47 protein-coding genes (1 of these 47 running past the window's edge) are annotated in these 57671 nt (G+C 59.4%); 20 read left to right on the top strand and 27 right to left on the bottom strand.

Annotated features, from left to right (window positions below; translation table 11 throughout):
• Both AC07YV_RS13315 and AC07YV_RS13310 read left to right on the top strand, forming a co-directional pair.
• Positions 1–142, top strand: partial view of a glycosyltransferase family 2 protein gene (locus AC07YV_RS13315; protein WP_102701115.1) — the 3' end only. The gene continues 668 nt to the left of window position 1, outside the view; only the last 142 of its 810 coding nucleotides appear in the window; the start codon falls outside the window, past its left edge; it ends in the stop codon at positions 140–142.
• A 62-nt stretch (positions 143–204) separates the two neighbouring features.
• Positions 205–1008: a 2OG-Fe(II) oxygenase gene (locus tag AC07YV_RS13310; protein ID WP_102701116.1), complete on the top strand. Its 804-nt coding sequence runs from the start codon at positions 205–207 to the stop codon at positions 1006–1008.
• 759 nt (positions 1009–1767) lie between these two features.
• On the opposite strand, the gene AC07YV_RS13305 is transcribed toward AC07YV_RS13310, so the two are convergent.
• Positions 1768–2103 (bottom strand): hypothetical protein, encoded by a 336-nt coding sequence (locus AC07YV_RS13305; protein WP_256358694.1) that lies wholly within the window; start codon positions 2101–2103, stop codon positions 1768–1770.
• A gap of 393 nt (positions 2104–2496) precedes the next feature.
• On the opposite strand from AC07YV_RS13305, the gene AC07YV_RS13300 reads away from it, so the two are divergent.
• The gene (locus AC07YV_RS13300; protein WP_102701119.1) at positions 2497–2838 is read left to right on the top strand and encodes a YciI family protein; all 342 of its coding nucleotides are present in this window, start codon (positions 2497–2499) and stop codon (positions 2836–2838) included.
• A gap of 71 nt (positions 2839–2909) precedes the next feature.
• A complete protein-coding gene (locus tag AC07YV_RS13295; protein ID WP_146025387.1) occupies positions 2910–3317 on the top strand; it encodes a hypothetical protein in 408 nt (135 codons plus the stop codon).
• Between the two features lie 705 nt (positions 3318–4022).
• On the opposite strand, the gene AC07YV_RS13290 is transcribed toward AC07YV_RS13295, so the two are convergent.
• From AC07YV_RS13290 to AC07YV_RS13270, 5 genes are all read right to left on the bottom strand, one after another.
• Positions 4023–5633, bottom strand: coding sequence for an AAA family ATPase (locus tag AC07YV_RS13290; protein WP_102701120.1), 1611 nt, complete (start codon positions 5631–5633; stop codon positions 4023–4025).
• A gap of 27 nt (positions 5634–5660) precedes the next feature.
• Entirely contained in the window at positions 5661–6161 is a 501-nt protein-coding gene (locus tag AC07YV_RS13285; RefSeq protein ID WP_494990308.1) for a 4Fe-4S single cluster domain-containing protein, read from the bottom strand.
• A gap of 21 nt (positions 6162–6182) precedes the next feature.
• A complete protein-coding gene (locus AC07YV_RS13280; protein ID WP_102701122.1) occupies positions 6183–6815 on the bottom strand; it encodes a DUF2997 domain-containing protein in 633 nt (210 codons plus the stop codon).
• Between the two features lie 2 nt (positions 6816–6817).
• A complete protein-coding gene (locus AC07YV_RS13275) occupies positions 6818–7810 on the bottom strand; it encodes a hypothetical protein (RefSeq protein WP_102701123.1) in 993 nt (330 codons plus the stop codon).
• A gap of 409 nt (positions 7811–8219) precedes the next feature.
• Entirely contained in the window at positions 8220–9155 is a 936-nt protein-coding gene (locus AC07YV_RS13270) for a LysR substrate-binding domain-containing protein (protein WP_102701124.1), read from the bottom strand.
• Positions 9156–9245: 90 nt separating this feature from the next.
• On the opposite strand from AC07YV_RS13270, the gene AC07YV_RS13265 reads away from it, so the two are divergent.
• Positions 9246–10196, top strand: coding sequence for a DMT family transporter (locus tag AC07YV_RS13265; protein WP_102701125.1), 951 nt, complete (start codon positions 9246–9248; stop codon positions 10194–10196).
• Between the two features lie 65 nt (positions 10197–10261).
• Here the strand turns inward: AC07YV_RS13265 and AC07YV_RS13260 are convergent, their stop codons facing one another.
• Genes AC07YV_RS13260 through AC07YV_RS13250 form a run of 3 tightly spaced genes read right to left on the bottom strand, consistent with a single transcriptional unit; the run spans position 10262 to position 14101 of the window.
• A complete protein-coding gene (locus tag AC07YV_RS13260) occupies positions 10262–11689 on the bottom strand; it encodes a diguanylate cyclase (RefSeq protein WP_102701126.1) in 1428 nt (475 codons plus the stop codon).
• 23 nt (positions 11690–11712) lie between these two features.
• Entirely contained in the window at positions 11713–12672 is a 960-nt protein-coding gene (locus AC07YV_RS13255) for an alpha/beta fold hydrolase (protein WP_102701127.1), read from the bottom strand.
• Positions 12673–12688: 16 nt separating this feature from the next.
• On the bottom strand, positions 12689–14101 hold the full coding sequence (locus tag AC07YV_RS13250; RefSeq protein WP_102701128.1) for an NAD(P)/FAD-dependent oxidoreductase: 1413 nt from the start codon (positions 14099–14101) through the stop codon (positions 12689–12691).
• Positions 14102–14468: 367 nt separating this feature from the next.
• Here AC07YV_RS13250 and AC07YV_RS13245 point away from each other — a divergent pair, with 367 nt between their 5' ends.
• Together AC07YV_RS13245 and AC07YV_RS13240 are read left to right on the top strand one after the other, a co-directional pair.
• Entirely contained in the window at positions 14469–14747 is a 279-nt protein-coding gene (locus AC07YV_RS13245) for a DUF2790 domain-containing protein (RefSeq protein WP_095967106.1), read from the top strand.
• Between the two features lie 273 nt (positions 14748–15020).
• Positions 15021–15674, top strand: coding sequence for a hypothetical protein (locus tag AC07YV_RS13240; RefSeq protein ID WP_102701129.1), 654 nt, complete (start codon positions 15021–15023; stop codon positions 15672–15674).
• A gap of 102 nt (positions 15675–15776) precedes the next feature.
• On the opposite strand, the gene AC07YV_RS13235 is transcribed toward AC07YV_RS13240, so the two are convergent.
• Both AC07YV_RS13235 and AC07YV_RS13230 read right to left on the bottom strand, forming a co-directional pair.
• Complete coding sequence (locus AC07YV_RS13235; protein ID WP_102701130.1) at positions 15777–16076, bottom strand: hypothetical protein; 300 nt, start codon at positions 16074–16076, stop codon at positions 15777–15779.
• A gap of 242 nt (positions 16077–16318) precedes the next feature.
• The gene (locus AC07YV_RS13230) at positions 16319–16960 is read right to left on the bottom strand and encodes a response regulator (protein ID WP_102701131.1); all 642 of its coding nucleotides are present in this window, start codon (positions 16958–16960) and stop codon (positions 16319–16321) included.
• A 339-nt stretch (positions 16961–17299) separates the two neighbouring features.
• Here AC07YV_RS13230 and AC07YV_RS13225 point away from each other — a divergent pair, with 339 nt between their 5' ends.
• Both AC07YV_RS13225 and AC07YV_RS13220 read left to right on the top strand, forming a co-directional pair.
• Positions 17300–22162, top strand: a complete 4863-nt coding sequence (locus AC07YV_RS13225) for a response regulator (RefSeq protein ID WP_102701132.1) — start codon at positions 17300–17302, stop codon at positions 22160–22162.
• The gene (locus AC07YV_RS13220) at positions 22159–23289 is read left to right on the top strand and encodes an ATP-binding response regulator (RefSeq protein ID WP_102701133.1); all 1131 of its coding nucleotides are present in this window, start codon (positions 22159–22161) and stop codon (positions 23287–23289) included. The genes AC07YV_RS13225 and AC07YV_RS13220 overlap by 4 nt, the downstream gene beginning before the upstream one ends.
• 66 nt (positions 23290–23355) lie before the next feature.
• On the opposite strand, the gene AC07YV_RS13215 is transcribed toward AC07YV_RS13220, so the two are convergent.
• The 3 genes from AC07YV_RS13215 to galB are packed head-to-tail and all read right to left on the bottom strand — an operon-like array spanning position 23356 to position 25894.
• On the bottom strand, positions 23356–24444 hold the full coding sequence (locus AC07YV_RS13215) for a 4-oxalomesaconate tautomerase (protein ID WP_102701134.1): 1089 nt from the start codon (positions 24442–24444) through the stop codon (positions 23356–23358).
• A 2-nt stretch (positions 24445–24446) separates the two neighbouring features.
• On the bottom strand, positions 24447–25163 hold the full coding sequence (locus AC07YV_RS13210) for a 4-carboxy-4-hydroxy-2-oxoadipate aldolase/oxaloacetate decarboxylase (protein WP_102701135.1): 717 nt from the start codon (positions 25161–25163) through the stop codon (positions 24447–24449).
• Complete coding sequence (gene galB / locus AC07YV_RS13205) at positions 25160–25894, bottom strand: 4-oxalmesaconate hydratase (protein WP_102701136.1); 735 nt, start codon at positions 25892–25894, stop codon at positions 25160–25162. The genes AC07YV_RS13210 and galB overlap by 4 nt, the downstream gene beginning before the upstream one ends.
• 157 nt (positions 25895–26051) lie before the next feature.
• On the opposite strand from galB, the gene AC07YV_RS13200 reads away from it, so the two are divergent.
• Positions 26052–27263: a LysR family transcriptional regulator gene (locus AC07YV_RS13200; protein WP_102701137.1), complete on the top strand. Its 1212-nt coding sequence runs from the start codon at positions 26052–26054 to the stop codon at positions 27261–27263.
• A 78-nt stretch (positions 27264–27341) separates the two neighbouring features.
• On the opposite strand, the gene AC07YV_RS13195 is transcribed toward AC07YV_RS13200, so the two are convergent.
• The 3 genes from AC07YV_RS13195 to AC07YV_RS13185 form a co-directional block, all read right to left on the bottom strand.
• Positions 27342–28589: an OprD family porin gene (locus AC07YV_RS13195; RefSeq protein ID WP_102701138.1), complete on the bottom strand. Its 1248-nt coding sequence runs from the start codon at positions 28587–28589 to the stop codon at positions 27342–27344.
• Between the two features lie 125 nt (positions 28590–28714).
• A complete protein-coding gene (locus AC07YV_RS13190) occupies positions 28715–29977 on the bottom strand; it encodes a gallate dioxygenase (RefSeq protein ID WP_102701139.1) in 1263 nt (420 codons plus the stop codon).
• 25 nt (positions 29978–30002) lie between these two features.
• Positions 30003–31340: an MFS transporter gene (locus tag AC07YV_RS13185; RefSeq protein ID WP_102701140.1), complete on the bottom strand. Its 1338-nt coding sequence runs from the start codon at positions 31338–31340 to the stop codon at positions 30003–30005.
• Between the two features lie 341 nt (positions 31341–31681).
• On the opposite strand from AC07YV_RS13185, the gene AC07YV_RS13180 reads away from it, so the two are divergent.
• Both AC07YV_RS13180 and AC07YV_RS13175 read left to right on the top strand, forming a co-directional pair.
• Positions 31682–32701 (top strand): amidohydrolase family protein, encoded by a 1020-nt coding sequence (locus AC07YV_RS13180; protein ID WP_173900833.1) that lies wholly within the window; start codon positions 31682–31684, stop codon positions 32699–32701.
• 256 nt (positions 32702–32957) lie between these two features.
• The gene (locus tag AC07YV_RS13175; protein WP_102701141.1) at positions 32958–33938 is read left to right on the top strand and encodes an alpha/beta fold hydrolase; all 981 of its coding nucleotides are present in this window, start codon (positions 32958–32960) and stop codon (positions 33936–33938) included.
• A gap of 82 nt (positions 33939–34020) precedes the next feature.
• Here the strand turns inward: AC07YV_RS13175 and AC07YV_RS13170 are convergent, their stop codons facing one another.
• Both AC07YV_RS13170 and AC07YV_RS13165 read right to left on the bottom strand, forming a co-directional pair.
• Positions 34021–39531, bottom strand: coding sequence for a trifunctional serine/threonine-protein kinase/ATP-binding protein/sensor histidine kinase (locus AC07YV_RS13170; RefSeq protein WP_102701142.1), 5511 nt, complete (start codon positions 39529–39531; stop codon positions 34021–34023).
• An 83-nt stretch (positions 39532–39614) separates the two neighbouring features.
• Positions 39615–40286 (bottom strand): response regulator transcription factor, encoded by a 672-nt coding sequence (locus tag AC07YV_RS13165; protein WP_102701143.1) that lies wholly within the window; start codon positions 40284–40286, stop codon positions 39615–39617.
• Positions 40287–40580: 294 nt separating this feature from the next.
• Here AC07YV_RS13165 and AC07YV_RS13160 point away from each other — a divergent pair, with 294 nt between their 5' ends.
• Positions 40581–41609, top strand: a complete 1029-nt coding sequence (locus AC07YV_RS13160; RefSeq protein ID WP_494990306.1) for a GlxA family transcriptional regulator — start codon at positions 40581–40583, stop codon at positions 41607–41609.
• 10 nt (positions 41610–41619) lie between these two features.
• Here the strand turns inward: AC07YV_RS13160 and AC07YV_RS13155 are convergent, their stop codons facing one another.
• Positions 41620–42555: a LysR family transcriptional regulator gene (locus tag AC07YV_RS13155; RefSeq protein WP_102701144.1), complete on the bottom strand. Its 936-nt coding sequence runs from the start codon at positions 42553–42555 to the stop codon at positions 41620–41622.
• A 324-nt stretch (positions 42556–42879) separates the two neighbouring features.
• Here AC07YV_RS13155 and AC07YV_RS13150 point away from each other — a divergent pair, with 324 nt between their 5' ends.
• The 3 genes from AC07YV_RS13150 (at position 42880) to AC07YV_RS13140 (ending at position 45702) form a co-directional block, all read left to right on the top strand.
• Positions 42880–43272: a response regulator transcription factor gene (locus tag AC07YV_RS13150; RefSeq protein ID WP_102701145.1), complete on the top strand. Its 393-nt coding sequence runs from the start codon at positions 42880–42882 to the stop codon at positions 43270–43272.
• A gap of 231 nt (positions 43273–43503) precedes the next feature.
• On the top strand, positions 43504–44706 hold the full coding sequence (locus tag AC07YV_RS13145; protein ID WP_102701146.1) for an NAD(P)/FAD-dependent oxidoreductase: 1203 nt from the start codon (positions 43504–43506) through the stop codon (positions 44704–44706).
• 78 nt (positions 44707–44784) lie between these two features.
• Entirely contained in the window at positions 44785–45702 is a 918-nt protein-coding gene (locus tag AC07YV_RS13140) for an MBL fold metallo-hydrolase (protein WP_102701147.1), read from the top strand.
• 123 nt (positions 45703–45825) lie between these two features.
• Here the strand turns inward: AC07YV_RS13140 and AC07YV_RS13135 are convergent, their stop codons facing one another.
• The 6 genes from AC07YV_RS13135 to AC07YV_RS13110 form a co-directional block, all read right to left on the bottom strand.
• Positions 45826–46824 (bottom strand): 3-hydroxybutyryl-CoA dehydrogenase, encoded by a 999-nt coding sequence (locus AC07YV_RS13135; RefSeq protein ID WP_102701148.1) that lies wholly within the window; start codon positions 46822–46824, stop codon positions 45826–45828.
• A complete protein-coding gene (locus tag AC07YV_RS13130; RefSeq protein WP_102701149.1) occupies positions 46824–47930 on the bottom strand; it encodes an NAD/NADP-dependent octopine/nopaline dehydrogenase family protein in 1107 nt (368 codons plus the stop codon). Before AC07YV_RS13130 ends, AC07YV_RS13135 begins: the two co-directional genes overlap by 1 nt.
• Positions 47931–48026: 96 nt before the next feature.
• Entirely contained in the window at positions 48027–49001 is a 975-nt protein-coding gene (locus tag AC07YV_RS13125) for an AraC family transcriptional regulator (protein WP_102701150.1), read from the bottom strand.
• 85 nt (positions 49002–49086) lie between these two features.
• Entirely contained in the window at positions 49087–50448 is a 1362-nt protein-coding gene (locus tag AC07YV_RS13120; RefSeq protein ID WP_102701151.1) for a spinster family MFS transporter, read from the bottom strand.
• Between the two features lie 160 nt (positions 50449–50608).
• Complete coding sequence (locus tag AC07YV_RS13115) at positions 50609–51856, bottom strand: OprD family outer membrane porin (protein WP_102701152.1); 1248 nt, start codon at positions 51854–51856, stop codon at positions 50609–50611.
• 638 nt (positions 51857–52494) lie between these two features.
• Positions 52495–52845 (bottom strand): BON domain-containing protein, encoded by a 351-nt coding sequence (locus AC07YV_RS13110; protein ID WP_102701153.1) that lies wholly within the window; start codon positions 52843–52845, stop codon positions 52495–52497.
• A 550-nt stretch (positions 52846–53395) separates the two neighbouring features.
• Between AC07YV_RS13110 and AC07YV_RS13105 the strand changes: the two genes are divergently transcribed.
• The 4 genes from AC07YV_RS13105 (at position 53396) to AC07YV_RS13090 (ending at position 56618) form a co-directional block, all read left to right on the top strand.
• Complete coding sequence (locus AC07YV_RS13105) at positions 53396–55018, top strand: DUF1254 domain-containing protein (protein ID WP_102701154.1); 1623 nt, start codon at positions 53396–53398, stop codon at positions 55016–55018.
• A 257-nt stretch (positions 55019–55275) separates the two neighbouring features.
• Positions 55276–55470 carry a hypothetical protein gene (locus AC07YV_RS13100; RefSeq protein WP_146025388.1) on the top strand — a complete coding sequence of 65 codons (195 nt, stop codon included), beginning with the start codon at positions 55276–55278 and terminating at the stop codon, positions 55468–55470.
• Between the two features lie 196 nt (positions 55471–55666).
• On the top strand, positions 55667–56320 hold the full coding sequence (locus AC07YV_RS13095; RefSeq protein ID WP_095967121.1) for a hypothetical protein: 654 nt from the start codon (positions 55667–55669) through the stop codon (positions 56318–56320).
• Between the two features lie 91 nt (positions 56321–56411).
• Complete coding sequence (locus AC07YV_RS13090) at positions 56412–56618, top strand: co-regulatory protein PtrA N-terminal domain-containing protein (protein ID WP_102701155.1); 207 nt, start codon at positions 56412–56414, stop codon at positions 56616–56618.
• Between the two features lie 493 nt (positions 56619–57111).
• Here AC07YV_RS13090 and AC07YV_RS13085 read toward each other — a convergent pair.
• On the bottom strand, positions 57112–57671 hold a 560-nt coding region (locus tag AC07YV_RS13085; RefSeq protein WP_494990305.1), incomplete at its 5' end, for a hypothetical protein.

Here is a 57671-nt window from a genome sequence, read left to right as displayed (position 1 = left end):
GCCACGTAAAATTTTCAGCTACCTTGATCATATCCAGGCGGGGACTGTTGCAGCGACTGGCGGCTATGGAAAGACTCATAGACGAACCAAAATGTACAATAATATACTCAAGCGCCTGAACAAGGGTGACGGGAAGGCCTAAGCTGCGCCGACACGCATGAGCCAGTCACCCGCAGGTCGTTATATCAAGTTATCGGAGCAATAATGGCAGTCATCACTCAGGCACTACCCATCACCCTCTCACCGGAGCTTGATTTCGACCAGAACGACGCCAGCGCCTTTGGTGAGTCATTGACTGGCCAATATGTGCAGGCTACGCCATTTCCGCACATCGTCATCGACAACTTCCTGCACGAAGACCTGATTGCAAGCATTTGCTCGCATTTCCCGGTCGAGCCAACCAACAACGAAATGCTCTACGAGCGCGGCTACAAAGGGCAACGCAAACGTCAAATCAGTCCAAACGAATGTTCTCCGTTTTTAAAGACTGTTTTCAATGCTTTCAACTCGGCCCCCATGTTGCAGTTTCTTGAGAAGTTGACCGGCATCGAAGGCTTGATACCTGACCCCTACTTCACCGGTGGCGGCCTGCATGAAACGAAAAGCGGGGGTTTCCTGGGGGTGCACTCGGACTTCAGGCTCAACAAAAAGCTTAACGTCGAGCGCAGACTGAACATTATTATTTATCTAAACGAAGACTGGAAAGACGAGTATGGAGGCAACCTGGAACTTTGGGATGTCAACATGAAAACCTGTCTTAAAAAGGTCTTGCCCATTTACAACCGCTGCGTCGTTTTCAATACAGACAAAGACAGCAATCATGGGCACCCGGAGCCTTTGACGACCCCAGAGCACATTACTCGCCGGTCTATTGCGCTTTATTACTATACCGCCGGCACCTTGGCGATCGATCCCGCGCAAAGAAACAAAACCCACTACAAACCAAGACCCAAAGATCGTTTCAGTCTCAAGTACTACATGAACAAATTAATCAAGAAGAAAAACTGAGCCATACCGCCAGACGATTGAGTTCGTGCTTTTCAGGCTTTAGCTCGGTGCCCGGTCGCGACCAGGTCCGCCTGGCATCAGCATTTTTTTCGCGGTCGCGCGCCGGCAAGCCGAAAGCCTCTGGCGCTCCTGCTGCAAGGGTAACGGAACGGAAACGTGAACGTGGGTGTCAGCTGTTTAGACACCCCGGTTTCTTCCCTCAACCCAAATGAAGCGGTGAAGTCATGAACAATATTATCTACCTCGTTGGCGCCGTCGTGATCATCCTGTTTATCCTGTCGTTTGTCGGCTTGGTCTGATTCAGCCAGCCAGATGCCAAAGGCAAAAAAACCGCTCAGTGGCGGGCTGGCGGATTTTGTTAGTGGTGTACATACCCATTTCTGCGGTAACGGCCGCCTATGGTTCCGCTTTTACAGCGGGTAACTTGGAAGAACGGAACGCCGCCCGGCCTGTAGGAGCGAGCTTGCTCGCGATGGAGGTCAACGATGATGCGGGGAGCCTGACACCGCGGTGCTCTCAGGTTTTTCGTAGGAACGCCGCCATCCATGCCAGAACCAGATCAACAGCCAAAGCCAGGCGGCCTACCGGCCGACCTGGTTCTGAGGCGTGCGTGTTCCCCTGTAGGAGCTGCCGAAGGCTGCGATCTTTTGATTTTGATTTTGCGATCTGGAGATTGCTGAAGATCAAGATCAAAAGATCGCAGCCTTCGGCAGCTCCTACATGATCTGTTTTCCCCCGGGATTCCGTGAAATCCCTTTTTTATGGCACCTGGCTCAAACCCTTGCGGAAATCGTCCTCCAGCTTTCGACACACCTCTGCGATGATGCTTTTTCCGATTGCCGGGCCGGAGTAGCTGTCTACTTCCTCGCGGCATTGTTCGGCGGCATCACGGGCCTGCATGCTTTCCTTGTCTTGCGATGTGCTACTGACATAAAAGCCGACCGCCAGGTACAAGGTGATTGCGACAGTGATTCCAACGATGATCATGCCGACCCGGCCAATTTTCTTTTCTGACGGTATTGGCCACCCGGGCGGGATTCGTACTTTTTGCCTGAGGTCGGATTGGCAGTGTTTACATAAAATGGCTTCAGCCATGATGACTTCCGCGCAATAGGGGCAACTCTTTTTTCCAGCCTCCACAGATGAAACTCCTTTTTCAAAACGAGATTCTATCATTGGGTTTGGGGGCGAGAGACACCGTCGCTGTTTTGTACTGCAAAATCTTCCGGGTTCGCGATGTCACGCCAGCCTGGATCGCTCCCGGCAAGTACCGCTAAACAAAATCCCATACTGATAAATGCTTTTTGGCCGATTTCTGCCTGTCACGCGGGGCAGAAATCGGCCAGGCGCTGTCGCCGACGAGCGGCAGCCTTGCGGCGGCCCAATGCGCTAGCCTTTAAACGTTTGCCCGTGCAGCCAGCGAGTCCATTGGACGGTGCATGCCGCCCACAGGCGTCACGACCACCATCAATTCCCGGAAGAAGCACCGTGGCCAAATACCTGATCTCTTTTCCAAGCGCGGCGATGGTTGTGCCCGATGGCGAATGGGAAGCGGTGCGCCGCGACTCACACGCTGTGATTGATGAGGCGAAAACCGCCGGTGTCTACGTGTTCGGCGGCGGAATCGACAACGACGTACCGCCCATACTCGTCTCTGCCGACGGCGCAGTTGCAATGGGCGGCTATCCTTGGGCGCCCACGCTCGACGGCGGCTTCACCGTGCTGGAACTGCCTTCACGCGATGAGGCCATAGCGTGGGCGGCGCGCATCGCCAAGGCCTGTCGCTGCGACCAGGAAGTGCGCGTCTTCGGGTTCGACCCGCAGTCCTGAGGGCAGCACTGATACCGGCAAGTGCGGCCTGACACTTCATTCATTGCAGATCATCACAGGTACGCCTCACCATGCGAAATCCACTCAAGCATTCAAGTGTTCGTCTTGGTTTTTTACTGGGTGTTATCTCAATGGGGCTGACCGCTTGCACCAGCGACGAGAACATGACGGCAGCGACTAAAGAAATTACTCGACCACCTGTCGATGACAGCGAGACGTCGTCTGTGCGAATCACAACGAGTTGGATACAACACTCACTTAGCCAAACGGGTTGCCTGCAGCGCGCCAGAGCGGCTCTTACAAAAGCGAGATATTTTGTTGAAGCAGGAGAAAGATCAGTCTACGGGTTGCGTGAAGGCATGACTTTTTCGATTCGCTGCGACTACGAAGGCGTTGCTTTTCTCGCAGTAGCTTATCGCCAAAGGCCAAGTACTCAAACCCAGGATCGGATCTTGAATGAAATCACCCGGCTATTTTAAGGACTGCAGGCGAGCGCTTCAGGGGCTCGCCGGCAGCGAGACCAATGCCGGTCCTCTTCTCTGAGGCAAGGCATTGGACCTACCCTTCCCGGACGGTGCCTGGAATACGTTTTCGAGGAATTCTTGCGTCCCTTGCGCTTGGGGATTTACTCCTCGCTATTCTGAACCTCTTAGGCCTGATTGATTCTGAGGCTAGAACAGATGGCCCATCGACGTGGCCTCGACGTCATCTAAAACACCGTCCACTTCATTTGGGTCGTTTGCAGCCCTTCGAGACAGGCAGCAATCGGCCAGAATAGTCATTCGGGTGTGCGTAGAAAAACCGATTGCGGCCTGTCAGGAAAGGCAGCAACCGCCCCAAAGCTGCCCTTCGTGGAAGACAGAAAACGGCCAAAAGCAACCGTTCGCGTAAGCACGCTTCGAGCCGATAACTACTCCGCTCACCGATATCCAAATCTAGCGGTTCGGAATTCTGTTTCGAGGGAAAGAAATGTTGGCCACGGAGGTCATCCTTTCTTCCTTGGGCCCACTCGGTTCTGCTGACCCGAATGGGCGTGTCGCCAGGGTTTAAGCGGTTAGGCCGCCATCTAAATTATTCGTTTTGTACTTGGCCGGTGCAGGCTTGCTCATGCAGTCATTTTACCGGCCTGACCATCAGCCGCGATTTGTGCAACTTAGCCTTACCCACTGAAAAATCACCGCAGATTAAAAATCAATTTGCCTGCCGCCGATTTGAGTTTCCGTATCATTCTGACCGGTAACCATGGCCGAAGCGCTAATTGCGTTTTGATTCGCCCAATCACGAAGTTTTGTAAACTCGTCTTTACGCATTTTGCTCATTGGTACTAATCGCGAAATAGTCGTTTCAAAATCAGCCATAGTCAGGTCGCTTACATCACCAGCGCCATTCATCCGCCGTGAGAACGCTTCAATCAGCGAGTCCCCAACCCACGCTTCGATTTCAGCACCAGAAAGCACAATGTCTTTACCAAAATTCGACTCTCCTCCTAGAGCAGCCAATCGATCCAAATCAAATTTTTCCGGATCACGTTTCAATTTCTTCAGATGTATTTCAAGAATCTTCTTTCTTTCTAATGTCGACGGGAAGTCAACGAAAAATATTTCGTCGAATCGCCCCTTTCTCAACAATTCCGGAGGTAAGCTGTTGATGTTGTTCGCGGTAGCAAACACAAAAACAGGCGCCGTTTTTTCTTGCATCCAAGTCAATAGTGTGCCGAATACGCGTGTAGCCGTGCCACCATCAGATGCTCCTCCGGAAGAGCCGGAAAGTCCTTTTTCAATTTCATCGATCCATAGGATGCAGGGCGAAATAGCTTCGGCAGTACGTAGTGCGGAACGAATATTGGATTCTGAAGAGCCAACCACCCCCTGAAAGATTTTTCCCATATCCAAACGCAATAAGGGCATGTTCCATGACGACGATACGCATTTCGCCGTCAGAGACTTACCGCAACCAGGAACTCCAGTTAAGAGCAAACCCTTCGGGGTTCCGACACCGAACTCCTGAGCACTCTGCCCAAAACACTGGCTACGCAAATGGAGCCACTTCTTAAGAGTTGCCAGGCCTCCAACATCCTCAAGATTTACCTTTGAGTCGATGTATTCCAAGATACCTGTTTTCCGTATAATTTGTTTTTTTTCGGAAAGCAGATCCTTTACGGTATTTTCATTTACACCCAGACTGGATACCAATGAACGAGACAAGCTATTGTCAATTTCCAATCCCGTGAGGCCCAAAGCGGCATCAATGAGTTTATCTTTGGTTTCGCTGGAAAGATCAATCTTAACGCTGCTGTTGCCTTGCCAGGAATTAACAAAACTGTTGATCTGCGCCTTGACTTCATCTCTTGATGGCAAAGGAAAATCAATTAACGTGATTTCCTTTTGAAGATCATTGGCAATTTCAAAGCTGGGCGCCACGATAATGCAATTACTTCGATATCCACGCGAGCGGATATTTATGGCTAAATCTCGAAGTCGACGACGATAGACAGGATTTGAGCTTGAGGCAAGGTAGTTATGAGCATCACAAAAAACAAAAATATTCTTGCTGCCCTCCTCCTTCGCCTTTTCTTCGCAAAAGTCCAGGGCCATTTTCAAATCAAAGGTTTTATCGCCAGCCACGACGCCATTTATCTGGACTCCTAGCGTCGAGTTCCAAACGAACAAACGATGGCTAAGCGTCTTGGCGATTTCAGAAATTTCATTGAGTGCACGCTCTTCCTCGAACGTTTCAATGACCAAAATCGCATAACGAGCTTTGAGGTAATCTGTTATCTGCTTGGTACGGTTCATGCCTATTATCCCTGCGCTTGAACTGAGTTATACATGCATCGGAAGACCGGTTTTGGTAACGCCAGAATTTGAAACAACAAACTCGACTACTCTTCTGGTACGAAAAAAGTCAATATCGACTCTGTCGCTGGTTTTTATAATCTGCTTGTGCTGATAGGGATGTTGCGCGTTGTGCCGATACCGACCAGCCAGCGTCAAGTCTACCGCTTTAACAACTCGAATCATGGCTTCATTCTGGAATATCTCTTTTGGCGTATAGCCTGTATAAAGTATCCAGTTTTTCTCGCCATTGACGGCATGTATTAATTGCTCCAAGACTGGCGCCTGGTCGAGCGGCTCCCCCCCAGAGAGGGTAACCCCAGCGATGTCCAGTGCATTTATCTTCTGTGCCAATTCATAAATAGACATCAGCGTACTCGCTTCGCGAGGGTGGGTCCCCTGATTGAAGCACCCCTTACAATTCAGCGCACAACCCTGTACCCATACTGTCAAGCGCAACCCGGGGCCGTTAACGCTGCTCAACTCCATGTGGTGCACATTGATTTCCATTTAGAAATTCGCGCTGAGAATTTGTAGGGTTTGCTCTTCATGGACTACGGTATATTCCGGCTTCCACTCAGTCACAAGCTCCGCAGTAGGGCTAGAAAGTAGAGATTCAAGCTCTTCAGTAAGTTTTGTGCAAATGTCGCCTTTCACGCCATGCACTTCCTCCGTGATTTCATCGCCCGTAAAGGTGACATGAATGCTGTATTCGTAGTTAGGTCCAAATTCAACCTCGAACCCTTGAAGCGCTTCTTTCACTCTTGCTGGAACACCTGATGCGTCTATGCGCTTGATGGTTTCATCGATGGCTACGCTGATGTACGCTTTCTGAAAGCTTAAAGCCAAATCAGCCATTATCGCTTCATCGCCGGCCGAAATAGTTTCCCGTTCGATGAGGAGTTTGTAGTAGCCCTCCTCAACTTGGCAAACAAATAGATTGAATTTATCAGCCGTTTGGCCACAAATAGCTCTAAATTGCTGCTTGCCCATATAGCCTATTTTGCTCAACACCTTTTTACTGAAGTCGCTGGCAAATACGGAAACCAGACCAGTCGTTGGGCTAAGGCCCATCTTGCCGAAAGCTTTGGCAATGGCTTCTTCATTAACATAAGAAAATTCAAACTTTGTACAATGAGACATTGCTAAAGCTCCAGCCGGCGACCAGGAACAACTTCTTCGGCATTCTGGATAGCAATTAATACGTCAGGGGCAACCTCGATGTTGCGCGTAGGTGCCATGGATGCAAGCGCAGCCTCAGGCGCAACATTTTTTGAACTCGATGCTGGAGTTCCAGAGTTGACAACCACCCGACGCCTTTGTGCTGTCTGTGATGCACCACTACCACAAAGGAGACTTGCATCAATCGCTTCCAACAGCCTTCTTATTACCAGAACGGGATTTGATGTGAGCTTTTCATATAGTCCAATGCGCAACAAAGCATCGGCCCCATCATTGAATTGCAGTTTAACGAAGTAATTTTGATTTTCATCGCCAATGATGCCAATGCGCGAGACCTGATTCAGATCCCATGACTGCTTTCTCCAAAGATCCCCATCAAACGACGCTACAATTAATTTTGTCGCTGTCGCGGCAAAAGCATTGCTACCAACTTCAATCTCGTCAGCATCAAAATTCTGGTAGCTGACCAGAATTTTCTCCCCTACAGGAAATCCCAGAGCGGTTGCCAAATATTCATTTGTCGAAAAATCGATATCTGCGTGAAATTTTAAGCTTTTTGACACAACATAAAGGCTAAAGATGCCTATTAATCCAAAGCCTATTGCTTTCAGCGTGTCTTCCGGTGCAAGAGCCGCAAAACCTGCGAAAATAAAAACAATGATCCCGTAACCGTAATTTATGGCCGCCTTTGTACTGAGTTTTTTATTTCTATAACCCTGAAATGTCTTGCCGGGAATATATTGTTTTGAAGGTGCAAATAGCAGGGTGCACACACCAAAAAAAACCAGACAAATAAGCCCCATTGCCGCCTGGCGCTTTTGCCCATTTTGCAACCCGTCAAGAAACGCCCACGCACCGGCAACGATGAAAGCAGGTAAGGATGCCAGTACTGCAAGTCCCGCTTTCTTACCTTTGGTGGCGATCATCATTTGCCACATCGGGATAGTCTTTATCATTCACAAACCTTCTAGAGTTGGTGCAGAAGCGCGTAGTGAGGGGGGATTGTAGAACTACTCATTGGTCTATGCTACGTGACGATCTTTGGTTTATCACGCGCCAGGGATGGCCTGAAGTAGCCTGACGCTGACTGATCCAAGATGATCTTGTTGCTGCAACGAGCCATCAAATTGACATCATTTTTCTGGAAAGTTCCATGGGGGGATGTGACTTTCGGGCGTACAGTTTTTATGTTTCGGCGGCACCTGAATCGACCCTGACTTCGTAGGCATGCGCAGTGACCGCTCCTGGCCGATTCCTGCCTGTCGCCAACGTCTGCTTTCGGGTCGTTTCCACCCTTCGCGACGAACAGTATTCGGCCAATGGTTGCCTGCTTTGGATATCTAACTTGAACAGCTGCCTCGGTCATCAGTCCCCCATCGACCCCAGGAGCCACTGGCGAAATATCTCGGCCGAGGCAGAACGCTTGCGATGCTTGAGCGACACCAGGAATTCGCCATTGCCCGTCACGCATTCGAAAGGCGTCACCCGCTGCAATTCTCCCTTGGCCAGCGCCTCATCCGCCATGAACGACCAGGCCAGGCCGATGCCCATGCCTTGTTGAACGGCCCGGTACGCCAACGTCAGCTGGTTGAAGACCGGGGCCTTGTCCCGCGCGACGAAGTCGATACCAAAGTGACCGAACCATTGATGCCAGTCCAGACACTGCCAGGCGCAGGTGTCGATTTGCACCAGGTTGGCTTGCGCCAATTGTTCCAGTGTCTCGACCCCCGAGACATCCAGTGAAGGATGAGCCACGGCGTAGACGATTTCCGGCAGCAGGAAATCGCTGTCCAGCGAGGGCCATTGGCCGGAACCATAGAGTACGCCCACGTCGAAATCATTGAGGCTTGCCTCATCGAATTCATTGATCGCGTGAACGTGCACGGCGATGTCCGGGTACGCCTTGTTGAATTCGATCAGCTTCGGGAACAGCCAGAATTGGGCAAGGGCATGGGTCGCCAGCACCGAGACGGCGTTGGACTGATGAACGTTGCGAATTCGCGTGACGCTTTGGTACATCGTGGTCAGGAGCACGTTGACCGTCATCAGCAGTTCATCCCCTGCGCTGGTCAACTTGACCCCTCGTGGTTTGCGCTCGAAGAGCGGGACGCCCATGCAGTCCTCAAGCTGGCGCATCTGTTTGCTCACGGCGCTCTGAGTCAGAAACAGCTCGCCGGCGGCGCCCGTGAAGCTGGCGTGTCGTCCCACGGCCTCGAACGTGATCAGGGTCTCCAATGGGGGCAAGGTACGCAGATAACGGTTGATGGCGGTTCTCCGGGACTGACGAGCGCTACGAGACATTCCCCTGGGGAATGGGTGACCAACTTTATATCGCAGGTGGCGCTTACCTGCCATGGCTAGAATGCGGCTAAACAGCCTGCCAGAGCCGAGATGATGAACAGTGGTGTTGTATTTGCGATATTGGCGGGTGCCATCTGGGGTGGCGTGATCATCGGCCCTTCGTTGCTGCCGGAATTCAATGCCGTGCTGATCAGCAGTGTGCGGTTTGCCCTGTACGGGATGATCTCGCTCCTCGTGGCCTTACCCATCGCGTCCCGCCTGCTGTCGCGTTTGACCCGCGGCGATGCCTGGATGCTGCTGCGTCTGTCACTGACCGGAAATGTCCTGAACTACGCGCTCCTGGGCGCTTCCGTACAGCTGAGCGGGGTGACCGCGGCCGCCCTTATCAACGGCATGATGCCGGTCGCCATCACCTTTCTGGGGCGTAGCGATGCAGGGTCCCTGCCCCTGACCAGGCTCAAGCTCCCCCTGCTGCTGGTATTCCTGGGTATCGTATCGGTCAGTCTGGAACATACCGGCGCGCAGGCGGCGAGCACCTCATTGTCTTCCCAGTTGCTGGGCCTGGCCTGCGGGTTCAGTGCCGTGGCCTGCTGGTCGTGGTACGCCACCCACAACGCCCGGTATCTCAAACAAAGCCATTTCAACAGCAGCGAGTGGTCGACGCTGACCGGCATCGTGACGGGCATCGTGGCGATCGTGTTCGGCTTCGCGGCCTTGATGCTGTTCCCGAACCTGGTGCCCTCTGAGGTTGAAAGCAGCCGCTGGACGACTTTCCTGTGGGTTTGCCTGTTCCTGGCACTCTGTGGTTCATGGCTGGCCAATGGGCTCTGGAATGCTTGCTCGCGTCGAATGCCCGCGTCGTTGAGCGGCCAGATGATCGTGTTCGAAACGCTGTTTGCCTGCGTATACGGTTTTCTGTTCAGCCAGCGCATGCCTGGCTTGATGGAAGTGGTCTCGATCGTGTTGCTGGTGGGCGGGGTCGTATGGGCGGCGAAACGTCATCGGATAATGCCGGTGAAACAGGCTGAACCCTGCGAATGACAGCCGATACCGTGGCGCAAAGCCGGGTATCGGTGCCGACGCTTTCAGCGACTTCGAGACGACACTCAGGGCAGCGGTTGGAGGCTGGTCTTGAAGGCAGTGACCACACGGTTACGGCCTTCGTGTTTAGCGTGATACAGGCGTTGATCGGCTGTACGCAGAATGGCCTCGATGGTGTCGCCATCGCGACCGGATTGCGATACGCCGATGCTCACTGTGACCACGGTTGGCCGCTGCAGGCCATGAAAGGAACTATTGGCAACGGTGCTTCGCAGACGCTCGGCGATTTCGTGCGCGCCTTCAAGTGAAGTCTGCGGCAGCAGTATCATGAATTCTTCTCCGCCCACTCGGGCTACGCCGTCATACGGCCGGATCGAATCGAGGCATTTCTCCACGAAACTCTTCAGGATGTCATCGCCCACCTGATGCCCGAAGCGATCGTTGATGGACTTGAAATTATCCAGGTCCAGTGCCAACACAGAGAACGGCGCATCGCCGCGTTTGGTCCGGCCGATCTCGCCTTCGACCCGCTCCATGAACCGACGCCGATTATCAGCGCCTGTCAGTGGATCGGTCGCCGCCAGGTGCCCGAGTTCTTGATTGGTGCGCTGGAGTTCCTGCAGGGCGCTCTCGGCATACGCCATCGCTTCGGCAAGACGCACCATCAACTCCTCCTGGCTGTAGATCCTGGAAAACGACCGCGTGGTGAGGAACGCTTGCACGACCCCATAGCTCAACATGAAGAATCCACCGGCGAAGATCGCGTGAGCGAGCCACCACATATGGTTCCACGGACGCGCAAGGATGAAGGCAAGGGAGGACAGCGCGAACGCGGTGACCGAGATGATGAAAATGGTCATCAGCGGCGAACGGATACGGCGCAGCAGGAGTATGGTCACGGTCAACGTGGAAAGAACGAGGGCGCCCCCCTCCATCGACAGGCGCACCGCGAGATTGCTGGCGATCGGCGAATTCGCGACGTACGCCACTGCCACGTCAACCAGCAGGAACAGTCCTATCCAGGTCAACCACGGGCGAGCCTTGATTCGTTGGTCCGCGGCATCAGGTGGGCGGTGGTACGACAGCATTCCGATTAACAGCAGAATCGACATGACCAGTCGAGAAGCCGGTCCATAAAGCAGGAAGAGCCAGATATTGTGGTGCGCAAGCCCGGTGAACGCACCATGCAACGCGTAGATCACTACAAAGCCGAGAAATCCAAGCGTCATCCATCGCAGCAGCGGCTCTCCCGATGACTGATAACAGCGCCACGTGACGTAAGTAACAAACAGGCCTGCCAGGGTCGCTGCCGTGATCGCAAAGATATGGAACAGGTGATTCTCGAATAAAAGCGTGGGGTCCTGAAAAAAGTACAAGTAGCCAATCAGATAGGCCGGAACAAGCGCAAATCCTGCGAGCAGCAAGCAGGCGTAAACCTTGACCATCAGGCGAACGGCTTCAGGTGGCTCGTCGGTGGCGATGAAATTGATCATGGGTCCCTCCGGTTTCGATCCGTTCATAGTTTTTTCAGGAAGCCCAGTAGCAGCTCATCGACCTCTGTCGCGCGCTCTTGCTGTATCCAGTGGCCGGCACCTTCGAGGATATGACACCCGCGCAGTCCCGGCAGTGTCTGCGCGAAGGCTTCGATCTGCCGCGGGGAACTGGGAAACTTCAGCACGGCGTCGCGGCTGCCGGCAATGAACATCGAGGGCTGTCGAATAATGCAACCGCGCCAGGGTGCCAGCAGCGCCCATGAGCGCGTCATGTTGCGGTACCAGTTCAAGCCGCCGCGAAATCCGCTGCGGGTGAATTCGCGGGTGTAGTAGGCAATATCCTCCAGGCTTAGCCAGCCTGGCAGGGTTTCGGGCTCGATCATCGCGCCCAGGAAGCCCTGGCCCGGCTGCAGCCGGCCGAATACCAGCCCCTCGGGGCCATCCCCCGAGCCACTGAAGTAGATGCGCCGGATCGACGACTCGACGTCCCTTTCCAGCTCGGCCTCGGCCACACCCGGCGTCTGGAAATACTGGATGTAGAAGTCGCTGATCCCCCGCGAGACCAGCGCGCTGAGGAGTTCCACGCGTGCCGGCGGCGAGAAGGGAACGCTCATGCCAACCACTGCGCGGAACAGATCGGGTCGCAGCAATGCGGCGCTCCAGGCCACCTGCGCACCCCAGTCATGGCCGACGATCACGGCTTGCCGTTCGCCGAGTGCGTTGACCAACTCGACCATGTCGCCTACCAGGTGGAGCGTGGTGTAGGCGTCGGGTTCGGCCGGCGCATCTGTGCCGCCATAGCCACGCATGTCGGGTGCTACCGCCCTGTAGCCGGCGGCCGCCAGTGCAGCAAGCTGATTGCGCCACGAGTACCACAGCTCCGGAAAACCGTGGCATAGCAAGACCAGCGGGCCGCTACCTTGCGTGGCTATCCGCATGTGGATGCCATTGATGTCGAGCAGTTCGAAGTGTGGCTCGTTCATGTGCGCTTCCTGCGATTCAAGCGATGGCCCCCAGCAACCGTGGCAAACTCGCCAGCGCCTGCTGCCGGCTGACATAGAGTCGATGCAGCTGTGCCAGTTTCTCGGTGTCGGTTTCTTGCAAACCCCTGACCACCGCCGTCATAAAGTACAAACGCGACTGCTTGATCCAGCGGGCCAGGCCGTCATGCTCTCCCCAGCGTAGTTGATTACCCAGGTAGACCGCCCAGATTCTGATCCAGTCCGAGGGGACGTGGGGCGGGGGGACCATTGTGCACAGCGCATTCATCTGCGCTTGATCGACCAGGTGGCTTTCCACATAGGCGATCAAGGCCGCGCTGAATACGGGTTGGCAGCTGCTGACCATCCACAGGTTGATCTTGCCGCCGTCGAACACCTTCATGTCAGGGAGTGTCGGGATGGCACTGGCGCTGCAGTCAATGTGCAGAGCATCTGGGCTCGTGGCGATGCTGCCCTGGTCGAGCACGATGCGCGTTGGCTCGATAACCCGCACCCGCCCCAGGCGCACGATGTTGTCGATGCGTCGAAGCTCACGCAGTTCCGCCTGTGTGACTGTGGCGCAACGGTAGGCAGTGGGTTCGACGGACTTGTCCAGGCGCAAGAGCTGACCTGTCGCCTCGAGCCTGGAGAACAGGTCCGGGATCGAGTCTGCGGCGGCGATGGCCTCGAACTGTGCCGTGAGCCCCCCGATGGTTCGTTCGAAGCTGTCGAGGCCGGGTTGCATGTTGGCCCGGTCGATCAACCACGGATCGTTCGGCATGATCCAGCTGATTGTTGCGGGGGCAACACCGTTTTGCAGCAACCACAGGCAAGCGTCGATCCCGGTCTTGCCCGATCCCACCACGACGTAGCTGGCGTACGGGTGGCGGATTTTCGGCAGGTCGTTCAGTGGCACGCATTGCACGCCGGATTCCACCCTGTACCTGGGCGGGTGGGTCGAGGGCACCGCCGTCTGGGCATGGGTGGCGTCCACCACCTTTTTGCTCACCCGGACCTGATGGTCGGCGCCGCTGACGAGCGAGGTAAACCGGTGATCGTCAAGGCGGTCGCCGGTGTAGTTGCACATGGGGAAAAAACGGACTCGACCTGAGGGCAGAAACTGCTGATTCATCACCTGATCGAAGTAGCTCACCACCTCGGCACCGGAGGCTAGCTCATACAAGCCCTCGTTCAGTGCCGTCGTGTCTTTCGTTCCGCTGCCCAGTTCCCGTGAGTTGACGCCATAGAAGGCCGAGGGCTGGTGTAACCGTACGAACGGGTAGGCATCATTCCAGTGCCCGCCAGCTCGATCGTGTCGATCCACCATCACGATGCGTGCATTCGTTTCCTTGAGCAGGGTATCGACGAAGGCCATGGCCATCGCGCCAGCACCGATCACCAGGTAGTCGGTTTCAATCGGATTTTCGTCCATATGGCTGCACCGTCCTGAAGGTTGCCCTCCTTCAACCTCCGTAGATTAGCCACCCATGCCACAGGCAATAGAACGAATGCTTCTGACCTCCATAACCAATGGAATTAATGGCTGTAGCCCGTGCATTCACCCTGCGTAAAAATCTGTCATGACATGTTATGACCTCCTTCAAAAACGGACTTTAACCAACAAATTCAGGGGTTTTAGGACGAATGGTCGAGAGGCGTCAAGCGCGGGGAATTGCAGAGAGTTTGCAGCCACTACAGGCTTTTCAGGCGGGCACGTTCGTCGAGGTGAAGTGAACTTCACTTTCATGACGTGTCACATTAAGTCCTTGTCAAGTGAACTTCAGTGGAGGTACAGCCTTATGAGCATGGCCACGATAGTCAGTGCCGTGATTTCCAGTCTCGCACCCAGTGTCTTTGACCAGAACAACCTGCAAGACCCGGGTGCACATGTCTCAGCCGTCGAATACCACTATGGTATGGACATCGATGTGAAACGGGTGCTGCAGCGCACCGATACATCCGACAAGACCGGCGTCGTACCGGTGACCCTGGTCTACGAAGACAGCGAGGGCGAGATTCACAAGATCCGTTTCCTCGAATGGGGTGGAAGCCCTGCCGACCCTACCAGCATTGCCTGATCAACTCCTCGATCGGGTTCCGGGCCTAGCCGCCCCCTAACAAGAAGCGGAAGTTGAACCTCCTGTGCACTCAGTGCGATTGAGGTTTTGTGTTACCTGAAAATGGACATATTCGAATGACGGAAAGTTCATTCGCGAAACTCACTATTATCTTGGTGGCGTGTTGCCCCAGGATTAATTGATAACAATGGCTGGATCTGAATGGCACTCAGCAACGGTAATCAAGCCGTGCCAAGAGCCAAGTTGATTCACTATTGAATAAAAGAGGTCACCATGGAACTTAGTATGTTTTCTTCGTCCACCGTGGAATATGTGCGTTTGGGCGTTGTATATTTTCATCTTATCGCCTGTTGCGTGGCAATCGGGCTGGTCTTGACCAGTGACATCGCAATGGTCAAGCAACTCCTGAAGGGGGATGCGTCAGGTCACCAAGATGACGCGCACATGGAAAGCCTTCAAAAAACCGTATCGCTTGCACTTGTAGCGCTTTGGATTACTGGCATTGGTATTGTCGGGATCGATTATGCCGGTAAAGGGATGGAGTATTTCCTCAATCCAAAACTGCAAGCCAAAATCGGCATCGTCGTGCTGCTGACCTTTAACGGCTTCCTGTTGCATAGCGCTGTATTGCCGGCGCTGAAAAAAGCCGGTTCGTTACTCAAGCTCTCCTTCAGCTTGCGCATGCTGGCGCTGTTCTCCGGCGCTCTCTCCGCCGTGTCCTGGTTCTATGCCGCCATGCTCGGTGTCGGTCGTCCGCTGGCCTGGAAATACTCGCTGGTCGAGTTGCTGGCAGCCTATCCGGTTCTCATCGTCGGCGGCTTCGGGATGATGGTCCTGCTCACTGCCTGGGCAAAAGACCGAGACACCGAAGCGCGTATGGAGCAAGGCTTCAGGACTCCAGGAAACGCCGCCCTCGCTGGATGGTGAAGCCAGGCTGAACAAGGAAGTTCAGCTTCAGCCAATGAAATCCGCTGTTAGCAGTTCGAAAACGGTGCTGCTAACGCCGGGTTGAACGAGATCTCGCGGCCTCTATCGCTTCCCCTTCATGCAGACTACGGAAAGATAAGCCCCCCAAAGAACACCTCCCAGGGCAAGTATCAGTTCCGGATTGAAAATACTCTGATCAACCGGTGCCACCAGGATTTCGCTGTAAAGGCACAGGGCGCCCGCGATCAACGCAATAAAGTAGCCAGTCCGTGTTCTGGTCCGGCGCAGCAATAGAACCTTTTTCAGACCCTCTTCTTTCCATTCCTGACGGGGCATGAGTTGGATTTCCTCCAGCAGCACTACCCCCCACAGTAATGCGCATAACCCATAACCTATCATCATGACGCCCTCCAGTTTGAACGTTGATTCAACATGAATGCAGCGTGCACTCAGTGCTCAACTTGTGAATATCCATTCCGGAGTCTTTTCTGACTCGTTGACGAAGACAACTCCATTGAGCAGACCAATATATTCCGAGGGGTAAATATGCTTGATCGGGACGGTCTCCGCTATCGACGTTAGCAGGAGTTCTTTGTGGAGATATCAGCCAAAAGCTTGTAGTGGTTCCACTACAAGCAGTCACTCTAGGTTAACAAGCCGTTTTCAAGTGCATAGCGGGCCAGTTTCGCGTTGCTGTCCATCCCGGTTTTTTCCAGGATGCGTGCCCGGTACGTCGTGACGGTGCTCGGGCTCAAATGCAGTATCTGAGCGATGCGCACAATTCTTTCGCCTGCAGCGAGGAGCTTCAGTACTTCAAGCTCCCGGTCGGAGAGCGCTTCGTGGGGTGCCTCGTCGCCTCTGCCAATAGCATTGACCAGTTTTTCTGCCAACTCAGGGCTGACGTGCTTGCCGCCTGAGGCCACCTTGCGAACGGCCGCCACCAGGGTGGCTGCGGAAATGTCCTTGGTGAGGTATCCCGCTGCGCCGTGCTTGATTGCGCGTAACGCATAGGCCTCGACCGAATGCATGCTCAACATCAGAACGGCGAGCTTGGGCTTGTGCGCACGCATGAGTTTGAGAAGCTCGAGGCCGTTCTTGTCGGGAAGCTGAATATCGACCAGCGCCACGTCGAAATCCTGCTCGCGGACCAGGAGCATGGCGTCTTGCGCCGTCTCGGCTTCACCCGTTACGTCGATCTCGCCGGCCGTCTCCAGCATGCGTCGCACACCGCTACGCACGATGCTGTGATCATCCACCAGCAAGACTCTGATTTTGTGGTCAGTCATCGGTCTTTTCCATTCGCACCCGCAAGGCCCTGGCCGTATCGTGTCTCGATGTACAGATGATGTTGAACCCGCCGGCCCAGAGGCGCGCGCTCATGCATTCCCACACCAACCCTGCGGCCAGTGGCCAGCAAGCCATTGAATCTGCTGCCGGGCTCTACGTTAGCAGGTCGGGATTGCACTGCAAGATGACAATTTCCCCCAGGATCCGGGGCATTGCACCAACCTTGCTAGTATTTCGTAAGCCAGCGCGCAGTTTTCAACAGGGTAAACACTGCAATGCCGGCTCTTGCGGCAAGGGGTGATGCCTTGCCCGCGGCATCATTTTGACTGGACAAAGACATGGCCACAGTGACGACACCGATCGAAGTATTGGACATGAAGACATTGCTGGCAGCGCTGAAGTCGTTGCGCAAAGGTGACTTCACCACGCGCATGCCGGAAGACTGGACCGGCATGCCGGGCAAGATCGCCGACACGCTCAACGAGATCATCGACATGGCGGCCGAGACCACCACCGAATTCGAACGCGTGGCGCAACTGATCGGCAAGCAGGGCAAGGTCGATGAGCGTATCCAATTGCCGATGATGAAAGGCTCGTGGCAAAAGATCGTCAACTCCAGCAATGCGCTCACCAGCGACCTCATCAGCCCGATGAACGAGATCATTCGCGTGGTTGGTTCGGTGGCCGAGGGTAATCTGAGCCAGCAGGTACCGCCGGTACTCGACGGTCTGAAACTGCGGGGCCAGTTCCTCAAATCCGCCGAGATCGTGAACACCATGGTGACGCGCCTGGGTTCCTTCGCTTCCGAGGTCACCCGCGTGGCGCGCGAAGTCGGCACTGAGGGGATTCTCGGCGGGCAGGCCAATGTCAAAGGGGTGTCCGGCACCTGGAAAGACCTGACCGACTCCGTCAACGACATGGCCGCCAACCTGACCACCCAGATGCGCAACATCGCTTACGTGACCACTGCCGTGGCCAAAGGCGATCTGGGCAAGACGATTACCGTCGAAGCCCGGGGTGAGATTCTCGAGCTGAAAAACACCATCAACACCATGGTCGGCCAGCTCTCGAGTTTCGCGGCCGAAGTGACCCGCGTGGCGCTGGAAGTCGGTACCGAAGGCAAGTTGGGCGGCCAGGCGGAAGTGCGCGGCGTCTCAGGCACCTGGCGCGACCTGACCGAATCGGTCAACGGCATGGCGGCCAACCTCACCACCCAGGTGCGCAACCTCGCCCAGGTGACGACGGCGGTGGCGCGCGGCGACCTCGGCAAGAAAATTACCGTAGAAGCCAAGGGCGAGATTCTCGAACTGAAAAACACCATCAACACCATGGTCGACCAGCTCTCCAGCTTCGCCTCGGAGGTGACACGGGTCGCGCTGGAAGTCGGTACCGAAGGCAAACTGGGTGGACAGGCCGAAGTGACCGGCGTGTCCGGCACCTGGAAGGACTTGACCAATTCGGTCAACGGCATGGCAGCCAACCTGACCACCCAGGTGCGCAACATTGCCGACGTGACGACGGCGGTGGCCAACGGCGATCTGTCGCGCAAGATCACAGCCGAAGCCAAAGGTGAAATTCTCCAGCTCAAGGAAACCATCAACACCATGGTGGACCAGCTCTCGACCTTTGCCGACGAAGTGACGCGCATGGCGCGCGAAGTGGGGACTGACGGCAAACTCGGCGGCCAGGCCAAGGTGACGGGCGTCGGTGGCACCTGGAAAGACTTGACCGACTCGGTCAACAGCATGGCGGCCAACCTGACCAATCAGGTGCGTAACATCGCCGACGTGACGACGGCGGTGGCCAAAGGCAACCTGGGGCGCAAGATCACCGTGGAAGCCAAGGGCGAAATCATGGAGCTGAAGAACACCATCAACACCATGGTGGACCAGCTCAACAGCTTTGCCGCCGAAGTGACGCGGGTGGCGCGCGAAGTCGGCACCGAAGGCAAGCTCGGGGGGCAGGCACAGGTGCAAGGCGTGTCCGGCACCTGGAGGGATCTGACCGAAAACGTGAACTTCATGGCGGCCAACCTGACCAGCCAGGTGCGAGGCATCGCGAAAGTGGTGACCGCCGTCGCCAACGGCGACATGAAGAAGAAACTGACACTGGAAGCCAAGGGTGAGATCGCCGAACTGGCCGACACCATCAACGGTATGACCGATACGCTGGCGCTGTTCTCCGACCAGGTGACCTCGGTGGCGCGTGAAGTGGGCGTCGAGGGCAAGCTGGGGGGCCAGGCCCACGTGCCGGGTGCTGCCGGCACCTGGCGCGACCTGACGGACAACGTCAACGGTCTGGCGGCCAACCTGACCAACCAGGTGCGTGCAATTGCCGATGTGGCGACGGCCGTGACCAAGGGCGATCTGACCCGTTACGTGGAGGTGGAAGCAAAGGGTGAAGTGGCGGAACTCAAGGACAACGTCAACGAGATGATCCGCAACCTGCGCGAGACCACGCGGCAAAACGCGGAGCAGGACTGGCTCAAGAGCAATCTGGCGAAATTCAACCGCCTGCTGCAGGGCCAGCGCGATCTGGCGGCAGTCTCCAAGATGGTGCTGTCTGAACTGGCTCCGCTGATCAACGCCCAGCACGGTGTGTTCTACATGATGGACGAGAACCCGCCGGATCCGGCGAAACTCAAGCTGCTGTCCGCTTATGCGTACAAGGGCAACATCAATGTGAACGATGAGTGGCGGCTCGGCGAGGGCCTGGTCGGGCAATGCGCCTACGAGAAGCGGCGCATCCTGCTGACCGATGTACCGGCCGATTACGTCGCGATTTCATCGGGACTCGGTGCTGCCGCCCCGCTGAATATCATCGTGTTGCCGATCCTGTTCGAGAACAAGGTCAAGGCCGTCGTCGAAATGGCTTCGTTCACGCGCTACAGCATCATTCATCAAACCTTCCTTGATCAGCTGGCCGAATCGATCGGTATCGTGCTCAACACGATCGAAGCCAATATGCGTACCGAAGAACTGCTCAAGCAGTCGCAATCGCTGGCGCACGAACTGCAAAGGCAACAGGAGGAATTGAGACAGACCAACGAGGAGCTGGAGGACAAGGCCGGACTGCTGGCGGAGCAGAAAGCCGAAGTCGAGCGCAAGAACCGCGAAGTCGAAATCACCAAGCTGTCGCTGGAGGAGAAGGCGGAGCAGCTGACGCTGACCTCGAAGTACAAATCCGAATTCCTCTCCAGTATGTCCCATGAACTCAGAACGCCATTGAACAGCTTGCTAATCCTGGCCCGCCAGCTCAGCGACAACGCGGAACACAATCTCACCCCCAGGCAGGTCGAATATGCCAAGACCATCCGCAGCGCGGGCAAAGACCTGCTGGAGCTGATCGACGAGATTCTCTACCTGTCCAAGATCGAGTCGGGTACGGTCACACTGGATCTGAATGAAGCGCTGTTCGCCGATCTGCACGACCAGATCGAACGCACCTTCCGCCCGGTCGCCGAAAGCCGCGGCCTGACCTTCACGATCGAACTGGCGCCTACCCTGCCCCCCGCCTTGTGGACCGACGAAAAGCGCCTGCTGCAGGTGGTCAAGAACCTGCTGTCCAACGCCTTCAAGTTCACGGAACAAGGCAGCGTCAAGATCAGCATCGAGCCCGTTGTGTCCGGGTGGAGTGTGGATCACAGCGAACTGAATCGCGCCGATGCGGTGGTCGCCTTCGTGGTCACCGACACCGGCATCGGCGTATCGGCCGGCAAGCAGACGCTGATCTTCGAGGCGTTCCAGCAAGCCGATACCGGAACCTCACGAAAATACGGTGGCACCGGCCTCGGCCTGTCGATCAGCCGCGAGCTCGCACACCGGCTGGGCGGTGAGCTGCGGCTGATCCCCGGTGAGATCGGCAAGGGCAGTACTTTTGCGCTGTACGTGCCCTTGCGAACACAGGATGCCCAGCGTCAGATGCTGGATGAACCCGCGACAGAGGCAGTACCTGGCCAGGTCAGGCGCGACCTTATGTCAGGCCCTTCTGCACAGATACTCGACGACCGCGAGTCGGTCCAACCCGGGGACCAGGTGCTGCTGATGCTCGAGGGCGACGCCCGATTCGCCGGCATCCTGCTCGAGGCCGCGCACCAGAAGGGGTTCAGGGCTATCGTCACGACCCGTGGCGCGGATGCACTGGAACTTGTCGAGCGCTTCAAACCCGCCGCGATCACGCTGGACCCGGGCCTGACAGACATCGATGGCTGGTTGCTGCTCGAGCAGTTGAAGGGAAATTTCGCCACGCGTCACATCCCGGTCCAGATCATCTCGAGCACTGACGACCGCACACGCGGGCTGCGCTATGGCGCTTTCGACTATCTGCTCAAGCCAGTCACAGCCGATGAGATTCAACATGCGCTGGTCGGCATCGTCGCATTCGCAGGGCGCAACACCAGGAACCTGCTGCTGATCGACGGCGACGAAGCGAACCGCGCCCGCATCCTCGATCTGCTCGGCAACACCGACGTGAAGATCGAAACGACCGCCAGCGGCGCTGAAGCCTTGAAGAAACTGGCAAAGAAACGCTACGACTGCATGGCAATCCATCTCGAACTGCCCGACGCATCCGGCATCGAGCTGCTCGAGGCGTTGCAGGAAGACCAGGCCAGGCGTGAACTGCCGATCGTCGTCTACGGTGCAGAGACACTGACCAAGCCGCAACACGAGCGTTTCCGGACACTGCTGGGCAAGGGCGTGATCAAGGCCGTTCAATCCCCCGAGCGCATACTCGACGAAACCGCACTGTTTCTACACCGTGTCGTCGACAGGCTGTCGCAGACCCAGCGCAGGATGCTGGAAAAACTCTATGAGGGCTCGGACAGCCTCGAGGGCAAAAAGGCCCTGGTGGTCGACGACGACGTGCGCAATATCTTTGCCCTGACCAGCGTGCTCGAGAGCAACAACATGCGGGTGGCCACGGCCGAAAACGGCCGGACCGCCATAGAACTGCTGCAGCAGCAGCCCGATACCGACATCGTGCTGATGGACATCATGATGCCCGAGATGGATGGCTTTGAAACCATGCGCCAGATCCGTACCTTCAAACGATTCGAAGCCCTGCCCATGATTGCGCTGACGGCCAAGGCGATGATGGGTGACCGTGAAAAGTGCATCGAGGCAGGCGCCTCGGACTACGTCAGCAAGCCGGTGGATACCGACCAGCTGCTGTCACTGATGCGCAGATGGCTCTATCGATGAAGCAACCTCCGGTATTCAAGGAGAACGCCCAGGTGCGGCACCCTGCCCCGCCTGATGGCGTGCCAGCCTCCGTGTTGCTGGTGGATGACAATCCCACCAAGCTCACGGCGCTCGCCGCGGTGATTACCGACATGGGCCTCGATGTCGCCACGGCGACGTCCGGACGTGAGGCGCTGCGCCTGCTATTGCAGCGCGACTTCGCCGTCATACTGCTCGACGTGAAAATGCCGGCGATGGACGGTTTTGAAACCGCAGCACTCATTCACGGCCGCCCGAAGTCGGCCCATACGCCCATTATCTTCGTCACTGCGGAGGCCGACACGGATTCCGAGCGTTTCCGCGGCTATACGTCGGGCGCCGTGGATTACATCTTCTCGCCGATTGTCGCCGAAGTGCTTCGCGCCAAGATCCAGGTGTTTGTCGACCTGTTCTACTTACAGCGCAAACTGACGATGCAGACCGAAGAATTGCTGCAATCGAAGCGGCAGCTGCGTGAGCTGGCCTCCTATCAGGAGCACATCAAGGAAGAAGAGCGAAAGCGCATCGCTCGCGACATCCACGACGAGCTTGGGCAGAGTCTGCTGGCGTTGCGCATCGATGTCTCCATGCTGCAGGCGCGCACCGGTGCCATGCACCCCAGGCTCAACGAAAAGGCCAGCGATGCACTGCATCACCTCGATACAGCCATCCGTAGTGTGCGCAGTATCATCAATGATCTTCGGCCACCCGTACTCGATCTGGGATTGCAGGCCGCGATCGAGTGGCAACTTGAAGAGTTCCGCCAGCGCAGCGGGATCGATTGCACGATGTCGGCGAAAGACGAAAATTTCCGTTGCGACCTGAATGAAAAATCCGCCACGACGCTGTTCCGCATCGTGCAGGAATCACTGTCGAACATTGCCCGACACGCGCAAGCGACACAGGTGCACATCGAACTCTCCAGGGAGGGTCGTCGGCTTTACCTGCAGATCAAGGACAACGGCGTAGGCATGACGGATCGCAAAAAACTGAACTCGTTCGGGCTGGTGGGCATGAAGGAACGCATCAGCATGCTGGGTGGGGAGTTCAGGATCGACAGTGCACCGGACAAAGGAACGAGATTGAGCATATCGCTGCCCATCGACTGAGCTGGATGGCGTTCGGGACTTTGCAGTAAAAGCGTCTGACGCTACGGGAGCCCTTGTACACGCCGCTTAATCGCCCTGCTTGCCTGCCCATAGCGTCCGCGGGACACAGACAGCCCCGTCCAGTAACAATCGGGCCGTTCTCATCAGGCCGCAACTCATTAAACGATCATGTTCAAAGCGCAACTCTACGGTGAACTCTCCCGTGGGGTGTTCAACCGAGAGTTGCCTGATATCGCCCCCAACGACACGCGCCACGCCTGCCGCCACGCTGCCCTCGATCAAGCAGGCAACCGCCACGCTCACCGCACCGAACACACCGATGCTGGTGTGGCAGCGATGGGGGATGAAGGTCCGGGTGCTCAGTGCTCCACCCGCTTGTGCTGGCGCAATCAGGCACATCTTGGGCACATTGCGTTGGCTGACATCCCCAAGGTTCATGGGTGGCCCGGCCTGCAACCGGATCGATTCGAGTCTGGCCTTGATTTCGCTGTCGGCATCCAGTTGTTCAGGGCGTTCATGACCGCTGAGGCCGAGGTCTTCTGCGCGGATCAACACCACCGGCATACCGTTGTCGACGCAGGTGACTTCAACGCCGTCGAACAAATCGACCACGTTGCCTGTCGGCAGCAATGCACCACAACTGGACCCGGCGATGTCCTTGAACTCAACGACCAACGGCGCAGCGCAGCCCGGCACCCCGTCAATGCGTGCTTCGCCGCAGTAGCGCACGGTGCCGTTCGGTGTGGGCACATGAGCAATCGCGATCTGTCCGGTGTTCTCCATGAAAATGCGTATCGGAGTTACATCACCCGTCACGGCCACAAGTGCGCGCTCAATAGCGAACGGTCCGACACCGGCAAGAATGTTGCCGCAGTTCTGGCCGTAGTCGACCCGCGGCTCATTGACCAGCACCTGTGCGAACAGGTAGTCCACATCGGCGTCGGCGCGCGCGGAGGGCTTGATGATCGCCACCTTGCTGGTCAGCGAGTCGCCGCCACCGATGCCATCGATTTGCCGCGCATCCGGCGAGCCCATGACCGCCAGCAATACGCGGTCTCGAAGCGCTTGCTCGTCGGGCAAGTCGTGGGCCAGGAAGTAGGCGCCTTTCGACGTCCCGCCACGCATCAAGAGGCAAGGAATACGTGTCTGGCCCATGTTCAGTCTCCGAGTTCATCGAGGCTGTCGACGTAGCGCAGGCCCTTTTCCGCAAGCCGTTGGCGCATGTTGTAGATGTCCAGCCCCAACTCGCCCCTGGCCAGGCGCAAGGCCTTCTGCTCTTCCAGGTCGGCGCGGGCACGGCTGGCTTCGACAACTTGCGCGACCTCGCCCCGACGCACGATGACCACGCCATCGTCATCGGCGACCACCACGTCGCCCGGGTTGACCAACTGACCGCCGCACACCAGCGGCAGGTTGACCGAACCGAGGGTCTCCTTGATGGTGCCCTGGGCACTGATGGCGCGGGACCAGACCGGGAAGCCCATCTCGCGCAAGGTATGGGTGTCACGCACCCCGGCATCGATCACCAGGGCACGCACGCCGTGGGCCTTGAGCGAAGTGGCAAGCAGGTCGCCAAAGTAGCCGTCGCTGCACGGCGAGCTGGGGGCAACCAGCAGAATATCCCCGGGGCGGCACTGCTCCACCGCCACATGGAACATCCAGTTATCGCCCGGTGCAACCAGCACCGTGACGGCCGAGCCGCTGACGACCGTCCCTCGTTGAATCGGGGTAATCGAAGACGCCAGCAGGCCTTTTCGCCCCTGGGACTCGTGGATGGTCGCGACGCCGAAGCGCCCCAGTTCATCGACCAGGGCCTGCTCGGCCCTGGGGATGTTGCGCACGACAACACCGGTTTTTCCGATCAGTTCGCTCATGCCAAGTTCTCCGTCACGCGGGGGAAGAGGCTCTGGTAGCCCTCGCCATAAACAATGTCGCGGCTGGAGGTGATGCCAACGTTGCGCTTGGCCTGCACACCGCGTTGCAGGGCGACGCGTGTGTAGTACTCCCAGAGGTGTTCCTGGCCGGCCATGCACTGGATGGCCGCGTACTTCTTGTCCCAAACCGAAGTGATGTCCAGCAATACATCGGGGCGCCATTCGCATTGCTCGGGCTGGTGCGGCTCGAAGCTGTAGACCGGCGGCGCACCGACAATTTTCTCGCCCGGCCTGTAGCCTTCGGCCTGGGCGATGATGCGGGCCTCTTGCGTCAGGTTCATGGCCAGCGGGTGATCGTAGTTGTAAGGGTCTTTCACCGAGTGGCTGAGGACGAACTCGGGCTGGACGCGACGAAACACATCCGCCAGGCGAAACAGGGTGTCCTTGTCGGCACGCATCGGGTAGTCGCCGATGTCAAAGAACTCAACGCTGGCCCCCAGGATATCGGCCGCGGCCTGGGCCTCTTCACGCCGTGCGGTTTTGACTTTCTCTTCGCTCATCTGGCCCTTGCGCCACAGCTTGGCGGACTCGCCGCGCTCACCGAAGGACAGGCAGACGATGTGCACGGCATAGCCCTGTTGCGCATGCAGCGCGATGGCACCGCCCGCGCGCCAGACGAAATCGGCAGAGTGGGCGCTGACGACCAGCGCATTTTTCGGTGACTCGATCATTGCGGATACTCCTCCTGCGTTTCCAACGAGCATCGCATCGCGACCCGCCACAGGAGTAATGCGTTGAAGTGTTGCAGGTATGCGTTTTTTTTATTGCCACTCGATCAGGGCAACGGCATAGTCCAACCGAAATGACTATTTTCAGAGCCCACGCACCATGGAAGCCACAGAACTGCCCAGCCTGATGCACGTCCGCGCCTTCGTCCGGGTGGCCGATCACGGGAGTGTTTCCAGGGCCTCTGTGGCGCTGTACCGCGCTCAATCGGTGGTCACACGGTCGATCTCCGAGCTGGAGACGCGGCTCGACGTGCCACTGTTCGAGCGCCACGCCAACGGTATGCGCCTGACCGACTTTGGTGAGCGCTTGCTGCCGCGGGCACGTCGTGTGCTGGCGGAGCTGGACAGTGTGCCGCGACTGCTCGATGGCGCAGATAAACGTGCGGTCGAGCCGCTGTACCTGTTCCAGGCCCGGCGCCTGCAAGTGTTCGTCAAACTCTGCGAAACCCGGCACATGCAGACCGTTGCCAGCCTGCTCGGCCTGAGTCAGCCGGCCATCAGCTCGACCATCAAGGTGATGGAAAACGGGTGCGGCCAACCGCTGTTCGAGCGCACGCCACGGGGCTTGCAGCCCACCCGTGCCAGCCACGAAATCCTCTTTGCGATCCGCCGGGCGCTGAACGAATTGCGCCACATCGAGACCGACATCACCGCTCTGCGCGGCACCTTGCAAGGCGTGGTGCAGGTCGGCGCCCTGCCCTTGGGCCGCACCCGGATATTGCCCGAAGCCATGGTACGCATGATGGCCGAACACCCGGGCATCCAGGTGATCACCAACGAAAGTCCGTTTGATCTGCTGGCCACAGAGCTGCGTGCCGGTGATGTCGATTTCGTCTTCGGTGCCCTGCGCCCGGAGGCCTACGCCAGCGACCTGGTCGGCGAAGCACTGCTCACGGAAGACATGGTGGTATTGGCGCGGCACGGTCACCCGCTCTGTTCGACAGCCGTGGCGCACGATGAACTGAGCGCCGCCCGATGGGTGCTGCCTCGCGCCGGCTCGCCGGCCCGGCAAATGCTCGATGAGTGTTTCACCCGGTTCGGCATTGCGCCGCCCCGGCCTGTAGTAGAAAGCGGCGACATGGCGATCATTCGCGGCCTGTTGTTGCGTTCGGACATGCTCGCTGCCGTTTCCGCCCATCAACTGGAACAGGAGATCGCCTCGGGCGAGTTGTGCATCCTGCCCCTGCAACTGAACCAGACCACCCGGGCTATCGGTCTGACTTATCGCAATGGCTGCCTGCACTCCCCGGTGGCCCAGGCCCTGATGGACATGATTCGCCGGGTGATCCGCGAACAGGCAGCGCAGGAATAAAAGATCGCAGCCTGCGGCAGCTCCTACAGGGATATGTGAATATTGGTAGGCGCTGCCGCAGGCTGCGATCTTTTGATTTTACAGCAGGCTGATCGGATAGCTGACGATCACCCGGTTCTCATCGAACTCATTGCTGCTGAAGCTCTTGCGAATACTCGAGTTGCGCCATTTGACGTTGAGGCTTTTCAGCGGACCGCTCTGCACCGTGTAGGCCAGTTCTGACTCACGCCCCCACTCCTTGCCGTCGGTGATCGCGCCGGTGTGCACGTTATCGCCGCTGATGTAGCGGTTCATCAGGGTCAGGCCGGGAATGCCGAGGGCGACGAAGTTGTAGTCGTGGCGCAACTGCCAGGACTTCTCCCGGGCGTTATCGTAGCTGCTGTTGTAGCTGTCATTGGCCAGGGTACCGCCGCTGGTGCCGTTGACTCGCATCCACACATCATCGCCGGTGAGTTTTTGCAGACCGACGTAGAAGGTGTTGCCGCCATACCGGGCCGATAACAGCGCCGAGACGGTACGGTTGTCCAGGTCGCCGGCACGGGCACTGCCATCTTCACTGCCCCAGAAGTAGCCGAGGTTGGCGCCCAGCGTCCAGTCACCCAGGGGCTGACTGTGGACCAGTTGCAGGTATTGCTGCTGATAGATGTCCTTGAGCTCGGCGTTCCACAGCCCGATCATCGTGCGTTTGTCGTTGAAGCTATATTCGCCGCCGACGAAGTTGAAGCGATCAGAGGTGAACGCGGTTTTACCCTGCATGAACATGTCTTCCATGCTCGCATCGTTGCGTGGACTGTTCTGCCGGAACTGTCCGCCGTACAGGGTCACGCCGTCGATCTCTTGCGAAGTGACCTGGCCACCACGAAAGGTTTGCGGCAACGAACGACCGTCGTCGGAACGCAGGATCGGCAACACCGGCATCCACTCCCCGACCTTCAGTTCGGTCTTGCTCACTTTCATTTTCCCGGCCACCGCCAGGCGACCGAAATCCTCGGCGGGACGCCCATCGCCATGGATCGGCAACAGCTGAGTGCCGCCGGTGCCCTTGCCGCCATCGAGCTTGACCGAGTAGAGCCCCAGCGCATCCACCCCGAAGCCCACCGGGCCTTGGGTAAAGCCGGAGCGGACGTCGAGAATGAAATTCTGGGTCCACTCTTCGGCCTTGCCTTGCGGGTAGGCCGGGTTGGTGAAGTTGCGGTTGATGTAGAAGTTGCGCAGGTTCAGGTTGGCGCTGGCATCTTCGACGAAGCCTGCAGCAGACGCTTGCAACGGGAGTGCACAGGCAACAGCCAGGGAACAGACGAATCGGTGATCAACGGTGTTTTTCATTGTTATTGTTTTTCCGATTTTTGGGTAAGGAAATGCCCTGCGCCCGCAATATCCGGGCACAGCAAGATCAATAGGAAAAGAATGGATAGCGGCCCGGGACGAGCCGCTGCACTAACCGCTGATGATCAGCGCGGGCCTTTACCCGCCACCGAGTAGAGCACCTGCTGGTTCCGGGTCTTCATGAACGCTTCCAGGCTCTGCCCACGCATGGCGGCATAGACCTGCAAGTTGGGAATCCCGAGTACCGCCGCGAGTTTCTCCAGCACGAAGAAGATCGCCCCGTACTGGATCAGCCCGCGCCAGTCACGACGGCGCAACAGATCCCGTTCCTCGTCGCTAAGGCCCCCTTCGTCGAACAACGCTTCCGGCGCTTCGAGAAAACGCTGGCGCCACTGCGGCTCGATCATGCGATGCAGGAACTTGTTCAGGCGATAACCCTTGGCGCTGCGCTCCAGGGTGAATGGATAGGTGCCTTCGAGTTTTTCGATGCCGGCCAACTGGTGCTGCATATGCTGCAGGTGGCGTGCATTGACCTCGGCAGGTACTGCACGGTCCTGGTTTTCCAGCAACAGGGTCGCGATACCGGTCATGGAGGGCAGGTAATAGTCCTGATGCAGATTTTTCACCGTGGCCGACAACGCACCACGCATGATCAGCCAGGTGATCACCTCCGAGCCTTCCATCCCGCCCAGGGTGGCGTATTCGGCGTGGGTCATCTCGGTCAGGCGCTGCGGGTCGTTGACCAGCAAATCGATGAACTGCTCATCCCACTGCGGGTTGTTGAAACCGCAACGCTCGCCATGCACCTGATGGGACACGCCGCCGGTGGCGACAATGGCTACCTTCAGGTCTTCGGGATAGCTTTCAATCGCCCGACGCAGGGCCTGGCCCAACTTGTAGCAGCGCAATGCACTGGGGATCGGGAACTGCAACACCCCCACCTGCAGTGGCACGATTTGCACCGGCCACGCCGGATCACAGGGCAACAGCGCCGACATCGGCGAGAAGAACCCGTGGTCCAGCGGCTTGTCGCGGAAGAAGCTCATGTCGAACTCGTCGGCCATCAGGCTTTGCCCAATGTGTCGCGACAGCGCGGCATGCCCGCCCACTGCGGGCAGCGAGCGCGGATTGCCGCCTTCGTCGGCGACCTCGTAACGCTCATCGACACCGAGGGAGAACGCGCCATAGTGGTCGAAGAAGAACGACGTCACATGGTCGTTGAAGATGTAGAACAGCACGTCCGGCTGTTGCTCCTTCAACCACACCTTGATCGGTTCGAAGCCTTCGAAAATCGGCGCCCAGGCCGCTTCATTCTGTTTATCGTGATCGACAGCGAAGCCGATGGTAGGTGTATGGGAGACAGCGAGGCCACCGATGATGCGTGCCATGATGAGTTCCTGTGTTCGAAAAAGTTTATTGCGCCAGCAGCGCCCGGCTGACCCGGCGCCGTGCAAGACCGTTGGCCAGGATCGCCAGGGCGGCGATGAAGGCCGGCACGCTCAACAGTGCAAACAGCAACGGCAGGCCCAACCCGAGACTGAGCACCGCACCACCGATGAGAGAGCCAAAGATACCGCCGAAACGACCGATGCCGAGCATCCAGCTCACGCCCGTTGCACGGAAATCCGTCGGGTAATAACCAGGGGCAAACGCATTGAGGCCAGTCTGCGCGCCGCTCATGCAGAAACCGGCGGCGATCACGCCAAGCGCCAGCAGGCTCGACTCCAGGCTGAAGGCCCCCAGCAGCAGGATAAACACGCCACCGAGTGCATAGGAGGTGGCGATCACGCCGTTCGGATTGCGTCGGTCCATGATCCAGCCCACCACGATCGCCCCGACCGTACCGCCGATCTGGAACAGGCCGGTGATGGTGGCAGCACGCTCGATGGACAGACCGCCTTCGCGCAACAGGGTCGGCATCCAGCCCATGGTCAGGTAGATCACCAGCAGGCCCATGAAATAGGTCAGCCACAACGCCAGGGTGCCGGCCCGATAACGTTCGGTGAACAGCATGCGCACCGGCGCCTTGTGCTGGGCCTGGGGTTCGGCGAGGGTGAAGTTCGTGGTTGCCGAAAACTTGCCCCCCAGCTTGTTCAGTACTTTGGCGATCTGGGCCGCTGGCGCATTGCGCGCTGCCAGGAATCGTGCGGACTCAGGCAGCAACAACCAGAGGAAAGGCAGCAGCACCATTGGCAGAATGCCACCGGCGAGCAACACCGATTTCCAGCCGTACAGGGGAATCAGCCAGGCTGCCAACAAGCCACCCAGCCCCGACCCCATGTTGAACCCGGTAAACATGATGGTGATGAACAGCGAACGATTGCGCTCTGGCAAGTATTCGGCAAGCAGCGTGGTGGTGTTGGGCATCGCGGCGCCCAGGGCCACACCGGTCAATAACCGCAAGGCCGCCAGCTCATAGGGGTTACGCGCAAACGCACACGCCAGGCTCAAGACACTGAACCCTGTCACCGCCAACAGCAGCACTTTCTTGCGCCCCACACGATCAGCGTAAGGGCCGGCGGTCAGGGCGCCGATGGCGAGCCCGATCATCCCGGCACTCATGACCGGGCCAAATGCCGCCTTGGACAACCCCCACTCCTGAATCAGTGAAGGCGCGATAAAACCCATGACCGCCACATCGAGCCCATCGAATAGAACAATGAAGAAGCACAGGCTCATGATCAGCCACTGGTACCCGGCAACTGGTCGGTTGTCGATCCACGCCTTGATGTCGACCGTTTCGTGACTCATGTTTTCACCTTCTTATTGTTGTAGAGATACCGAACGGCCTGGTGATCGCTGCAGGCCTGAGGCCGCCCGACAGCCGAACGCTGGGCGTGACTTTAAAGCCGCGGCTGTCTGCGCCGCCTCTGGGAAATCCTTAATCGGGTATCTGTTTTTCTTATCGGAGGATTTAAAGCGCCCAGGAGCCCAGTCAGATGGAAAAGCCCATAACAAAAACCGATACCTGCTTAACGACTTCACAGAGGACGCTTGGGAAGCGCTTGCCTTAAGGTCGACGCCACTGCCTTGACGGCGGTAGCAGTAATGGACGCTCTGTAGCTGCACACACTAAAAACAAGGGTTTGAACATGACCACACGTCTCGATGACACGGGCTTGTCCCGCCGCTCGCTGCTCAAAAAAAGCTCCGTCGTGCTCAGCGCCAGCGCCGCGCTTGGCATGCCGGTCCTGAGCCAGGCCTCACGCAACAGCACCATGCAGCGCGCAGACAATGAAGGCACCGATCAATCGCCAGGTACGGTTATGGATTCCCAACTACTCAGTCTGCTGTCGCAACCCAAGATCGATTGCCACCATCATGTGATCGACCCTGTCCAATATCCCTATCCCGCTGACTCTACCTACCAGCCGGCAGGCCCTGAGGTCGGCCCTGCGGCGTATTACGAACAGGTCATGCAGGCCTATGGGATACGCCATTCAGTGATCGTGCAACCGACCTCTGCCTATGGCTACGACAACCGTTGTCTATTGGACACGCTGGCTCATGGCAAAGGCCGCCATAAAGGTGTGGTCGTGGTGCCGAGCGACATCTCCAGCGAGACGCTCGCGCAGTACAAGGCGCAGGGTGTCGTCGGTGTGGCGCTCAATGCTGCGCTGCTGGGTCCTGAGCGCTTTCTGAAGATCGACACCCTGATGGGACGCTTGGCCGATCTGGACCTGTATGCCCAGATCCAGGTCAAGGACGATCAGTTGCTTGCGCTGTTGCCGCTGCTGCAGCGCACACAGTCCCGGCTGCTGATCGACCACTCCGGCCGGCCCGATGCCCGTGCCGGCTTGCAACAGCCGGCTTTCCAGGCATTGCTGTCGCTGGCCGGAAACGGACGCACCTTCGTCAAACTCTCCGGGCTGTCGCAATACTCCAGGGAGAGCTACCCCTTTGACGATGCCAAGCCATACCAACTGGCACTGCTGCAGGCGTTCACTGCCGAAAACTGTATGTGGGGCACGGATTGGCCGTTCTTGCGCGCACACCAAAACATGGAGTTGGGCACCGTCCTGACAAACTTCGGCGAGATGTTCCCGAATGCCAGCGACCGCCACCAGATACTGTGGGAGACCCCAAAACGCCTGTTCGGCTTTACCGCCTGATCCGCAAGGTCCCGGATAAATCAGACTCATGCCGCAATAGCCCGCAAGCGCATGGACGAGGCGGCTGATCCAGCCATCCACGAAACCTAAGTATGGTTGCGCGATACCCATGGACGATGGTGCGGGCTATTGCCTGGGAATAGGGTTTGCGGACCGGTACTTCGGCCTCAATGCGAAAAGCCTTGCGCACTTCGCGAGACCGGTCGTACCGGTCCTCATTCGCCGCAACAGCGGTACCCAGACGAGAGCATTCACCATGACCGACGAAACCAAAGGAACCACCCGCCGCGCCCTGATGAACGCCGGCGTGGCGGCTGCCGCACTGGCAGTGGCCGTGCCTGCCCTGGCGGGTCAATCGAGCACACCCCAAACGCCAGCGAGTGGCGGTTCACGCCGCCGGGATCAGGGCTCGGGATACCTCACGCTCAAGGACGGCACGCGTCTTTTCTACAAGGACTGGGGCACCGGCCAACCCATCGTGTTCCATCACGGCTGGCCGTTGTCCGGCGACGACTGGGATAACCAGATGCTGTTCTTCCTCGGCAGGGGCTATCGCGTGATCGCCCACGACCGGCGCGGTCATGGCCGCTCCAGCCAGTCCGCCGTGGGCAATGATATGGACACCTATGCCGCCGATTTTGCGGAGCTGGCAGCCCACCTCGACCTCAAGGGCGCCGTGCACATCGGCCACTCCACCGGTGGCGGCGAAGCGGCCCGCTACGTCGCGCGCCATGGTGGCGGTGGTCGTGTCGCCAAGGCGGTGCTGATCGGTGCCGTGCCGCCCATCATGCTGCGCACGGACAAGAACCCGGGCGGCCTGCCACTGAAAGTGTTCGACGGCTTCCGCGAGGCGCTTGCGGCGAGCCGCGCGAAGTTCTACCGGGACGTGGCCGCCGGACCCTTCTACGGCTTCAACCGGCCGGATGCCAAGGTATCCGAAGCGGTGATCGACAACTGGTGGCGCCAGGGCATGGATGGCGGCGCCAAGGCGCAATACGATTGCATCAAGGCCTTTTCGGAAACCGACTTCACCGAGGATCTGAAGATGATCGAGGTGCCAACCCTGGTCCTGCATGGTGAAGACGATCAGATCGTCCCCATCGATGACTCGGCGCGGCTGACCATCAAGCTGCTCAAGCACGGAACGCTGAAAACCTACCCGGGCCTGCCCCATGGCATGTGCACCACCCATGCCGACATCATCAATGCGGACCTGCTGGCGTTCATCCAGGGCTGATGGATCGACCGTCGTAACGCAGTGCAGTTGCAGGCAAAAAGGTCCGGAGGCTGCTGCTCCGGACCTTTTCCCCCGAATCACGTCACTCGAGCTCAAGCGCCGCGCCCGTTGCGGGATGCGCCGGCAGCGTGAATTGCACCAGCGCACCACGCGGCAGGTTCGCGTTGGCCCACAGGCGACCGCCGTGGGTATCGATGATCGAGCGGCAGATCGACAAGCCCATGCCCAGGCCGGTGGCCTTGGTGGTGTAGAACGGCGCGAAGACCCGCTCGGCGCTCTCCGCGGCGAACCCTGGCCCGCTGTCGCCGACCGTCACCCGCATTCCGTCCGGCTCGTGCCCGGTGCTGATGAGCAGGTGGCGCTCCCCATCGGGCACGCCACCCATGGCCTCGAGGGCATTGATGATCAGGTTGAGCAGCACCTGCTGCAGCTCCACCCGGTCTGCATTCACCTGCGGCAAACCGTCGGCGAGTCGTGTACGCACCACAGCGCCATGCTTGACGGCTTCGCCGCGGGTGAACTCGACCATCTCGCGCACCGCCGCGTTGACGTCCACCGGCTGCTTCTGCGGCGGCGTCTTGCGGATCAGCTCACGAATGCGCCCCAGCACATCCGCTGCACGATTGGCATCCTTGATGATGCGCCCCAGCCCCTGGCTCACCTCGCCCAGTTCCGGCGGTTGCGCGTCCAGCCAGCGCAAGGCGGCGTTGGCATTGGTCACAGTGGCGGCGATCGGCTGGTTCACCTCGTGGGCGATGGACGCCGCCAGTTGCCCCATGGTGGCTACACGGTTGGCATGGGCCAGTTCCGTCTGCACCTCGCGGTAGCGCCGCTCGCCCTCGCGGACCTGCTCCTCGGCCTGCTTGCGTTCGGTGAGGTCGAGCACGAAGGCCACCCCTTCCTGCACGCTGGCCTCGAAGGCAGCCAGGCCGACGATCACCGGCAGGCGGCAGCCGTCCTTGCGGATGTATTCCTTTTCGAAGGGGCGTGCACGGCCGGTGCGCACGGCCGTGGCGAGGGCCTCTTCGCTTTCCGCGCGCCGCTCCGGCGGGGTCATGTCGTGCCAGCGTACACGCCCGGAAACCAGGTCGTCGCGCTCGTAGCCAACCATGCGCAGGAAGGCATCGTTGGCCTCGATGATCTCGCCATTGGTACTCCAGACGATGATGCCGATGATATTGGCGTCCACCAGTCGGCGGATCTTCGCCTCGCGTTCGGCCACATCGCGGTACAGGCGCGCGTTCTCCAGCGAGATCGCCGCCTGCGACGCCAGCAGCCGCAAAACGGCGATTCGCGCCGGGCTGAACGCGCCGGCCACGAGATTGTTCTCCAGGTAGAGCGCGCCGGTGAGCTTGGCCTGATTCATCAGCGGCAGGCACAGAATCGACCGCGCCCCGCGCTGGTGGATGTAGAGGTCCGCAGCGAACGCGGGATCGGTCGAAGCGTCCTCCAGGCACAGGTTCTCCCCGGTTCGCAGCACCTGGTAGAGCACCGACTCCGCCAGCGCAGCCGCGCTCACCGGCCCGTCGCGCAGCTGTGTGGTGCCATTACCGGTGTCGGCTTCCGCCGCGATGCGCGGTTCGCCGGCCTCGGCGAGAATGAGCAAGCCACGCTCCGCGCCGGCCTGCTCGATGGCCGTGCGCATGACCATGTCGATCAACTTTTCGAGGACGATCTCTCCCGAGGCCGCCTGGGAGACCTTGAGCACCGTGGCCAGGTCCAGGTGCTCCACCGGAGTAGCGATGGTAGTGGTCGGGCCGGGTGCCGGCTCCTCGTTGCGCAGGTGCCGGTGGCGTCCCTCCAACTGCCGGACCTTGCCGTCGGCGCCCCAGCGCAGGTAGCCATAGCGAGCATCCTGCAGGTACAGCCGGGCGATCTTGCCGAGGCCGCGCGCGCCGTAGAAGCGCGCCGCGAGCTCGTTGGCCAGCGCTTCCAGATGGACGAAGCCGCTATCCTGCGCCAACTGAATGGACTGCTCGTAAAGCATTTGCGCCTCGACCAGACGCCCCTCGATGCGTGCGATTTCGGCGCCCACCAGTGCAACCCGGCAAGCGAAGGTTTCCGCGCACTGCTGCGCCCAGACTTGCAGCAGGCCGTGGTGCTCGGCCAAAGCCTGCAGTTGCGCAGCCGGCTCCCCGGTGGAGTCGGGATCAAAACGGGCGGCCAGGGTCAGTGCCGCGTAGAAGTGGTACTCGGCTTCCTCGAAGAATGACGAAGCGATCCACATCAGCGCCTTGGCCTGCGCCGCGCAGTCTGCCGCCACCGCGTAGTCACCGGCCAGGTAGCGTGCCTGCAGTTTGCGCACCCAGTACTTGCACGCTGCCAGCGCCAGGTCCGGCGTGCTGCCCAGGTGCGCCTCGAAGCGCGCTTCATCGAACTGGCCATCGTCGAAGCAGCCAAACACCGGAGTCTGTCCCCGCAGCATGCGGATCAACGCCAGCTGGGTGCTGATGAAGTCGATGACCAGACCGAAGTGCACCTTCTGCGCGTAGGCCAGGCCGTGCTCGGCTTCGCCCTGTACTTCCTGCAGCGGTTCGCCGATGAACAGGAGGTCGGAGATGAGGCCATTACCGGCATAGGCGCCATAAGGCAGGTCGCCGACCCGGTTGGCCGCGACGAAGGCGCGATGCAGCAATTCCCGGCACTCGCGCACCGGTCTCATCCAGCGCGCAACGAACATCGAGAAACACAGGTAGGTGCTCGCCTCGAAGCGTTTCAGGCCACGCCGGTCGACCAATTCGCAGCCCAGACGGCCGAATCGGTAGCCCGCCTGATAGTCGCCGAAGCGCCGACCGGCCACCCGCCCGACGTTGGCATAAAGCACACAGGAAGCGTCGCAATTGCCGCGCTCCATACTCAGGCTGACCGCCTTGCAGATGGTCAGGCAGGCCAGGTTGGCGTCGGTCTGCAGAGCCGGTGCGAACAGCTTGCTCAAGGCGTCGAGGGTGACCAGCGAGGCCGCGTCCTCCATCAGCGGCAGATCGATGAGCTGCTCGATGCTGCGCTCGCCCAGCTGTATCCAGATCTGCTCGTACTCGCGGCGCACCTCCTCGTCGTCCGGGTGGGATGACCAATCGATACCGACCTGGCGCAAATAGGCCAGGCACACACCTACCGCGCGGTCACTGCGATCGAGCAGCAGGCAGACGTCCATTTGCAGGCAGGCCACCGCCGCGCGATGCACCGTGGTCGTGGCGCGCTCCGCCAATGCGGTGAGGCGTTCGTCGGCCAGCGCCAGTTGACCGGTCAGAAACTCGCACTCCGCGCGGTTGAGCTCCAGGGCGAAGCGCAGTTCGTGGCGGCGCTCCCAGCCATCCTCGTCGAGCAACTCCGCGCCGGCTCCCAGATATGCCAGCGCCGAGGCATAGGCAGTGGAAGCCTTGGCGCGCTGGCCGGCCAGCAGGTTGAACTCGGCCAGTTGCTCACGCTCACCGCGCGCGTTCATCAGACTGGCGCCACGGTTCAGTTGGCCGACGATCTCGAAGATGGCCTCCTCGCGCCGCTCCGTTGGCGTCTGCGCCGCCAGGATCCGGCCAATCCGCAAGTGCGCCTCGGCCCGGGATGTGTCAGCGATCAGCGAATAAGCGGCTTCATGGATACGGTCGTGGGCGAACGCACAGGCACCCTCCAGTTGCACAACCAACTCCTGGCGCACCGCCGCCCACAGCACCCCATGGACCCGAACCGGCGTCAGGTCCAGCACGCTAGCCAGGGTGTCGATCTGCGCCACGCTGCCCAGGCACGCCAACTGCTGAAGCGCCTGCCGGGTCTCCGCTGGCAAGCGCGCGAGCTTGCCGACCATGAGATCGACGACGTTGTCGGTGTAGCCCTTGGCATGGATACGCTCCGGTTCCCAGCGCCACCGGCGCACCGTATGGTCGTAGCTCAGCAGCTCCTCCTCGGCCAGGGCCTGAAGAAACTGGATGACGAAGAACGGGTTGCCAGCAGTCTTGTCCTGCACCAGCCGGGCCAGGGCCACGATGCCGGGTGGAGGGCAACGCAGCGCCTCGGCGATCAGCTGTTCAATGTGCGCCCGAGCCAGCGGTAGCAACCTGATCTCATCGACGCGCACGCCGGCATGGCGAATGGACTGGAGCTTGCGGGTCAGCGGATGGCTGGCATCCACCTCGTTGTCTCGGTAAGCGCCCACCAGCATCAGGTGGCGCAGTTCCGAATGGGTCAGCAGGTCTTCGAGCAGGTCGAGGGTCGCCGCGTCCAGCCATTGCAGGTCATCGAGGAACAGCGCCAGGGGGTGATCCGCGCGGGCGAAGACACCGATGAATCGGCGAAACACCAGCAGGAAACGCCGCTGCGCCTGTTGCGGTTCCAGCTCCGGCACCGGCGCCGGCTCGCCGATGATCAGCTTCAACTCCGGTATCAGGTCGGTCATCAGCCGGGCGTTGGGGTCCAGCGCCTCCAGCAACGTGCTGCGCCAGTCAGCCAGCACCTCGTCGCTCTTGCCCAGCAGCGTGCGGACCAGGCCCTGGAAGGCTTGCACCAGCGTCGAGTAGGGGATGTCGCGCTTGTACTGGTCGAACTTGCCGGACGCGAACAGCCCGCGTGGCGGCACCAGTACCTTGTGCAGTTCGTTGACCACCGAGGACTTGCCGATTCCGGAGTACCCGGACACCAGCACCAGCTCCGGAGCGCTGCTATTGACGATGCGCGAGAAGGCCTCGACCAGGATTTGCACCTCGCGCTCGCGACCGTAGAGTTTCTCGGGGACCAGCAACCTGTCAGTCGCGCCCTGCTCGTCCAGCGAAAATGCTTCGATGCGCCCATCGCGCTGCCAGTCGGCCACGCACCGGCGAAGGTCGTGCTCGACCCCCGCGGCGCTCTGGTAACGCTCTTCGGCAGTCTTGGCCAACAGTTTCATGACGACCTGCGACAGCATGAGCGGCACACCGGACACCCGCTCGCAGGGTGGCAGCGGCTTGCGCGCGATGTGGCAGTGCACCCACTCCATCGGGTCATTGGCGCTGAACGGCAGGACGCCGGTGAGCATCTGGTAGAGGGTGATGCCGAAGGCGTAGAGATCGCTGCGCGAGTCGATGGAGCGATTCATCCGCCCGGTCTGCTCGGGCGCCATATACGCCAGGGTGCCGGCAATGGTCTCCGGCGGCTCGGGTGCCTGTCGTTCGCGTGGCAACCGGGACGTCAGGCCGAAACCGGTCAGCCGTGTCTGACCGTCGCGGCAATTGACCAGGATGTGATTGGGCTTGAGATCCTTGTGCACCAGGCCACGCTGGTGCAAGTGGCGCAGCGCTTCGGCGATGCTGATGGCCAGGCGCAGGCAGGGCTCTACCTCCAGAGGGGCCAGCAGCAGGTGCGACAGGGGTTCGCCGCCAGGGTCGTCGAGCAGCAGACGCGTCTGCCCGCCTTCGCGCGTCAGCGCCTGTGGCTGCAGGGCCCAGGTGCTGTCCAGGTCATCCTTGAGGCTGTATTCGTGAGCCAGTCGGTCGAGGGTCGCGGGCAGCGGTTGTTCAGCGGACGGCTGCACCAGCAGCTCACTGCCACCGCCCTGCCCCAAGCGCTGAACGCGGGAGAACACCCGCTCGCCATCGTCCCACAAGATCTGCTGTCTGCTCGCCATCGGCACGGCACCGTTCAGGAGGTTTCTGGTGCCGCTCGGAAGGGTGGCCTGCGGCGTGTTTGGCTATTGGGCGCGGGCCCCGCTCAGGTTGCCCGGCGCGCAGGTTCGACGCCCAGCGTTTCGGCCATGCGCACGAGCTCGGCAACAGAACGTGCGCCCAGCTTCTTCATCACCTGGCCGCGGTGGACCTTCACGGTCACTTCGCTCAGGTTGAGCTCCCCCGCGATCTGCTTGTTCATCAACCCCGCCACCACGAAGCGCAAGACCTCGCGTTCTCTTTGAGTCAGCGCCTTGAAGGCGGTGCGCAGGGCCGCGCCTGACTGCTCGGCAAGCAGGCGTTCGCTGTCACGGGCCAGGGCACTGGCGACGGCGTCAAGCATGTCCTGGTCACGGAACGGTTTGGCCAGGAAGTCCACCGCGCCGGCCTTCATGGCCTTGACCGTCATGGCGATGTCGCCATGGCCGGTCATGAACACGATGGGAATGCGAACGCCGCTCTTCTCCATCTGTTCCTGGAATGCCAGGCCGCTTTCGCCGCGCAGGCGCACATCGAGGATCAGGCAACCAGGCACGTCGCGTTTGGCAAAAGCGAGGAAATCCTGAGAGGATTCGAAGGTCTGGACCTGCAGACCGATCGAGCGCAACAACCCATCGAGCGCAAGACGCATGGACTCATCATCATCGACCACATAGACCACCGGTTCCTTGGGATCCCGCGGGCTTTGCGGCGGGTTGGGATTCGACCACGAAGTCATCTTGCCTCCTTAGCGGGACCGCATCATGGGCGGTGTGCAGGTCAAAAAAGATAGTTCATGATGACACCCGCAGCAATGCGCCAGCCAAACGGTCATCCGCAACCGGGGCGGTGTTTTCGGGAGTTGGCGTCAGCACGCACACGGTGACGCAATGACTTGCGCTGCGAGCAAAGCTAGCATGCCGATGCACGCCGGCGTTAGGCCAGAAACCCCTGAAAAACGGCCAGCCGCGTGTGCTTGAAAAACTCCCCGTGTAGGCCCTGGCTCAGCCGCCATTCGAACAGGCAGGATTCCATGACGAACGCCACCACCCTGCACCACTCGACACACCACCAGCCCTGGACGGGCCCGCGCGAGGTGGTGTTCGTCGCCTACCCGCAGATGGGCCTGCTCGATCTCAGTGGCGCACAGACAGTGTTCTGGGCGGCCAGCAAGGCGCTCTCCCAGCGTGGGTTGCCCGGCTACCGGCTGCGCACGGCGAGTCTCGATGGCGGCCTGGTGAGCACCGTCGAGGGGCTGGCGGTGGACACCTGTGCGCTTGGCGAGCTCGATCTCGCAGCCATCGATACCCTCGTCGTTCCCGGTGCTCCCGATATCTGCCAAACCCTGGACAGCCACGTCGAACTGGTGGCATGGCTACATCGCGAAGCGCCCGCCGCACGCCGCGTGGCCTCGGTCTGCAGCGGCGCCTTCCTGCTGGCCAAGGCCGGCCTGCTCGACGGCTGCCGCGCCGCCACCCATTGGGCCATGTGCGACGCGCTGCAACAGCGCTTCCCCGCCCTGGAGGTGGACGCCGACGCGATCTTCATCCAGCAGGGCGCAGTATGGACCTCGGCGGGCGTGACCGCCGGCATCGATCTGGCACTGGCCCTGGTGGAGGCGGACTGCGGCCGGGAAGTCAGCATGCAGGCGGCCCGCGAGCTGGTGGTGTACCTCAAGCGTCCGGGTGGACAGGCGCAATACAGCACGCTGTTGCAGATGCAGGCGCAGGACAGTTCGGTGTTCGACGAATTGCACCTGTGGCTGGCCGAGAACCTGGACGACCCGAAGTTGACCGTGGAGCGCCTGGCGAAACAGGCGAAGATGAGCCTGCGTAACTTCTCCCGGGTCTACAAGCGGCATACCGGGCGCCCGCCCGCCAAGGCCATCGAACTGTTCCGCCTGGAGGCGGCGAAGCGTCTGCTGGAGACCTCGCCGCGCAACATCGAGCAGATCGCCCGCGCCTGCGGATTCGCCGACGAGGAAAGGCTGCGCACCACCTTCCAGCGTCACCTGACGATTTCGCCGCGCGACTACCGCAGCCGGTTCACCCGCGAAAGCTGAAGCCCCGCCCTCAGGCCACGGCCAGCACCACCGGGCGCTCCGGCTGCTGCGCCAGATAGCGCGCGAAGCAGGCGCGCAACCAACGCTCGCGCGGGTCCGCATGGCTGGCGCCACGCCAGGCCATGGACAGGTCCGGGCTCGACAGGGGCAGCGGCGCGTAATCGACACGCATCCCTTCCAGGCGGACCATCGCCTGGGCCACATAGTCAGGCACGATGGCCAGCAGGTCGCTGCTGTCCAGCAGTGCGGGCAAAGCGCTGAACTGGGGGACCGTCAGCACCACACGGCGCTGACGACCATGGCGAGCCAGGGCGCGGTCGACATCGTCGGTCACATGTCCCTGCGTGGAGACCACCACATGCGGGCGCCGGCAGAACTCCTCCAGCGTTACGGGCCCAACCGCCGAGTCGGCACGCAGCAACATCGACTGCATGGGTCGCAAACGGCGGCAACGGGCGCTCGCCGGCAGGTCCCGGGTCAGGCTGATGCCCACGGAGATGTCACCGCTGACCAGCAACTGCGGCAACTGCCACTGATCCACCCGATGGACCACCAGCGTGACGTTGGGCGCTTCGATGCGCAGGTGTTTCATCAACCCTGGCAGCAGCGCGTACTCGACATCGTCGGAGAGCCCGACATGGAAGGATGCTTCGCTGGTGCCCGGATCAAACGCCTGGCTGCAACTCAGGGCAAGGGCAATACCTTCGAGCGCAGGCGCCAGTCGTGCGTGGATTTCCTCGGCTCGGGCCGTCGGCTCCATCACCCGCCCGGTGCGGATGAACAGCGGATCATCGAACATGGAACGAAGCCGCCCCAACGCGCTGCTGATGGTGGTCTGACCCAGGAACAGGCGTTCGCCCGCCCGGGTGACGTTGCGCTCACGCATCATGGTTTCGAAGACAACCAGCAAATTGATGTCGGCATGCCGCAGATCGTTTCTGTTCATTTGACCACCCGCCTGGTGAAGTTGGATTCGAACAGCGCCTCGTCGCATCCGAATATGTGTTCGGAGTCTGCGATGTGATTGCAGCGTATTCAGGCAAGCCGGGCGAGTCTTTAGTACATGAGGCCAATGAAAGCATCCCTTGGATGCTCGAACTTATACCTGCGTATTCTCCTCTCGAACTTTGCGCGACAGATCTCATGAGCACCCGACTTCCAGTCAGGATTTCCACACTCAAGTCTTGTTCATTTATACCTAGGTATACTTTTCCGACTCAGGCGACGGCGTATCTTGCAAGTACGGCAGGCGCCGCCACGAGTGCCCCACATGATGCAACAGACTGAAATCCGCAACAGGGCTGTCATTGCAGTCGTCGACGACGACGAATCCATTCGCACTGCCCTGGAAGGCCTTCTACGCGCCTCTGGCTACCAGGCGCGCACCTACGACGGGGCCCGCGAGTTCCTCGACTCCGACGGTCCGGCGAATGCCCATTGTCTGATCTCCGACATCCAGATGCCCGGCATGTGTGGCGTTGAGCTGTACGAGGCATTGCGCGCCCGCGGCCTGCACGTCCCGGTGATCTTCATCACCGCCTACCCGGGCGAGAATCCGCGCATCACTTCGGGTTTGCCCGGGGTGATTGCCTGCCTGCCCAAACCATTCGCAGCCGAACAGTTACTGGCTTGTGTCGAAGCCGCCTTGCGACAAGCGCACTGAATACCCTGGCCAGTTTCCCGACCGATACCTTCGTATAACTTTCTTCAACGGATGCGTAATTCCCGCACACCGATGGAGAAGTGCACCTCGAAGTTCGCTCCCATAGCATGAATCCACAGCGGACGACTGGAAACAGAACAACGCCGCTTGTATTTCGTGGCGACCCTTCATTGTCACGCCGAGCTTGAGGCCACTGCTTCAAGTTTCATTCATTCGAGTCAGGAGCACATCATGAAACAGCAACTTCTGGTTATTGGTGCGGGGTTCGGCGGTCTGTGGAGTGCCTTGAGCGCCGCCCGCCTGCTGGACATGCATGACCGCCAGGATGTGGAGATCACCCTGCTGGCGCCGCAAGCCGAACTGCGCATTCGCCCGCGCTTCTATGAAGCCGATGTGCATAGCATGTTCGCCCCGCTGGATGCCCTGCTCGACGCGGTGAACGTGCGCTTCGTCAAAGGCACCGCTGAACGCATCGACGAGCAAACCGGCCGCGTCGGCTACCGCGACGAGGCCGGCCGCCCTGCCGAATTGACCTACGACAGGCTGGTGCTGGCCTCCGGCAGCCAGTTGTCACGCCCCCCGGTGCCGGGCCTGAACGAGCACGCCTTCGACGTTGACCAGATCGAGTCTGCCGCACGCCTGGAGCGTCACCTGATGTCGCTCGGCAAACAGCCTGCCAGCCGCGCCCGCAACACGGTAGTGGTCGCCGGTGGCGGCTTCACCGGCATCGAGACAGCCACCGAAATGCCTGCCCGCCTGCGCGCCGTGCTGGGTGCAGACCAGGACGTACGAGTGATAATCGTCGATCGCGGTGAGCGCATCGCCGCCGCCATGGGCGACGGCATTCGTCCTTCCATCGTCGAGGCCTCCGAAGCGCTGGGCATCGAGTGGATCACCGGCGCAACGGTCGCTTCGGTAGACGCCAACGGCGTAACCCTCGCCGATGGCCGACACATCGAAAGCCACACGGTGATCTGGACCGTCGGTTTCCGCGCCAGTGCCCTCACCGAACAGCTCACTGGCGAGCGCGATGGCCAGGGCCGTCTGCACGTTGACGGCAACCTGAAGGTCCGTGGCCAGGGCAAGGTGTTCGCCGCAGGCGATGTGGCCTACGCGGCCACCGACGATATCGGCAATTTCGCCGCGATGTCCTGCCAGCACGCGATCAGCCTGGGCCGCCACGCCGGCAACAACGCCGCCGCCGACCTGCTGGGCGTGCCCCCGACCCTCTACCGCCAGCCCAAATACGTGACCTGCCTGGACCTGGGTGCCTGGGGCGCGGTGTACACCGAAGGTTGGGATCGTCAGCTGAAGCTGGTGAAGGCAGAAGCCAAGGAACTCAAGACGCAGATCAACACCCTGTGGATCTACCCCCCGGCCGCCGACCGGCGCACCGCCCTGGCCGCAGCCGATCCCATGATCCCGGTGGCCTGAACACCTCGCGGCATTTTCCTGCCGTCGCGAGAGCGACATTCGCCTGATGTATTCGACACAAGCAATAGGAGAACGACCATGACCATGCCTCTGAAATCCTTCCCCCGGCAGCAAGCGGATGCCGAGGAACTGGTGCCTTCGCGCTACGCACTGCGGCTCGGCGAGATTGACGTTCTGGTGGTCAGCGATGGCGTGCTGCCGCTGCCGACCGAGACCATGTCCACCAACGCCGACCCGGCTGCCCGCGCGGCCTGGTTCAAGGACATGTACCTCGGGCCGGACATGTTCGACTGGGCACTGAACGTGCTGGTGGTACGCAGCGGCGAGCAGACCGTCCTGGTTGACGCCGGGTTGGGCGGCCAGTTCCCCGGTTTTCCGCGAGCCGGGCAGTTCCCCAAGCGACTGGAGGCCGCCGGTATCGACCTCGCGTCCATCACCGACGTGGTGATCACCCACATGCACATGGACCATATCGGCGGGCTGCTCGTCGATGAGGTGAAGAACCGCCTGCGTCCCGACGTGCGCATCCACGTCACGGCCACCGAAGTCGACTTCTGGACAACCCCCGATTTCTCCCAGACCTCGATGCCCCAACCGGTGCCGGACGTCCTGCGCAGAACCGCCAACCAGTTCATGGAGCAGTACCACAGCAAGCTGCACATCTTCGAGGATGAGCATGAAGTGGCACCGGGGGTGGTCGCCAAACTCACCGGCGGCCACACGCCCGGGCACTGCGTGGTCTACGTGACCTCCGGCGGCGAGCGCCTGACCTTCGCCGGTGACGCCCTGTTCCCGGTGGCCTTCGACCATCCCGACTGGCACAACGGCTTCGAACACGATCCCGAGGAATCGGTTCGCGTTCGAGTCCGCCTGCTACAGGAAGCGGCGGCGAGCGGCGAGTTGTTCGTCGCCACTCACCTGCCCTTCCCCTCGGTCGGCCGAGTGGCGATCGACGGTGATGCTTTCCGCTGGATTGCGGCCTTCTGGGATTATTGATCGCCTGCTGGTATCAGGCCGGCGCCTGGCCTGCTCAGGCTACGCAATTGGATCGACTGAGAGCGGGCGAAGGCCCCCGCTGCAACCTCGTGTAGTCAGGGCCCGGCATCCGGGCCCTGAGGCTCAGGCCTGCTTCAAGGCGCCATCGAACGCTGGCGTCAACCCCGACAATTGCAGCTTGCGGACAAAATCGCCAAGACGCTGCTGCTTGTAGGCTTCCACGTCCATGTCACGGTAGTCGTAGAAACCCTGGCCATCTCGCAAGCCATTGCGGCCGTTTTGCATGTTGTCGGCGATCACCTGTGGCGATTCGAAGCGCGGTGACAGCGCTCCACTCAGGTAGCGCGAGGCGTAGTACAAAATGTCGCCGCCGCCCCAGTCGATGAATTCAAGCAGGCCCAGTACCGAGAAGCGCAGCCCGAAACCGACGCGCACGGCGGTGTCGATATCTTCTGCGCTGGCCACGCCCTCTTCCACCATCCGTGCGGCTTCGTTCATCACCAATGCCTGAATGCGCGGCACGATGTAGCCAGCCACCGGATTGCACACCACGGGCACCTTGCCGATCCGCTTGAGCAGTTGCAACAGCCGTTCGACGACCTGAGGGCAGGTCGCTTCGCTGCGGCTGACTTCCACCAGCGGCATCAGGTACGCGGGATTGAGCCAGTGCGCGTTCACGAAGCGCGCAGGCGTGCTGACCATTTCGCTCAACTCGGTGACGAGAAACGTCGACGTCGTCGAGGCGATGATGGTCGACGCCGGGACATGTTCGCTGACCCAGGCGAAGGTCTCCTGCTTGACCGCGATGACCTCCGGCACCGCTTCGAACACCAGGTCGCACTGAGGCAGTGTCGCCGCGGCCCGGGATTTTGATTGCACCGTCAGCCGGGCTATCGCGATGTCCGCCTGATCCGCCTTGAGCACACCAAGGCGTACCAGCATCTGCAATTCACTGCGGATGTTGTTGCGCACACGCTCGAAGTAGCCGTGTCGCTCATCCTCCGCGCGATCCTTTATATCGATGAGGGTGACCGGCAGGCCCGCATGGATGAACGCCAGGGCAATGCCCTCACCCATACGGCCGGCGCCGACCACGCTGACCTGGGGCTGCGCGGCGTTCATCAGTTGTAGCCCTTGGTCAGCAGTTCGGTCATCTGCGCCCGACTCAGTTTGGCCAGACCGAGGTTTTCCAGGGTGCGGCCTTCGGCGTAGAGATCCCGTGCAGCGACGACCGAGGCAATGCTCAGCAGGCCCTGCGCGACCGGAGTCGGCACACCGGCCCAGCGGCCGACGGACACCAGGAAGGACAGGCCCAGGCGGGTGTCTTCAAGCATGTAGCGGTGCTTCTGCAGGTCGATGTCTTCGCGCCAGTCACCGCTGTCGGTCAGTTTGCCGTGGGCACCGCGACCGTACATCCACTCATCGCCTTCGGTGGTGTTGTAGTGGTCGGCCAGGGGGAAGTGCGGCGCGCCGTAGGTCAGTGCTTCGCGCACAGCCATGCGCTCGGCATCGAGCTGGTTGGTCACGCGGCGGATCGACGGTTGGGTACCTTCGTTGTGAATGTCCCAGGCCTCGAAATGCTCCAGGGGACCGGCGTTCATCATGATCAGCGGCGGATGGATGATGGGGCCTGCGTTCATCAGCGCACCACTCAGGGCGTCTTCAATCGGCTCGACGCTCGGGTAGGCCTCGCGCAGTACCGCGAAAGCATGCTCGGACAGGTCGCTGGGGAATACGCCGGTTGGCAGGCGGGTGGCGTAACCGCTGATCACCAGGTCGCTGGCGCCATGCTTGCGTACCAGGTACGGCAACGTACCGGTTTCAGCGAAGGCGACCTTGCTCCGGTTGCCTGCATCGGCCATGGCCTTGGCGAACACGAAACTGCCGAAGGTGCCCGGTGGCAGGAACACCACCTGACCGTCGTGCAGGTGCGGCGCAACATGTCTGGCCAGGTCTTCGTGGGAGGTCGACGGCAGCGGGATGATCACCAGTTGCGCATCGCCCAGGGCTTCGGCCAGGTCGTCGGTGAACGACAGCTTGTCGCCCTGCTGGCCGACGGACAACTGGCGAGTGCCCTTGTAGTCCTTGATGGTCAGGCTGCCGATGGCCAGCAGCTCCTTGAGCGCGGTGGAGTCTCGACGCCACAGGCGGGTCGGGTGCCCCTTTTCAGCCATTTCGACAGCAGCGGCGTAACAGCCGTGACCGCCACCCAGCACAGTAATATTCATGCAGATACTCCTTTTTGTCAGTGACTCGATCCTATCGAGCCGCACCGTCGCGCACTTATCCGATTGCGCAGCCGACTGACGGATTGCGCAGGAGTCTCAATGCTTCTGCCGCCGCAGGGTTTCCGAAGGCAGGCAACCATAGCGTTGCCGATAGGCGCTGGAAAAATGCCCGAAACTGTTGATGCCGTGACGCAACAGGATATCGGTGACGGTTTCGCCGGCCCTGCCCTGTTTGAGCGACTCGTGGATCACCGCCAGGCGCCGGTCGCGGATGTACTCGACCGGCGCCTGCTGGAGGAACTGGTTGAAGCCGTTTTGCAGGGTGCGCACCGAGACGCCACACAGTTCGCTCAAGGTCGTCAGGCTGATCGGTTCGTCGAGGTGTTCCTCGATGTAGTCACGGGCCTTTTTCACGTGGTGCGGCAGCGGCGCGCGCGAGTCGATCAACAGATCCTCCGAGTAGTTGTGCGGCAGCTGTGTGAGCAGCAGTTGCATCAGGTATTCGGACAGTCCGCTGGCGAGGCGCGAACCGTCCACGCCGCTGCCGTACAGCCGGCAGATGTAGTCCAGGGTGTGATAGAGGCTGACGACGCCGGCGCCCAGGTGGTCGACGCTGACATCAAAGATCACCGACTGCCGCAGACTGCGGCCGAGCAGGCGTTGCAGTTGCGTCTCCAGGGCATCACGGTCGACCCGCAGGATCAGGTTGCGGCACTCGCCATCGGTGACGATGCGGCTTTGCGCGAACGGCGAGGAAACACTCAGGTAGCCCGACTGCATCGCCGCGCTGCGCCGCCCGTGGGCCACTTCGCAGTGCCCCTGCAAGGTAATGCGAAACAGGTACTGATCGGCAATGTCGCCGATGGTGATTTCCACCGGCGCGCCATAGCGCAGGTCGAGCAGTGCCGAATCGCCGAAAAACACCCCGTTGAGCCGAGTGTGGATGGGTTCGTCACGCAGTACGTTGAAGCTGTGGGGGCACAGGTATTGGCTGACCTTGTCCTTGATCTCGCGGTAATCGGCCGAGCTGAGCAGGCTGTGCCGTTCCAGCAGGTGTACATCATTCAACATCAAGGGTTCTCCTGACCTGGAGCACCTCGGCCCCGCGCCCTTCAAAGGGAGCGAGGCCGAGGCGCCGATCGTGGACTATGACCAATCAGGCCCGGGTCGGATACTCCCGGGCATAGCTTTCCCGAAAACGACGGCAGCCACGCCAGAGCAGTAGCACCGTCAACGCCGATGCACCGGCGATCACCAGCGACATCGACGAACCCACCGCCGCGGGCGATCCGAAGTAGCGGTCGGTCAACAGCGCCACCAGCGTGGTGCCCAGGCCCAGGCCCAGCAGGTTGCTGATCAGCAGGAACACCGCCGAGACCTGCGCGCGCACCTGGTTCGGCGCGAGGATCTGCATCGCCGCCGTGGACGCCGGCATCGGGAACGAAGCGAAGAACATCGCCGGCACCAACAGCGTCACCGACAGCCACAGTTGATCGACTTGCGGGAACAGCACGGCCGGCACCGCCATGCCGAGCGCACCGATGACGCCGGTGCGCATGGCGGCGTCCTGATGACCTTTCTTGGCCAGGTAGTCGGTGAGCCATCCGCCAAACAGCACGCCTGCGGTATTGGCCACCAACAGCACGGTGCCGAGCATGTAGCCGGCCTCCATTGGCGACAGGCCGAACTTGCGGATGTACAGCGCCGGGCTCCAGCTCATCATGCAGAACAGGGCCATGGCGTAGAACGAAAAGCCCAGGTAATGGCAGGTGAAGGTGGCACGGTGGCGACCGAGGAAACGCAAGCCATCGCTCATCGCAACCTTCTTGGCCTGACCCTGTGCATCGACCTGCAGCCCCTTGCGCGCCGGGTCGCGCACGGTAAGCCAGATCAACAGGCCGACCACGATACCGGGCAGGCCGACAATGAAGAACGCCAGTTGCCAGGCCTTCATCGCACCGAGAACGGCGACTTCGATGGTGTTCATGTCCTTGAGCATCGCGATCACATAACCACCCACCAGGAAGGCCAGGCCACCACCGACGAACGAGCCGATCGAGTAGATGCCCACGGCGCGGCCGAGTTTTTCCTTGGGGAACATGTCGCTGAACATCGAGTAGGCCGAGGGCGACAGGGCCGCTTCGCCGACACCGACGCCAATGCGGGCGAGGAACATGTGCAGGAAGTTCTTGCTCATGCCGCAGGCAGCCGTCGCCAGGCTCCAGAACACCACGCCGACGGCGATGATCTTCGGCCGGGAGAAGCGATCCGCCAGGTAGGCGATGGGCATGCCCATGAACGCGTAGAACAACGAAAAGGCCAGCCCGTGCAGCAAGCTGAACTGAGTGTCGCTGATCTGCAGGTCGGCTTTGATCGGTTCGATCATCAGCGCCAGGATCTGCCGATCCACAAATGAAAAGATGTAGGCGATCATGCACAGGCCGACCACGTACCACTCGTAAATGTAGGTTTTCTTCTTCTGCTGTTGCAGGACCGCGTTATCGACCTGGATATTCATTAGTGTTTGCTCCTCTTGGAATCCGCTCATGGGCGCAGCGCGCCGGGTGACGGTGCACAGGACACCGACTGGGAAGTTGCGGGGCAGAGGTAAAGGACAAAGGGTTCGAACATGGTCAGGCCTCTTATTGTTATGGGGTCAAACTCCGGGTGGACCGGGCTTACCAGAACTTCCAGGTGTAGGTCGTGGCGAAACGGAATTCGTTGTAGTCGTAACCGTACTTCTGTTTCACGTCGATGTTGCGCAGGTCCAGCCCCAGGCCTTGCAGCGCCCCGCTCTGCACCACGTAGCTGAGCCCCAGGAAGCGTTCGCTTTCCTGGTTGTCGCTCAGGTTGGCGCCACGATCCCAGTGGGTTCCCTTGATGTAGCGGGTGTAGAGCTTCAGCCCCGGCATGCCCATCCCGGCAAAGTCATAGCTGTAGCGCGCGCCCCAGGACTTTTCATCCGGGCGGACAAACCCCAGGGACGACCAGTGCACCAGATAGGGTTGCGGGATAAACCCGTTCATCGTCGGGAACACGCTGTCACCGAGCATGCGCTGGTAACTGAGGCCAAACATGTGGGCGCCTTTGAGCAAGGTGAACAGGCCACCGTAGGAACGGTTGTCGATCTCACCGTTCAAGGCACTACCATCTTCATTGTTATTGAAGTAGCGCAAGTCGGTCTTGAGTTTGTAGCCATTACCCAAGTCAGCCATATGCATCAGGCCGAAATAGTGCTGCTGATAAATATCATGCAACACGCCATAGAAATAACTGGCTTGCAGGTTCTTGGTAATGTCGTAAGTTGCGCCGCCGAAGTCCAGGCCGTCACTGTCGAGATTATCGGTGGAGCCAAACTTGTACAGTTTCTCGTGGTTGGAAGATTCCCGTGTCACGGCAGACCAGAACCGGCCACCGGTCATCGTCAATCCATCGACTTCCCTGGACTCGACCACCGCCCCTTGATAGATCGTATCCAGTTGCCGACTGGTGTCATCGTACGCCACCGGCAATTGAGGGCGAAGGTCACCGACCTTCAACTCGGTCTTGCTGTAGCGCATCTTGAAGGTTGCACCGGCGCGACTGTAGTCATCCGCCGTCTGCTGGTCACTGACGCTGAAAGGCAGCGAACCGTCGTTGCCCGATGAATCCAGGCGCACGGCGTATTGCGCATCCACATCAAGGCCGATCGCCAGGGCCGTGTCGGTGTAACCGGACGTAAACTGTGCATCGAAACCCTGAGACCAACTATGCACTTCAGAGACCGGCGCATTGTTATTGGTGTAATTACGGTGCAAGTAGAAGTTACGCGTATCCACTTTCAAGTGACTATCATCGACAACATCGGCATAGGCTGCCGGCGAACAGATCATTCCCAACACGCCGGCAATACCAAGCCCACGGCAAGATTGTTTTACCTGAAGCATCTAACTTCTCCACATCTGTATGTGCTGGGCACTGTATTTATAGGAGCAGATTCGAACTAAAAGTTAAAAATGCCGGCAGCCGAACACCGAGCCTTCTTGCGCAGGAAGGCGAATTGCATCAGGGATATAAAGAACGATGGGTTCGAGCATGGTCAGGCCTATTGTTGTTATGGGGTAAAACGCCAGGCGGGCTCAATGCAACAGCCCGCCAAGACGACACGCCTCCTGTCTACCCAAGGTAAGTCAGTAGGCGCCGCGCCGATATCGAGATGAACAGCATCCGTTGGGGGGAAAACTTCAATCCGGCTAAAGGTTTCCCTTAGTCGACTCAAAAGCGCAGGGCACACAGTGCGAGATGGCAAGCCTGTATTGCATAAGCCTTCCTATAGCGAGGTCTTGTTGTTGGATGGGCCCTAAACTAGCGATTGCGCTGCCTGCCAACCTCCCCGATTGCGCAGGCGATTCTCCAATTACGCAGCCTGATGCAGACCCTTGGATGACAGGCAGAAAACGGCCTGAGCAGCCACTCGGAAATGTCCACGAAGCCATGGGTGTTTCACTCTGGGGCACAGGGGCATTCAGCTTCCCTGCGCTCTCGGCTCCCGACCGGGAGCGCGGCGCCTACAAAGTTGCCATTGTCATTTGTCGTCCATCTTTGTTGACGATTGTGGCCGGCGCTCAGTGTTCTCTTCGGCGTTGGGCGCTTCTGGAAAACTCCCTGGCGTGAACACATGGGTCTGCAGGTCGCTGGCATCGACTTCGGCGACACCATGAACCGAACGGGCCAGCTCAATGGCCTGTTCACACTGTCTATGAGTGTTGACGCGGCCGCTTAACCCCACTATGCCCGCATGGGTTTTGACATTGATATGCAGGCTAAGTGTCGGATCGGAAAATGCCAGGGTGGACTTCACCTTGGCGGTAATCCATGCATCGTGAACGGCCATTTCCAGACCATGAGAGTAATGCTGGAAGGAGTGAATTTTCATGGCTGAACCCTCTCTCGAGTAATCAGACGTATTGTCCATCCCTTTTGCTGTGCTGCCCTTTGCCTGTCAGGTGAACGCTATGGATACCTGATTCGTTTTGGAGCGCTCGCCACACAAACATTGACAGACATTAATTATAGTACGGCCGTTGCCTGCGGTCAGAGCGCTGTCCCCGTGAACGTCCGCCCTGCTCGCTTTGTGCCAGGCGCAATACCTGCATAGCCTCCAGACAGTCCTTATTGCGATCGGCCCTGATCAACCCATGGCTGCCGATGTCGACCGACAGAAAAAGGCCAACAGTTGCCGCTGGCTGGAGCGATGGCAAATGTGCACCTATGCTTGGGTCGGCTGGAAGAACTGATCGAGCATTCCGTGCTGCTCCGTCACCTGCGCGCAATATCCGTCAAAGGTCATCCGGGCGTATCAGTTTCAGCGCGCCTTCGATGATCTGGAACCAGGCTGTGGTTTGCCTGGCTTTCGAAAATCCTTGCGCCATGCCCTTCCTCAGTTTGAGTCATCAATACTTCAAACTTCCCCCCGGGAGACACCCATGGCGCACCTTCTCAAACCCATCGCCGTACTCACGTCCTGCTTTACCCTGATGTTGCCGGTGCTGACCTCGGCGCAGGCGGCCACCGACATTCCACCCGCCATCAAGACGCCGGACCGTGTCGAGACCCGAATCGGCGTGCTGGAATTCAAGGATGGCGCGCCAAGCGCTGAAACTGCCCGGAATGTCTATGACACACTGGCGTTCACACGGGGTGTCGATGCCTTCGTGAACAGTTTTTCCGGCGCCTCGGCCTATGCGATTCGCGAGGGTTTCCACAGCATTGGCGCTGAAGACAACTCGGTGGTCATCTTCTCCGAGTTGATGGACTCCAACTCGCTCTTTCTCACGGCCAACGCCGATACGATCTACTCGGTGGCAACCCTCGACCTGACGAAAGGACCCTTGGTGATTGAAGTGCCACCCAAGGCCCTCGGCACGCTCAATGACATGTGGTTTGGCTGGATCATCGACATTGGCGCACCCGGACCTGATCGCGGTGAAGGGGGTAGATACCTGATTCTGCCACCCGGCTACGAGGGTCCTGTTCCTGATGGCGGCTACTTTGTCGGCCGCTCCAAGACCAACCATGTGCTCTACGCCGTACGTGCCTTTATGGAGAACAACGACCCGAAACCTGCCGTTGACCTCATCAAGGAAAAACTCAAGATCTACCCCTACACGCCGGGTGGCCACGGCACCAGCATTGCCACGGCACTCGAAGGCAAAATCCGCTTGGTGCCCATCCCCCCGATACCGCCAACGAAGTTCATCGAGGGCAGTGGCAAATCCTTCAACACCATCCCGCCCAACGATTTTTCCTACTTCGAGATGCTCGACAAGCTTGTACAGCTGGAACCTGCCACCTCGTTCAGCCCGGAACTCATGGGCCAATTGGCGGCCATCGGTATCGTGAAGGGCAAACCCTTTGCGCCGGACGAGCAGATGAAGAAGATCCTCAGCGACGCGGCAGCCGTGGGCAACGCCGCTGGACGAGCGCTGAACTGGCGTGGCGCCGAGTATCCCGGCTGGGCCTATTACCCGAACTCGATGTGGGCCAACATGCTGTGGCAAGGCGGCTTCAATTTTGAAACACCGCCGCCGTTGATCACCAAGGAAGGCCTGTTCAAGCCATTGCCACCGACTGGCGCGCGCACGCTTGATTCGCGCACGGCCTTCTACTACGGCTACACCATGGATTCGCCGGGCATGATCATGCGCGTGCCCAATGTAGGCTCGCAGTACCTCATGGGTTTCACTGACGCCGACAAGAACCCCTTCGATGGCGCAAAGACCTATAAGGTGACCCTGCCACCCAAGATCCCTGCGGCGAAATTCTGGTCCTTCACCGTCTACGACAACCAGACGCGCTCCATGCTCCAGACACCACAGCGCTACCCCCGTGCCGGCAGTCAAACCTACCCTTCACCGGCGGCCGTCGAAAACGCGGATGGTTCCATGACCATCTACTTCGGCCCTTCCAGACCTGCGGACGCCAAAGCCGGCAACTGGATACAAACCATGCCGGACAAGGGCTGGTTCATGCTCCTGCGCCTCTACAGCCCGCTTGAGTCGTTCTTCACGAAAGAGTGGCGGCCGAGCGAGGTCGAACTGGTTCGGTGAGACAAGAACAGGGCAGTTAGCAGCACCTCCCAGGCGGTGCTGCTGACTGCCCTGTTAATGCCGACGCAATCAACTGTCCGGAATGTGCTTTTTTCGAAAGAAAAATGGCAGTGCATTGCCCTGGTTTTTGACCCCGACCAGGGCTTTTTTGATGGCTGATTGGCTTATACCCCCCGATTTTTACCCTGGAATATGCAAAAAAAGACGAAGAAATCGACGGGACTTTTATCCGCCCCCCGACCCGCCGAAAGCCAGTCATGGTGCTGGCTGCGCCCTCCAGTGATGGCAATATGCCACCTGTTTCGGCACTGCCGTTGGTCAGCAAAATTGATCAAAAAATGAACGGAGACGGCTTTTTTCGTTCAGAATACGCAACAGGTCACACGGGCTCCGAAGCTCAGCTGACTCAAGAAGCGGAAGTTAAACCTCATATAGACGCCCAGTGCGAATGAGGTTTTTTGTTACCTGAAAATGGAACTAACCGAATGATCAAAAAGTTCATTCGCTAAACTCGCTTTTTTCTTCGCAGCACAACGCCGCAAGATTAAACAATAGAAATTTCTGGATCCTGACTGCAGTCAGCAACGGACAAATTCAACTAGCCGTGCTGAAGTCATGTTGATCCACTAAGAGTACAAAGAGGTAATCATGGAACTTGGTATACTGACTTCGCCAGCCGCGGAATATATTCGCTTGGGCGTTGTATATTTCCATCTTATCGCCTGCTGCGTGGCAATCGGGCTTGTGTTGACCAGTGACATTGCCATGGTCAAGCAACTCCTGAAGGGGGATGTGTCGGGTCACCATGATGACGCGCATCTGGAAAGCCTTCAAAAAACCGTATCGCTTGCACTTGTAGCGCTTTGGATTACGGGCATTGCTATTGTCGGAATAGATTATGCCGGCAAGGGGATGGAATATTTCCTCAATCCAAAGTTGCAAGCCAAAATCGGCATCGTTGTGCTGTTGACCTTTAACGGTTTCCTGTTGCATAGCGCTGTATTGCCGGCACTGAAGAAAGCCGGTTCGATACTCAAACTCTCCTTCAACCTGCGCATGCTGGCGCTGTTCTCCGGCGCGCTCTCTGGTGTGTCCTGGTTTTATGCCGCCATGCTCGGTGTCGGTCGTCCGCTGGCCTGGAAATACTCGCTGGTCGAGTTGCTGGCGGCCTATCCGGTTCTCATCGTCGGTGGCTTTGGAATGATGGTGCTGCTCACCGTCTGGGCGAAAAACAAAAACGCTGAAGGCCGTATGGAGCAACGCACCTGGGGAACCGGAAACGCTGCTCTGGCTGGCTGGTGAAGTCAGGTTGAACAAGCCCGTTCAGCCTTTGCCAATGAATTCCGTTTTTAACTATTTACCCATCTCACTTTTCTCACTTGAGGATATCCAAATGAAATCCATGAAAGCTCTCTTCGTCATCGCCGCTCTTACTGTTTCTTCTCTGGCGATGGCCACCGGTGGTGGTGACAAGACATTCAATCGCATGGAGTCGGCCCGCAAGGTTTCGATGGAAGCCTTCCAGGTTGCGCAGAAGCAGAAGGCTGAAGCCGCTGTAGCTCAAAGCAAGGCCAAGGCGAGCAATCGCAGCAACGGCTGATCGGTGTAGCGCGACCGCGCAACACGATGGCAAAAAAGGGACTTCACGGAGTCCCGGGGCACACAAATAACGAAATATCGGTGTTCCCCGCCATTACGTGAACGAACAAAAAAAGTCGCAAACCCTGCAGGTTTGCGACTTTTTTTCGATACGTCCTTCAAATTCCCGGGACGTTTTCTACGGGTATGCCTGCCGTTGCGTAGTGTGCAGGCCTAGTTCTGTACCTCAACCACGTCGACATCCGGTGCGTCTGGAGCATCCGGTGCATCCGGGGCGTCTGGAGCGTCAGGGGCATCCGCAACATCCTCTCTGGCGTCCCTCTTCTGGGCCTTGGCCGCCTCTCTGGCCGCGTTCGCATCAGCCTTGGCGTCGTTCCGGGCAGCATCTGCAGCAGCCCGGGCTGCATCTCTGGCTGCATCTGCGTCTGCCTTGGCAGCGTCCCTGGCGGCATCTGCAGCGGCCCTCGCAGCATCTCTGGTTGCATCTGCACCCGCTACACCTGCAGCTTTTGCAGCGTCACGGGCAGCATCCGCCGCAGCTCTGGCGGCATCTCGGGTTGCATCTGCATCAGCTTTCGCAGCATCCCGGGCTGCGTCTGCATCAGCTCTGGCAGCGTCTCTGGCTGCATCTGCGTCATTTTTGGCAGCGTTCCGGGCTGCATCGGCGGCATTGTTGTCGGCCCTATTGGCCTTATCGGCTCTATCGGCTCTATCAGCCTTATCGGCCCTATCAGCCTTATCGGCCCTATCAGCCTTATCAGCCTTATCAGCCTTATCGGCTTTATCGCCACGGGCATTGCCTGGGCCTGCGTTTCCGGCAACACCACCATGGTCAGCATCGCCGCGGCCCATGCCGCCATGTCCTGCGCCACCGTCACCGCCACCATCGCCATGGCCACCGCCAGCGTTACCGCCTCCGCCATTACCACCGTGACCACCGCCTCCGGAGCCTCCGTTGCCGGAGCCACTGCCGCCACCGTGACCACCACTGTTACCACCACCGCCGCCACCGTGGCCGCCTCCGCCGTCACCACCATGACCGCCGCCTCCGGAG

The organism is Pseudomonas sp. GW456-E7 (assembly GCF_059424105.1).
Note: the sequence above shows the minus strand (reverse complement) of the source record. Positions and strands in the feature narration are given on the sequence as shown.

What these genes read in the sequence shown, in the direction of transcription:
- AC07YV_RS13190 (WP_102701139.1), bottom strand. Translation starts at nt 29,977, where the DNA reads ATGGCACGCATCATCGGTGGCCTCGCTGTCTCCCATACACCTACCATC.
- AC07YV_RS13250 (WP_102701128.1), bottom strand. Translation starts at nt 14,101, where the DNA reads ATGGACGAAAATCCGATTGAAACCGACTACCTGGTGATCGGTGCTGGC.
- AC07YV_RS13115 (WP_102701152.1), bottom strand. Translation starts at nt 51,856, where the DNA reads ATGCTTCAGGTAAAACAATCTTGCCGTGGGCTTGGTATTGCCGGCGTG.
- AC07YV_RS13275 (WP_102701123.1), bottom strand. Translation starts at nt 7,810, where the DNA reads ATGATAAAGACTATCCCGATGTGGCAAATGATGATCGCCACCAAAGGT.
- AC07YV_RS13100 (WP_146025388.1), top strand. Translation starts at nt 55,276, where the DNA reads ATGGTGCTGGCTGCGCCCTCCAGTGATGGCAATATGCCACCTGTTTCG.
- AC07YV_RS13170 (WP_102701142.1), bottom strand. Translation starts at nt 39,531, where the DNA reads ATGGCGAGCAGACAGCAGATCTTGTGGGACGATGGCGAGCGGGTGTTC.
- AC07YV_RS13210 (WP_102701135.1), bottom strand. Translation starts at nt 25,163, where the DNA reads ATGAGCGAACTGATCGGAAAAACCGGTGTTGTCGTGCGCAACATCCCC.
- AC07YV_RS13200 (WP_102701137.1), top strand. Translation starts at nt 26,052, where the DNA reads ATGGAAGCCACAGAACTGCCCAGCCTGATGCACGTCCGCGCCTTCGTC.
- AC07YV_RS13225 (WP_102701132.1), top strand. Translation starts at nt 17,300, where the DNA reads ATGGCCACAGTGACGACACCGATCGAAGTATTGGACATGAAGACATTG.
- AC07YV_RS13240 (WP_102701129.1), top strand. Translation starts at nt 15,021, where the DNA reads ATGGAACTTAGTATGTTTTCTTCGTCCACCGTGGAATATGTGCGTTTG.
- AC07YV_RS13145 (WP_102701146.1), top strand. Translation starts at nt 43,504, where the DNA reads ATGAAACAGCAACTTCTGGTTATTGGTGCGGGGTTCGGCGGTCTGTGG.
- AC07YV_RS13095 (WP_095967121.1), top strand. Translation starts at nt 55,667, where the DNA reads ATGGAACTTGGTATACTGACTTCGCCAGCCGCGGAATATATTCGCTTG.
- AC07YV_RS13310 (WP_102701116.1), top strand. Translation starts at nt 205, where the DNA reads ATGGCAGTCATCACTCAGGCACTACCCATCACCCTCTCACCGGAGCTT.
- AC07YV_RS13215 (WP_102701134.1), bottom strand. Translation starts at nt 24,444, where the DNA reads ATGGGCCAGACACGTATTCCTTGCCTCTTGATGCGTGGCGGGACGTCG.
- AC07YV_RS13255 (WP_102701127.1), bottom strand. Translation starts at nt 12,672, where the DNA reads ATGAACGAGCCACACTTCGAACTGCTCGACATCAATGGCATCCACATG.
- AC07YV_RS13130 (WP_102701149.1), bottom strand. Translation starts at nt 47,930, where the DNA reads ATGAATATTACTGTGCTGGGTGGCGGTCACGGCTGTTACGCCGCTGCT.
- AC07YV_RS13295 (WP_146025387.1), top strand. Translation starts at nt 2,910, where the DNA reads ATGCGAAATCCACTCAAGCATTCAAGTGTTCGTCTTGGTTTTTTACTG.
- AC07YV_RS13270 (WP_102701124.1), bottom strand. Translation starts at nt 9,155, where the DNA reads ATGTCTCGTAGCGCTCGTCAGTCCCGGAGAACCGCCATCAACCGTTAT.
- AC07YV_RS13285 (WP_494990308.1), bottom strand. Translation starts at nt 6,161, where the DNA reads ATGGAGTTGAGCAGCGTTAACGGCCCCGGGTTGCGCTTGACAGTATGG.
- AC07YV_RS13165 (WP_102701143.1), bottom strand. Translation starts at nt 40,286, where the DNA reads ATGACTTCGTGGTCGAATCCCAACCCGCCGCAAAGCCCGCGGGATCCC.
- AC07YV_RS13305 (WP_256358694.1), bottom strand. Translation starts at nt 2,103, where the DNA reads ATGGCTGAAGCCATTTTATGTAAACACTGCCAATCCGACCTCAGGCAA.
- AC07YV_RS13180 (WP_173900833.1), top strand. Translation starts at nt 31,682, where the DNA reads ATGACCACACGTCTCGATGACACGGGCTTGTCCCGCCGCTCGCTGCTC.
- AC07YV_RS13280 (WP_102701122.1), bottom strand. Translation starts at nt 6,815, where the DNA reads ATGTCTCATTGTACAAAGTTTGAATTTTCTTATGTTAATGAAGAAGCC.
- AC07YV_RS13135 (WP_102701148.1), bottom strand. Translation starts at nt 46,824, where the DNA reads ATGAACGCCGCGCAGCCCCAGGTCAGCGTGGTCGGCGCCGGCCGTATG.
- AC07YV_RS13110 (WP_102701153.1), bottom strand. Translation starts at nt 52,845, where the DNA reads ATGAAAATTCACTCCTTCCAGCATTACTCTCATGGTCTGGAAATGGCC.
- AC07YV_RS13235 (WP_102701130.1), bottom strand. Translation starts at nt 16,076, where the DNA reads ATGATGATAGGTTATGGGTTATGCGCATTACTGTGGGGGGTAGTGCTG.
- AC07YV_RS13140 (WP_102701147.1), top strand. Translation starts at nt 44,785, where the DNA reads ATGACCATGCCTCTGAAATCCTTCCCCCGGCAGCAAGCGGATGCCGAG.
- galB (WP_102701136.1), bottom strand. Translation starts at nt 25,894, where the DNA reads ATGATCGAGTCACCGAAAAATGCGCTGGTCGTCAGCGCCCACTCTGCC.
- AC07YV_RS13155 (WP_102701144.1), bottom strand. Translation starts at nt 42,555, where the DNA reads ATGAACAGAAACGATCTGCGGCATGCCGACATCAATTTGCTGGTTGTC.
- AC07YV_RS13150 (WP_102701145.1), top strand. Translation starts at nt 42,880, where the DNA reads ATGATGCAACAGACTGAAATCCGCAACAGGGCTGTCATTGCAGTCGTC.
- AC07YV_RS13220 (WP_102701133.1), top strand. Translation starts at nt 22,159, where the DNA reads ATGAAGCAACCTCCGGTATTCAAGGAGAACGCCCAGGTGCGGCACCCT.
- AC07YV_RS13090 (WP_102701155.1), top strand. Translation starts at nt 56,412, where the DNA reads ATGAAATCCATGAAAGCTCTCTTCGTCATCGCCGCTCTTACTGTTTCT.
- AC07YV_RS13195 (WP_102701138.1), bottom strand. Translation starts at nt 28,589, where the DNA reads ATGAAAAACACCGTTGATCACCGATTCGTCTGTTCCCTGGCTGTTGCC.
- AC07YV_RS13265 (WP_102701125.1), top strand. Translation starts at nt 9,246, where the DNA reads ATGATGAACAGTGGTGTTGTATTTGCGATATTGGCGGGTGCCATCTGG.
- AC07YV_RS13120 (WP_102701151.1), bottom strand. Translation starts at nt 50,448, where the DNA reads ATGAATATCCAGGTCGATAACGCGGTCCTGCAACAGCAGAAGAAGAAA.
- AC07YV_RS13290 (WP_102701120.1), bottom strand. Translation starts at nt 5,633, where the DNA reads ATGAACCGTACCAAGCAGATAACAGATTACCTCAAAGCTCGTTATGCG.
- AC07YV_RS13175 (WP_102701141.1), top strand. Translation starts at nt 32,958, where the DNA reads ATGACCGACGAAACCAAAGGAACCACCCGCCGCGCCCTGATGAACGCC.
- AC07YV_RS13260 (WP_102701126.1), bottom strand. Translation starts at nt 11,689, where the DNA reads ATGATCAATTTCATCGCCACCGACGAGCCACCTGAAGCCGTTCGCCTG.
- AC07YV_RS13125 (WP_102701150.1), bottom strand. Translation starts at nt 49,001, where the DNA reads ATGTTGAATGATGTACACCTGCTGGAACGGCACAGCCTGCTCAGCTCG.
- AC07YV_RS13185 (WP_102701140.1), bottom strand. Translation starts at nt 31,340, where the DNA reads ATGAGTCACGAAACGGTCGACATCAAGGCGTGGATCGACAACCGACCA.
- AC07YV_RS13230 (WP_102701131.1), bottom strand. Translation starts at nt 16,960, where the DNA reads ATGACTGACCACAAAATCAGAGTCTTGCTGGTGGATGATCACAGCATC.
- AC07YV_RS13105 (WP_102701154.1), top strand. Translation starts at nt 53,396, where the DNA reads ATGGCGCACCTTCTCAAACCCATCGCCGTACTCACGTCCTGCTTTACC.
- AC07YV_RS13245 (WP_095967106.1), top strand. Translation starts at nt 14,469, where the DNA reads ATGAGCATGGCCACGATAGTCAGTGCCGTGATTTCCAGTCTCGCACCC.
- AC07YV_RS13160 (WP_494990306.1), top strand. Translation starts at nt 40,581, where the DNA reads ATGACGAACGCCACCACCCTGCACCACTCGACACACCACCAGCCCTGG.